General features: G+C 57.2%; 55 protein-coding genes and 1 tRNA gene (2 of these 56 cut by a window edge). 22 read left to right on the top strand and 34 right to left on the bottom strand.

All coding sequences use genetic code 11. From position 1 onward, the window contains the following. The 5 genes from CR155_RS12220 to blaOXA all read right to left on the bottom strand — a co-directional run. On the bottom strand, nt 1-563 hold the 5' portion of the coding sequence (locus CR155_RS12220) for a thiosulfate oxidation carrier protein SoxY (RefSeq protein ID WP_102070309.1). The gene continues 277 nt to the left of window position 1, outside the view; only the first 563 of its 840 coding nucleotides appear in the window; it begins with the start codon at nt 561-563; the stop codon falls past the left edge of the window. 40 nt (nt 564-603) lie between these two features. Next, on the bottom strand, nt 604-1662 hold the full coding sequence (locus CR155_RS12215) for a YeeE/YedE family protein (protein ID WP_233214220.1): 1059 nt from the start codon (nt 1660-1662) through the stop codon (nt 604-606). Between the two features lie 6 nt (nt 1663-1668). After that, a complete protein-coding gene (locus CR155_RS12210; RefSeq protein ID WP_102070308.1) occupies nt 1669-2964 on the bottom strand; it encodes an NAD(P)/FAD-dependent oxidoreductase in 1296 nt (431 codons plus the stop codon). A 1-nt stretch (nt 2965) separates the two neighbouring features. Next, nucleotides 2966-3322: a c-type cytochrome gene (locus CR155_RS12205; RefSeq protein WP_233214216.1), complete on the bottom strand. Its 357-nt coding sequence runs from the start codon at nt 3320-3322 to the stop codon at nt 2966-2968. Between the two features lie 296 nt (nt 3323-3618). Further along, nucleotides 3619-4452: a class D beta-lactamase gene (gene blaOXA, locus CR155_RS12200; protein ID WP_102070306.1), complete on the bottom strand. Its 834-nt coding sequence runs from the start codon at nt 4450-4452 to the stop codon at nt 3619-3621. Between the two features lie 108 nt (nt 4453-4560). Here blaOXA and CR155_RS12195 point away from each other — a divergent pair, with 108 nt between their 5' ends. Then, nucleotides 4561-6138, top strand: a complete 1578-nt coding sequence (locus CR155_RS12195; RefSeq protein ID WP_199171748.1) for a hypothetical protein — start codon at nt 4561-4563, stop codon at nt 6136-6138. Nucleotides 6139-6240: 102 nt separating this feature from the next. Here the strand turns inward: CR155_RS12195 and mepK are convergent, their stop codons facing one another. Continuing rightward, nucleotides 6241-6804: a peptidoglycan L,D-endopeptidase MepK gene (gene mepK / locus CR155_RS12190; RefSeq protein WP_102070305.1), complete on the bottom strand. Its 564-nt coding sequence runs from the start codon at nt 6802-6804 to the stop codon at nt 6241-6243. 65 nt (nt 6805-6869) lie between these two features. After that, nucleotides 6870-8534, bottom strand: a complete 1665-nt coding sequence (locus tag CR155_RS12185; protein WP_233214215.1) for a L,D-transpeptidase family protein — start codon at nt 8532-8534, stop codon at nt 6870-6872. 190 nt (nt 8535-8724) lie between these two features. On the opposite strand from CR155_RS12185, the gene CR155_RS12180 reads away from it, so the two are divergent. Together CR155_RS12180 and CR155_RS12175 are read left to right on the top strand one after the other, a co-directional pair. Then, entirely contained in the window at nt 8725-11304 is a 2580-nt protein-coding gene (locus CR155_RS12180) for a cation-translocating P-type ATPase (protein WP_102070303.1), read from the top strand. A gap of 109 nt (nt 11305-11413) precedes the next feature. Further along, entirely contained in the window at nt 11414-11950 is a 537-nt protein-coding gene (locus CR155_RS12175; RefSeq protein WP_102070302.1) for a DUF2058 domain-containing protein, read from the top strand. Between the two features lie 241 nt (nt 11951-12191). Here CR155_RS12175 and CR155_RS12170 read toward each other — a convergent pair whose 3' ends face one another. The 7 genes from CR155_RS12170 to CR155_RS12140 form a co-directional block, all read right to left on the bottom strand. After that, the gene (locus tag CR155_RS12170; RefSeq protein ID WP_233214210.1) at nt 12192-13295 is read right to left on the bottom strand and encodes an acyltransferase family protein; all 1104 of its coding nucleotides are present in this window, start codon (nt 13293-13295) and stop codon (nt 12192-12194) included. A 42-nt stretch (nt 13296-13337) separates the two neighbouring features. Continuing rightward, complete coding sequence (locus CR155_RS12165) at nt 13338-13637, bottom strand: hypothetical protein (RefSeq protein WP_102070301.1); 300 nt, start codon at nt 13635-13637, stop codon at nt 13338-13340. Between the two features lie 207 nt (nt 13638-13844). After that, the gene (locus tag CR155_RS12160) at nt 13845-14237 is read right to left on the bottom strand and encodes a hypothetical protein (protein ID WP_102070300.1); all 393 of its coding nucleotides are present in this window, start codon (nt 14235-14237) and stop codon (nt 13845-13847) included. A 481-nt stretch (nt 14238-14718) separates the two neighbouring features. Continuing rightward, on the bottom strand, nt 14719-16047 hold the full coding sequence (locus tag CR155_RS12155; RefSeq protein WP_102070299.1) for a 3'-5' exonuclease: 1329 nt from the start codon (nt 16045-16047) through the stop codon (nt 14719-14721). Between the two features lie 110 nt (nt 16048-16157). Next, nucleotides 16158-16829: a BRCT domain-containing protein gene (locus tag CR155_RS12150; RefSeq protein ID WP_102070298.1), complete on the bottom strand. Its 672-nt coding sequence runs from the start codon at nt 16827-16829 to the stop codon at nt 16158-16160. A 32-nt stretch (nt 16830-16861) separates the two neighbouring features. After that, complete coding sequence (locus tag CR155_RS12145; protein WP_199171747.1) at nt 16862-17185, bottom strand: hypothetical protein; 324 nt, start codon at nt 17183-17185, stop codon at nt 16862-16864. A 474-nt stretch (nt 17186-17659) separates the two neighbouring features. Then, a tRNA-Ala gene (locus CR155_RS12140) sits at nt 17660-17735 on the bottom strand. A 146-nt stretch (nt 17736-17881) separates the two neighbouring features. Here CR155_RS12140 and CR155_RS12135 point away from each other — a divergent pair. Beyond that, entirely contained in the window at nt 17882-18229 is a 348-nt protein-coding gene (locus CR155_RS12135) for a hypothetical protein (RefSeq protein WP_102070296.1), read from the top strand. Between the two features lie 81 nt (nt 18230-18310). Continuing rightward, nucleotides 18311-19648, top strand: a complete 1338-nt coding sequence (argG, locus tag CR155_RS12130; protein ID WP_102070295.1) for an argininosuccinate synthase — start codon at nt 18311-18313, stop codon at nt 19646-19648. Nucleotides 19649-19705: 57 nt separating this feature from the next. Here argG and argF read toward each other — a convergent pair whose 3' ends face one another. Further along, a complete protein-coding gene (gene argF, locus CR155_RS12125; protein ID WP_102070294.1) occupies nt 19706-20647 on the bottom strand; it encodes an ornithine carbamoyltransferase in 942 nt (313 codons plus the stop codon). 167 nt (nt 20648-20814) lie between these two features. Here argF and CR155_RS12120 point away from each other — a divergent pair, with 167 nt between their 5' ends. Further along, entirely contained in the window at nt 20815-21114 is a 300-nt protein-coding gene (locus CR155_RS12120; protein ID WP_102070433.1) for a DUF3579 domain-containing protein, read from the top strand. A gap of 12 nt (nt 21115-21126) precedes the next feature. On the opposite strand, the gene CR155_RS12115 is transcribed toward CR155_RS12120, so the two are convergent. The 12 genes from CR155_RS12115 to CR155_RS12060 all read right to left on the bottom strand — a co-directional run bounded on the left by CR155_RS12115 (nt 21127) and on the right by CR155_RS12060 (nt 30853). Continuing rightward, entirely contained in the window at nt 21127-22350 is a 1224-nt protein-coding gene (locus tag CR155_RS12115; RefSeq protein ID WP_158238264.1) for an OmpA family protein, read from the bottom strand. Nucleotides 22351-22360: 10 nt separating this feature from the next. Continuing rightward, the gene (locus CR155_RS12110; protein WP_102070292.1) at nt 22361-23167 is read right to left on the bottom strand and encodes a motility protein A; all 807 of its coding nucleotides are present in this window, start codon (nt 23165-23167) and stop codon (nt 22361-22363) included. Nucleotides 23168-23197: 30 nt separating this feature from the next. Next, complete coding sequence (locus tag CR155_RS12105) at nt 23198-24157, bottom strand: 2-hydroxyacid dehydrogenase (RefSeq protein WP_102070291.1); 960 nt, start codon at nt 24155-24157, stop codon at nt 23198-23200. 145 nt (nt 24158-24302) lie between these two features. Further along, nucleotides 24303-24566, bottom strand: a complete 264-nt coding sequence (gene rpsT, locus CR155_RS12100) for a 30S ribosomal protein S20 (protein ID WP_102070290.1) — start codon at nt 24564-24566, stop codon at nt 24303-24305. A 71-nt stretch (nt 24567-24637) separates the two neighbouring features. Continuing rightward, nucleotides 24638-26194 carry a murein biosynthesis integral membrane protein MurJ gene (murJ, locus tag CR155_RS12095; RefSeq protein ID WP_102070289.1) on the bottom strand — a complete coding sequence of 519 codons (1557 nt, stop codon included), beginning with the start codon at nt 26192-26194 and terminating at the stop codon, nt 24638-24640. A 12-nt stretch (nt 26195-26206) separates the two neighbouring features. Further along, nucleotides 26207-26965: a 3-hydroxyacyl-CoA dehydrogenase gene (locus CR155_RS12090; protein WP_102070288.1), complete on the bottom strand. Its 759-nt coding sequence runs from the start codon at nt 26963-26965 to the stop codon at nt 26207-26209. A 40-nt stretch (nt 26966-27005) separates the two neighbouring features. Continuing rightward, entirely contained in the window at nt 27006-27662 is a 657-nt protein-coding gene (adk, locus tag CR155_RS12085) for an adenylate kinase (protein WP_102070287.1), read from the bottom strand. A 97-nt stretch (nt 27663-27759) separates the two neighbouring features. Next, the gene (gene kdsB / locus CR155_RS12080; protein ID WP_102070286.1) at nt 27760-28524 is read right to left on the bottom strand and encodes a 3-deoxy-manno-octulosonate cytidylyltransferase; all 765 of its coding nucleotides are present in this window, start codon (nt 28522-28524) and stop codon (nt 27760-27762) included. Nucleotides 28525-28528: 4 nt separating this feature from the next. Next, nucleotides 28529-28723 carry a Trm112 family protein gene (locus CR155_RS12075; protein WP_102070285.1) on the bottom strand — a complete coding sequence of 65 codons (195 nt, stop codon included), beginning with the start codon at nt 28721-28723 and terminating at the stop codon, nt 28529-28531. A 35-nt stretch (nt 28724-28758) separates the two neighbouring features. After that, entirely contained in the window at nt 28759-29841 is a 1083-nt protein-coding gene (lpxK, locus tag CR155_RS12070; protein WP_233214209.1) for a tetraacyldisaccharide 4'-kinase, read from the bottom strand. After that, nucleotides 29838-30248, bottom strand: coding sequence for an ExbD/TolR family protein (locus tag CR155_RS12065; protein ID WP_102070284.1), 411 nt, complete (start codon nt 30246-30248; stop codon nt 29838-29840). The genes lpxK and CR155_RS12065 overlap by 4 nt, the downstream gene beginning before the upstream one ends. After that, a complete protein-coding gene (locus tag CR155_RS12060; protein WP_102070283.1) occupies nt 30245-30853 on the bottom strand; it encodes a MotA/TolQ/ExbB proton channel family protein in 609 nt (202 codons plus the stop codon). The genes CR155_RS12065 and CR155_RS12060 overlap by 4 nt, the downstream gene beginning before the upstream one ends. On the opposite strand from CR155_RS12060, the gene CR155_RS12055 reads away from it, so the two are divergent. The 4 genes from CR155_RS12055 to pcaF all read left to right on the top strand — a co-directional run bounded on the left by CR155_RS12055 (nt 30840) and on the right by pcaF (nt 34730). Next, nucleotides 30840-31238 (top strand): hypothetical protein, encoded by a 399-nt coding sequence (locus CR155_RS12055; protein ID WP_102070282.1) that lies wholly within the window; start codon nt 30840-30842, stop codon nt 31236-31238. The genes CR155_RS12060 and CR155_RS12055 overlap by 14 nt on opposite strands. 126 nt (nt 31239-31364) lie before the next feature. Then, nucleotides 31365-32714, top strand: a complete 1350-nt coding sequence (gene xseA, locus CR155_RS12050; protein ID WP_102070281.1) for an exodeoxyribonuclease VII large subunit — start codon at nt 31365-31367, stop codon at nt 32712-32714. 62 nt (nt 32715-32776) lie between these two features. Further along, on the top strand, nt 32777-33355 hold the full coding sequence (sodB, locus tag CR155_RS12045; protein WP_102070280.1) for a superoxide dismutase [Fe]: 579 nt from the start codon (nt 32777-32779) through the stop codon (nt 33353-33355). 169 nt (nt 33356-33524) lie between these two features. Beyond that, nucleotides 33525-34730, top strand: a complete 1206-nt coding sequence (pcaF, locus tag CR155_RS12040; RefSeq protein ID WP_102070279.1) for a 3-oxoadipyl-CoA thiolase — start codon at nt 33525-33527, stop codon at nt 34728-34730. 52 nt (nt 34731-34782) lie between these two features. On the opposite strand, the gene CR155_RS12035 is transcribed toward pcaF, so the two are convergent. Then, a complete protein-coding gene (locus tag CR155_RS12035) occupies nt 34783-35202 on the bottom strand; it encodes a DUF192 domain-containing protein (RefSeq protein ID WP_233214207.1) in 420 nt (139 codons plus the stop codon). A 91-nt stretch (nt 35203-35293) separates the two neighbouring features. After that, entirely contained in the window at nt 35294-35539 is a 246-nt protein-coding gene (locus tag CR155_RS12030; RefSeq protein ID WP_102070277.1) for a cold-shock protein, read from the bottom strand. 164 nt (nt 35540-35703) lie between these two features. Between CR155_RS12030 and clpS the strand changes: the two genes are divergently transcribed. The 11 genes from clpS to CR155_RS11975 all read left to right on the top strand — a co-directional run bounded on the left by clpS (nt 35704) and on the right by CR155_RS11975 (nt 51140). After that, a complete protein-coding gene (clpS, locus tag CR155_RS12025) occupies nt 35704-36027 on the top strand; it encodes an ATP-dependent Clp protease adapter ClpS (protein ID WP_102070276.1) in 324 nt (107 codons plus the stop codon). A 185-nt stretch (nt 36028-36212) separates the two neighbouring features. Beyond that, nucleotides 36213-38546, top strand: a complete 2334-nt coding sequence (clpA, locus tag CR155_RS12020; RefSeq protein WP_233214238.1) for an ATP-dependent Clp protease ATP-binding subunit ClpA — start codon at nt 36213-36215, stop codon at nt 38544-38546. Beyond that, nucleotides 38546-39853: a paraquat-inducible protein A gene (locus tag CR155_RS12015; RefSeq protein WP_102070274.1), complete on the top strand. Its 1308-nt coding sequence runs from the start codon at nt 38546-38548 to the stop codon at nt 39851-39853. The genes clpA and CR155_RS12015 overlap by 1 nt, the downstream gene beginning before the upstream one ends. Before the next feature lie 9 nt (nt 39854-39862). After that, nucleotides 39863-41572 (top strand): PqiB family protein, encoded by a 1710-nt coding sequence (locus tag CR155_RS12010; protein WP_102070273.1) that lies wholly within the window; start codon nt 39863-39865, stop codon nt 41570-41572. A gap of 7 nt (nt 41573-41579) precedes the next feature. After that, on the top strand, nt 41580-42221 hold the full coding sequence (locus CR155_RS12005; RefSeq protein ID WP_102070272.1) for a PqiC family protein: 642 nt from the start codon (nt 41580-41582) through the stop codon (nt 42219-42221). Between the two features lie 144 nt (nt 42222-42365). Further along, the gene (putA, locus tag CR155_RS12000) at nt 42366-46178 is read left to right on the top strand and encodes a trifunctional transcriptional regulator/proline dehydrogenase/L-glutamate gamma-semialdehyde dehydrogenase (RefSeq protein WP_102070271.1); all 3813 of its coding nucleotides are present in this window, start codon (nt 42366-42368) and stop codon (nt 46176-46178) included. Nucleotides 46179-46310: 132 nt separating this feature from the next. Beyond that, nucleotides 46311-47471 carry a branched-chain amino acid ABC transporter substrate-binding protein gene (locus tag CR155_RS11995; RefSeq protein WP_439650439.1) on the top strand — a complete coding sequence of 387 codons (1161 nt, stop codon included), beginning with the start codon at nt 46311-46313 and terminating at the stop codon, nt 47469-47471. Nucleotides 47472-47537: 66 nt separating this feature from the next. Beyond that, nucleotides 47538-48470, top strand: a complete 933-nt coding sequence (locus CR155_RS11990; RefSeq protein WP_102070270.1) for a branched-chain amino acid ABC transporter permease — start codon at nt 47538-47540, stop codon at nt 48468-48470. After that, entirely contained in the window at nt 48467-49558 is a 1092-nt protein-coding gene (locus CR155_RS11985; RefSeq protein ID WP_102070269.1) for an ABC transporter permease subunit, read from the top strand. Before CR155_RS11990 ends, CR155_RS11985 begins: the two co-directional genes overlap by 4 nt. Then, nucleotides 49555-50409, top strand: coding sequence for an ABC transporter ATP-binding protein (locus CR155_RS11980; protein WP_199171745.1), 855 nt, complete (start codon nt 49555-49557; stop codon nt 50407-50409). Before CR155_RS11985 ends, CR155_RS11980 begins: the two co-directional genes overlap by 4 nt. Next, nucleotides 50406-51140: an ABC transporter ATP-binding protein gene (locus CR155_RS11975; protein WP_102070268.1), complete on the top strand. Its 735-nt coding sequence runs from the start codon at nt 50406-50408 to the stop codon at nt 51138-51140. The genes CR155_RS11980 and CR155_RS11975 overlap by 4 nt, the downstream gene beginning before the upstream one ends. A gap of 24 nt (nt 51141-51164) precedes the next feature. Here the strand turns inward: CR155_RS11975 and dut are convergent, their stop codons facing one another. The 5 genes from dut to CR155_RS11950 are packed head-to-tail and all read right to left on the bottom strand — an operon-like array spanning nt 51165 to nt 57181. After that, nucleotides 51165-51614, bottom strand: coding sequence for a dUTP diphosphatase (gene dut / locus CR155_RS11970; RefSeq protein WP_102070267.1), 450 nt, complete (start codon nt 51612-51614; stop codon nt 51165-51167). Nucleotides 51615-51633: 19 nt separating this feature from the next. Next, the gene (gene coaBC / locus CR155_RS11965; RefSeq protein WP_102070266.1) at nt 51634-52830 is read right to left on the bottom strand and encodes a bifunctional phosphopantothenoylcysteine decarboxylase/phosphopantothenate--cysteine ligase CoaBC; all 1197 of its coding nucleotides are present in this window, start codon (nt 52828-52830) and stop codon (nt 51634-51636) included. A 26-nt stretch (nt 52831-52856) separates the two neighbouring features. Next, on the bottom strand, nt 52857-53393 hold the full coding sequence (lspA, locus tag CR155_RS11960; RefSeq protein ID WP_102070265.1) for a signal peptidase II: 537 nt from the start codon (nt 53391-53393) through the stop codon (nt 52857-52859). Beyond that, the gene (gene ileS, locus CR155_RS11955) at nt 53386-56226 is read right to left on the bottom strand and encodes an isoleucine--tRNA ligase (protein ID WP_102070264.1); all 2841 of its coding nucleotides are present in this window, start codon (nt 56224-56226) and stop codon (nt 53386-53388) included. The genes lspA and ileS overlap by 8 nt, the downstream gene beginning before the upstream one ends. Then, on the bottom strand, nt 56216-57181 hold the full coding sequence (locus CR155_RS11950; protein ID WP_102070263.1) for a bifunctional riboflavin kinase/FAD synthetase: 966 nt from the start codon (nt 57179-57181) through the stop codon (nt 56216-56218). Before CR155_RS11950 ends, ileS begins: the two co-directional genes overlap by 11 nt. 44 nt (nt 57182-57225) lie before the next feature. On the opposite strand from CR155_RS11950, the gene purN reads away from it, so the two are divergent. Then, a protein-coding gene (purN, locus tag CR155_RS11945) for a phosphoribosylglycinamide formyltransferase (RefSeq protein WP_255399269.1) crosses the window boundary here: on the top strand, nt 57226-57671 show its 5' portion. The gene runs 241 nt beyond the window's last position; only the first 446 of its 687 coding nucleotides appear in the window; its start codon is at nt 57226-57228; its stop codon lies off the right edge, out of view.

The following is a 57671-nucleotide window of genomic DNA, read 5'->3' as shown; positions in this document are numbered from 1 at the left end:
GTGCCTTGCTTCCATGTTTTCGGCACGCGCACGCGTGCCTTCATTTCGTTGGCGCTGTCGGGTTGCCCCGGCGCGATGCAGCCGCTGGTGGTGACCCGCACGTCGCGCCCGGCAATCATGACGCGGCCGTCGTCCATGTGGGCGATCGCAATCACTGTTTGCGATTCGCTCAACCGGATCCGGGTGCTCAGGTTCAATGTGTTGATTTCTTGCCCGAAATCGAATTCGGCCACACTGGCTGTGGGATTTCCAGGTGCAAAAACAGCCAGGCGCCGGATGGGCGACCTGCTTGGGTCCAGACCTGCATTAACGGTCAGTGGCACGGCGGAGCCATCTTCCGCCACCAGGGGCAAACCCATCAGCAAGGCCTCATCGGACAGCTTCGCGTCGCCGATCCAGTCGCGGATGGTAGCGATGCCTCGCCACGATTGTGCTGTCGTCAGCCGTGGGAGACATAGGGCAGTGACGCCGGCCAGCGTACATTGCAATACCCGCCGTCGCGTTATGGAACGGTCGGTTTCCGGATGAATTGCTGGAAAACCCATTAGACAAGACGCGGGCATACCTCGCGCTCCGTATAAGACTGCAATTTCAGGTGTGGGCTCATGTTGACTGAACGGTAGGGGAGGCTGTCATGATTGACCCTGATGAACCCGCCCATGCGAGGCGCGCGCCCACGACAATGGCAAACGCCGATACCATTGAGCTATAGGCCAGGGTGGACAGGCCCGTCAAGCCTTGGCCTATCGAGCAGCCCAGGGCCAGGGCGCCGCCCGCTCCCATGAGGGCACCACCCGCAATATAACGCGACATCTGTCCGGCCGATTCGAATCCTTCGATCCGGTATCGACCCCGCAGTACCGCGGCCAAGAAAGAGCCGACCAGCACACCTAGCACCACTGTGATACCGAAACGCAGGCTCATGCCCGTGGCAATCATTGCGTAGTGCAAGGTATCGCCGATGGGACCAACAAAAGTCAGCGATGCGACTGGCGTCGGTTCGAAATCGTCAGCGCCCAGCCATCCAGTCACCAGCCAGCCGGCTGCGACCAGCAGGCCAATGATGGCCCCGCCCGTCAAATCGGTCGCCCGCTGCCCGGATTCGCGCGGTCGCAAGGCGAAAAGCGTCAGCGCTGCAACCAGGATCCACACTGTCAGGGATCGGGGTAGGCCTTGTGGCACTGCTATCGATGTTGGCGAGAATGTTGTGAAGTCTGAAATAAGGACACGCAATGGTGCCGCAATGCCTGTAAGGGTTATATAAGCGGATATGCCCAGGCACACCAGCACTACGAACGATCTGAGGTTGCCCTGGCCCAACAATATGAGCGCGCGCGCGCCGCATCCATTGGACAGGCCCATGCCATAGCCGAACATGAGCCCGCCAACAGGGAGCAACAGCCAGGAAAACGAGGGCGTCATGTACATGGACTTGGTGATGTCCGCCAGCCCCAATGATGCGGCAACGTGGGTGCCCGCCAAAGCAACCGCCAATGCCAGGGCGTAGGCATGCAGCTTGTAGCCGGCACGGCCTGACCAGTATTCCCTAAGGCCCCGATGCAGGCAGAACCCGGTGATCTGGCCGCAGACACCAAAGACAACACCAATGGCCAGGCCGGCCCAGGGTACCAATTCAAGTTGTGGCATAGGCAATGTAAACATTGGGCATCAGGCGCGCGTACCCCATGTATCGAGCGCTATGGCGTTGTACCACGCTTCCCCATGCTGTGCTTCAAGCTTGCGGAAATTGGCGTCTGCATTCCTGGGACTGACTCCACCCGAGGCTTCGGCAAGCTTGCCTTCTCTAAGCGTGTACAGGTGCGCCACCGAAATGCCGTAGTCGGGCGCGATGAGGCTGTAGCAGGTATTGGAGAACGATGCCTGCACCGCGGGCTCGTCTGCCAGTGCGTTCACGATGGCGGCCGCAGCAACCTTGGCCTGCGCGTTAGCGGAGAATCCGGATTTGGGCATTGGCGCGGCCACAGTGGCGTCGCCCACTACATAGATGTCCGGCACGAGCTCAGATTCAAAGGTCTGAGGTTTGACGGGCACCCAGCCGCTTTGATTCGTCACGCCCGCCAGTTCCGCAATCGCACCTGCCTTTTGTGGCGGAATGATGTTCAGTACGTCTGCTTTATGGATCTGGCCGAACTCGGTTTCCACCGTTAGGTTTTTGGCATCGACGCGAACGACCTTGCCGTCTTTTGCCAGCGGAACCCATTCGATCAGGTCCCCGTACACCTGTTTCCAACCATCCTGGAAAAGGCCCTGTTTTGAGAATGCATCTTTCGAATCAAGAATGACAATCTTGGACTTGGGCTTGTGGTGCTTGAGGTAATGCGCCACCATGCTGGTCCGTTCGTAGGGTCCAGGCGGGCAGCGGAAAGGATTGGCAGGCGCTGCCATCAGGAAAGTGCCGCCGTCAGGCATGGCCTCGAGCTGCTTTTTCAACAGGATAGTTTGGGCACCCGCCTTCCAGGCATGCGGGGCCAACTGCGAAGCAGCTTCGTCGTAACCTTCGAGCGCATTCCAGCGGAAATCGATGCCGGGGGACAAAAGCAGCTTGTCATAAGCAAGCACCTGACCGCCCGCCAGGCGGACTTTCTTAGTCCCGGGATCCACCGCCGAGGCAACGTCGTGGACGACTTTCACGCCCAACGCGCGCAGGTCGTCGTAGTCATGGCCCTGCTGTCCGAATGTGCGCAAGCCGGCAAGGTATAAATTGGTGAAAGGGCAGGTGTAGAAAGTCTTGGATGGCTCGATCAGCGTGACGTCAATGGCCGAATTGCGGAGTTTGACGTAGCGGGCCGCAGTCGCGCCACCAAATCCTCCGCCGATGACTACGACTTTACCTGCCGCGGCTTTGGCGAAGACTGGTATAGATAAAAGTGCGATGCTGGCGGCGGTCGTCTTACCGATACGACTCAACCAGTGCCGACGGGAATGATTCACTGGACTCTTCATCTTACAGGCCTTTCTTACTGGATAGGGGTTGTGTCTTGGTCTGCGAGAAATGGCGCGCAAGCGCAGCAAGCTCGTCGTCGCTGAAGCCTTTGACCAGGCGGTTCATGATGGTCGTGTTGGTTGGCGGGTTGTCGGACTTGAAGGCCCTCAGCTGGCTGGCAAGGATGCTTTCGGGCCGCCCCGCGATAGAGGGTATGCCGCCAAGTGAACGGCCGTCGGTCCCATGACAGTTGACACAGGCGCCCGCCAGCACGGTGACATCGAAGGTCGATTGCGCCGACGCCGCAGGCAGGAGCGTGAATCCAGCCGCGATGGCTGCTGCGGCGGCGGCCCGCAGGACACGATAATCAGTACGCATGGACATTCCACTTTCAATTTGTAATACGTCGTATGGTACCGAGCACGGATCACAGTTCAAACGACCTTTCTCATCCATGCTTATTATGAAAAGTAATGAACCGTGCGATTTGCCAAATATTGATATCTAATCTTGATCCGTATTAAATAACTCAAAGTTAAAAAAATTGATTGCGGGTAATCCCCGACGCGATCGCTGCGCATGGACTCGCCAGTAGCGTGGGGGCGGAACAACACGGCGGTCTGGTTGGATCAGGCGAATGTGCGGAGCATCTGCGAACAAATGCTCGTATCGATTTACATCAATGCCATGCTTTTGAACACTTCTTTGGTGATCGCCATTCGTTGTATTGCGTCTTCGCCCTTTTTGATGTCGATGTTCATCGCATAAAAGTACACATCTTCGCCTCGCTCCAAATAGCCTACCAGCCAGCCGGTTTGCGGTCGGTCCACTCCGCCCAGTCCCGCCCAGCCCGATTTGCCGCTAAGGCGGTACTGTGGCGTCTCTTCAAGAATCAGCATGTTCTTGACGGCTGCGGTGGATTTTTTCGATGCACCTAGTTTTCCGAAGTAAAAGCGCTCGAGAAAATCAATTTGTTCCTTGGCCGAAATTCGAAGACCGCCAGTGAGCCAGAATTGGTCGATCCCGCCAGAGATGGTGCGATTTCCGTAGTCAAACTGATCCACATATGATTGCATGCGATCCAGGCCCACTCGCCGTGCTATTTCTTGGTAATACCAAACAACGGAGTGCTGCAAAGCCGTATGAAGGGTATTCTTCTTTGCCCACGTGGTCGGCCACCAGGATTGTCGCGGGTTCTTGTCGCTATTCCAGTCAAGCTCGAAGTCGCGGCCGCTGGCGACCCCGGTCTCGAGCGCGATTAGGCTGTTGGGTATCTTGAATGTCGATGCTGGCAGGTATTGCGTGTTGGCTCGAGCCTGATTGTGATACAGCCACGTGTTTCGCTGAGGATCGAAAAGCACGAAGGTACCTTGAACGTCCTGCACGGCAAACAGGCGATCCAGATGGGCTCTGTTCCGGTTTGCTTCGGGTGCCTCGGCGTGCCCAGCGCAGGCCATCACGATCCCAAAGGCAGCAAGTAGCCCACGTGCGAGGTGAAGAATTTTCATGTTTATTCCTAAGATGTATGGGTGAATGACAGTGCGGGAGCTCGTCGCAGGATCGAGAATAATTGCGCAGGCGTGGAAGTGAAAACACGATGTCGTAACATACATAACATGACTACCGATGCTCATTCTTCAATAACTATCGAGATCGCTCCGGCGCTGCGCGTCAATGGAACGGCCGTGCGTTATCAGTCGCTCTGGTTGCTGGTAGCCACATGTCATGCCCAAAGAAGTGGCAAGGCGGCCCTCCCAGTGTCGATGTTGCGTGCCCGCTTTCCCGGCAAGGCCAACTGGAGAATGTTGATTTCAAGGGCATTCTCCGATTTCGAGAAGTGGGGTATCGCTGTCGGATGGGGTCAAGACGTTTCGTGCAGTGTTGTCCTGCTGAACCGTCGACGTCGCAGCCAGGGTCCGTTTTGGATAGACGCTGGAACGTTGCCCCGGATACACATTCAAGTCGAAGGCGTCGAGACAGACCTCGCATCCATAGCTATATTTCTTGGGCTGCCCGCTGCAGAAATTGCTGCGAGGAAGGGCGTCGGCCAGATCATGGACGAAGTGGCCTACTGGGGCCATCTGACGCAAGCGTTGCGTCTTGCGCAAGACGGCTTCGGTGGGCAAGTCAGCAACCGGCTGAATGAACATTTTCGTTCGGCTAGAGATTCGGCGCAGAACGATTTCCAGAGACGCCTTGCCATCTTGAAGGAGAGCCTGGCCTGGCGCAAGACGGGTGATATGCGTCGCAGCCAGGCTACGCTCAACCGTCTGCAACGTCTGCTGGCGCAGCCCGAAGACGTCGGCGAAATGCCGACGCTTTATGCCATGGCTCATATCGCGCGCGGGTGGAATCTTTACAGCCGCGGCGATTTGAATGCGTCGTACGCGGAGCTCGAGAGGTTACTATTGGAGCCTAACCTTCAATTGGTGATTCGGTACAACCCCCGAGTGCGTTTCGAGTATCTGAACCTGTGGGCCCTAGTAAGTAAAGGACGTGCACTCGGTCAGAAAAACCTGACTTTGCGAGAACGTCTGATCGCGGCAGATGAGGCGATCACTGCGCTTTCCGGCGCCCTGGAGGCTGCCTATGAAGCGGATTCGATCGAGGCGGCGCAAGACGTGGCGGCAAATATCGGTTTTACGAACTGGCTCTTTTGGAAAAGCGAGCTGGTGGATACTGAGCGTGTTCAAACCGAAACGACAGTCCAGCTGCAGGCAGTACGCTGGATCAGCTTGTCAGAGTGGATTTGCGACCGCTTTGGAGTGGGCGGCGGCTCCGCATGGAACATTATTTTTTTGCTTCGTATCGTGCGAGGCAACTGCACTTGCCTTCAACCGAAGGATCTGGCGACTTTCCAGTCGCAGCGCCCCTTGACGATGGCCAGCGCCCTGGATGCCGTCCAGCCATTTCAGTCGTCTTTTTCGAAAGCCAAAGGGTTCACTGCCTGGTCGAACGTCGCTGCGTTCGCGATAGAAGAGATCGACGCGTCACGCATTCGTTATCCGCCGCTACAACTGGCTAACTTGTTGCTCGAGACGGCATGGTATTCCGTGTATGAACATGGCTTATGCAAGCAGGCCTATGATGCAATTGATCGTCTTGAACGGATGATGAGCGAGCTCCGACCTACGGAGAGACGCTTCTTTCGCGAAAGTATGAAGTGTTTGCCCGCTGAAATTCGCAACCTGTAACCGCCACGGCAGGATAGGCTACGAGTTTCTACGTACGGTTAGGGGTGAAAATAGCGGGCATAGGAATGCGTGGGCGACGTAGTGGATGCCGCCGTGGCAGTGTTACCCGTGCCAGGTGCGCACGCGACCGGTATCAACGTGGACAAAATTGCTGCCCGGGTAATAGCCCACGCCGCCCGCCTTGAGCGACAAGGCGGCGTCGCGCAGTTCGTCGAGTGGGACGCCGGGCAGGCGTAGATCGACTGCCTTCCCGTCCATGTGCAGACTGCGCCGGGCAACGCCGCCGCCCCGCGTGGTGCGCAGCCGCTCGTTGGTTTCTGGGGAACGATATCCTGAAATGATTTCGAACGAGGTCTGTACCTTGAGCGCTGCGCGTAGCGAGTGCATGATGTCATAGAGTCCGGCGTCCATCCTGCCAATGTGCCCCGAATAGTGATCGCGCAGGAAATGGCTGAGGTCAGTCAGCGCCTTAGGCACATAGTCGGTGCCAACGGCGTAGATCAGCTCGATTTTTTCGCGTGTGTGGGTGTGGTCCATCGCCAGATTCCTGGACGAGGATATGGTCTGGTAGGTGGCCCGGGCTATGGTGGGCATGGCGCCCAGAACAGCCAGGCCCGAGGCGGCCGACAAAAAACGTCGGCGCGCGGCGCAACGGGAAGTCGTCATTGGCAATACCGAAAAAATACGCGTACCCGTGTGTACGGCGCAGCGTACACATGCTGCAAGAACCGTTAATGGGCGCGGCCGACATCGCGCAGTGCCTGCTCAAGGCGTGCATCCTGCTTATAGATGTCGGGGTAAAAATGTACTTTACCACCATTCTTGACAACGGCTGTACTGTAGGCAATCAGCACGGGTATGGGTTGCTCCAGCTTTATAGTGCGAGATTTCCCGGCTTTCATCGCCTCGTCTATCCGGATTTCCGTCCATTCGGGGTTGCCGTGCAGCACGAACAGGGCGAGTTGCACTGGGGACTCGATGCGGATGCAGCCGTGGCTGAAGTCGCGACGCACGCGTGAAAACAGCTGTGGCGCCGGGGTGTGGTGAAGATAGATATTCTGGTCGTTGGGGAAAATAAACTTGATGTCCCCCAGGGCATTGCGCGGGCCCGGGCGCTGTCGTATTCGCCATTCCCCGCGCTGGACCGCGTCGATCGCTGCACTGCTCAGGGAATGCACTGTCTTGCCGTCCTGCGCGACAAACTCGAACCCCTGTTGCGTGAAGTACGACGGGTCGCGGCGCAACCTCGGCAGTGTTTCGCTGCGCGCAATCGATCGAGGTACGTTCCAATAGGGGCTGAACTCGATGAACCGCATGTCTTCCAGAAAAATGGGTGTGCGCGTGTCCAATGCCCGACCCACGATGACACGCATCTCGAGGTCAAGCCTCACACGATTGCCCTGTGTTTCGTAGGCGCGCAACACGAATTCGGGAACGTTCACCACAATCATGCGCGGACCGTAAAGCAGCGGGGTCCAGCGCAGGCGCTCTAGCGTAAGCGCCATCTGCCTTACGCGCTGTGGTGGTGTGACATTAAGCTCGGTCAGGGTTGTGGGGCCGATGACGCCATCCCCGTCCAGTCCGTGGCGGATCTGGAATCGCCGGACCGCATCGACCAGTTCACCCTCATAGCGTGTGGGAACGATCGTGGAAGGAGGCAGGTCGCTTAATGCAATCAGGCGCGCGGCCAGGGTGGCAAGCCCGGTGTATTCCTCGCCTGGCTTGAGCGAGCGTGCGGGCGGTGCAGGGAGGTCCCTTTGCCAGGCAGGGGGCAGGCCCATGGCCCGATAGGCATTCATGGTTGCGCGCAGCGATTCGTACATGGGCACTTCAGGCGCCGCGTCGTTCAGGGCCTGCGCGAGCCGGCCGGCCGTGCGGGCCTCGGCGATGATGCTTCTGGGGTCGAACGTCGAGAGCGGTGGGGCCTTGAAGCGATGTTGGAGGATTTCCGGATTGAGCCGGCCTTGGTGCAGGTCGCGCAGATAACGGCCAAGCGCTTCGGTGAGCTGATCGTCCAGCCTGGCCGCCATGGCCGGCTCTACGTGGTCGTTCGCGGCCTGCTCAAAAGCTCGCGAGAGTTCGGCGACGTGATAATCCTGCGGATTCAGGCCGTGGGTCTCTGCGTCGGCAAGTGTGTTGAGGGCAAGAACCGCATCCGCTCCAGGTCTGCCGCGCTGGAACCACGATGGCACTAATGCTTCCTGCAATTGCGCGTCCTGGAACAGATCGGGGTTGGTGACGTTGACGCCCGGGATGATGCCTGGGGCTTCCACCGCGGCTGCGTTCGTACCAGGAATTCCACTCGGGGTCTGCGCACCGGTTGAAAAGGTGAAAAGCGCCAGCATGGCGCTACACAACACTGTGCGTAGGGCTGGTTTCCAATTTGAGGGCGTCATAGGTTTTTCGTGGATGAACGATGAGTCATTGTCGCATAGGGCATAGTGGTGGCACAGTGCTGCATGATGGGAAAAGAGTAGGATGACAGCTCTATCATTTATGCGTAGATTCGCATCTAACGAGTGGCTGAGACAGCCGAAGACCGTTCCAGCACCGAGAACCGGGCTTCCCCACAAGGATTTCAGTCTTATGACGAGAACCATTGGCAATCAGCATAACGGCCTGTCAACCGGCCTGGCAAGCGAGCGGCTGCGTCTCGAAGGCCCCAACGAATTGCCACGCGCAGGCAGGCGGTCGGTCTTTCGCGTCGCCTTCGAAGTCTTGCGCGAGCCAATGCTGGCGCTTCTGCTGGCCGGTGGTATCGCCTATTTGCTCCTGGGCGACCGTACCGAGGCCATCATCTTGCTTGCCTTCGCAAGCTTTTCGCTCGCCATCACTGTTTTCCAGGAGGTTCGTACCGAACGCGTGCTCGAATCGTTGCGCGACTTGTCTTCGCCGCGCGCGCTCGTCGTCCGCGACGGCGCACGCATTCGTATCGCGGGCCGTGAAGTCGTGCGGGGCGATCTGCTCGTTCTGGAACAGGGCGACCGCATTGCGGCCGACGCGATACTGGTCGACGCCGTCGATCTGCAGGCCGACGAATCCCTGCTGACGGGAGAATCCTTGCCAGTCGGCAAGGCGGTGGCCCCTGCGGCCATCGACGACGAACGTCATGAAGGACAGCGACCCGGCGGCGAAGGCCAGCCCTATGTATATTCCGGCGCGCTCGTTGTACGCGGCAGCGGGGTTGCCCTGGTCCTGGCGACCGGTGGAAATACCGAGATCGGCAAGATCGGCCAGTCGCTTGCAAAGCTCGACATTGAAGTGCCCCGGCTGCGGCGCGAAACAACCTTAATCGTTACCTGGTGCGCCATCGGCGGAACGCTGGTTGCACTGCTGGTTGTGCTTCTATACGGACTATTGCGCGGTGGATGGCTCGAGGCGATGCTGGCTGGAATTGCCGTCGGGATGTCGATGCTCCCAGAAGAGTTTCCAGTGGTGCTGACGGTGTTCATGGCGATGGGCGCCTGGCGGATCGGCAAGGTCGGCGTACTTACTCGGCGCGCGGCAGCCATCGAGACCCTGGGATCGGCAACAGTGCTCTGTACCGACAAGACCGGAACACTCACCGAGAACCGGATGGTGCTTGCGCAAGCCTGGCTTCCATCGGGTGAGAAGGTGGTCCTGGATGGTGTAGCGCCGGTTATCGGCAACGCTCGTAGCCTGATCGAAACAGCGGCCCTGGCCAGCGCCGTCGATCCGGTCGACCCCATGGAAACCGCCTTGCACAGCGCGTACAGCGCCGCCGTGGGCGCGCGTGTCTTCAGTGGCAGGCCGATCCACACTTATGGCCTGCGCCCCGATCTGCTGGCAATGTCCAACATATGGGATGACGATGGGGTCTTGAAGATTTGCGCCAAAGGCGCACCAGAAGCGATAGCTGGTCTGTGCCACCTTACACCGGAGGCAACCACGCAGCTAATGGATGCAGTCGAGGAAATGGCTACGCGCGGCATTCGCGTGTTGGCGGTTGGGACTGCTACGGCGCCCGACCGCAATTGGCCTGAATCTCAACGGGACTATGCTTATACGCTGGCCGGCCTGGTCGGGCTGGCCGACCCGTTGCGTGCCAGCGTCCCGGGGGCCATCGCCGAATGCCGGCGCGCCGGCATCCGCGTCGTGATGATCACCGGCGACCATGCGGCAACGGCACGATCGATCGCCATGCAGGCAGGCATCTCGGATGGCGACGTATTGACCGGTACCGATCTCGAAGCGCTGGACGACGAACAGCTTGTGCAACGCCTCAAGACCGTGACGGTCTTCGCGAGGATCATGCCGGAACAGAAGTTGCGCATCGTTCAGGCATTCAAAGCCCGCGGCGAAGTCGTTGCAATGACCGGCGATGGCGTCAACGACGCGCCGTCACTCAAGGCGGCACATATCGGCGTCGCCATGGGCAGGCGCGGAACCGACGTCGCACGCGAAGCTTCCGCCATGGTCCTGCTCGACGATGATTTTGGGTCCATCGTCAAGTCCGTGCGCTTGGGCCGGCGAATCTACGACAACATGCGAAAGTCCATGGCGTTCATTTTCGCCGTGCATGTGCCGATTGCCGGACTGGCGCTTTTACCTCTGTTCTTCGGCTATCCCATCCTTCTGGGTCCGATCCATATTGCCTTGCTCGAAATGGTGATCGACCCCGTCTGTTCGCTGGTGTTCGAGGCGGAGCCCGCGGAAGACAATATCATGGAGCGGCAGCCGCGTGATCCGGCCGAACGGATGTTCTCGATTCCGATGGTCGTCTGGAGCATCGTACAAGGCGCGGTCGCCTTCTCCATGCTGGCTGCCGTCTTTTTCGTCAAAACCTGGTCAGGAATGCCGGAAGTGGAAGTGCGCGCGCTGATCTTCTTCGCACTGATCGCCCAGATCGTGGCACTGATCCTGGTCAATCGATCATTCACGGCATCTCTAGGCGACGCGCTCACCCGCAAGAATGCGGCGCTCGCTTATGTTGCCATGGCGGTGGCGGGCGTTACCGCGCTAATCCTGTTCCTGCCTGCGGCCCAAGAATTATTGAAATTCGGGTCGATCGACCGGCGCGAAATGCTGTTGGCTGTCGGCCTGGGCGTCGGCTTGTTGCTGGTGCTCGAAGGCTGCAAGCCGTTGGTCCAGAAAATATCGTTGAAGGCCGGATACCCGGCGCGCCGCCAGCCTGCTGGCCGATAAATGCCAGCTATGGCGGCCGCAACCTATACAATCTGACCGCGTAACCTTTTCGGACGCCATAGACCTGAATCAGCGGTCATCCTTGAATACTATCTACGGAGCAAGTTATATGGTTTCGCTGCAAGAGCAGCTTTTGAAAGCAGGCCTGGTCGATAAAAACAAAGCGAAACGGGCCCACCAGGATAAAAGCAAGCAGAAGAAGGTCGAACGCCGAACCGGAACGCAAAGCATCGATGAGGCGAGGTTGGCCGCGCTTGAAACACAACAAAAGAATATCGAGCGCACCCGAGAACTTAATGCCCAGCGCGTTGCCGCCGCGAACCAAAAGTCGATCATGGCCCAAATTGCACAGATGGTGCAGCAGAGCCGCCAGAGCAAGGGCGCCGGCGACATCGCCTACAATTTTACCCACGGCAAGACGATTGAACGGCTGTATGTGTCAGCTGCAGTCCAGTCGCATTTAATAGCCGGGCGCCTTGTGATTATCCGTCTGGGCAGCGCGACCGAGCTGGTGCCCAGAATAGTCGCGGATAAAATCGCCGAGCGTGATCCTTCGCTGGTCGTACGGGTGAACAAGGCCAGCACCGAGCTCGATGAGGACGATCCGTATGCCGCGTTCAAGATTCCGGATGACTTGATGTGGTGAGCAATAGGCAGCAGGCCTGCAGGCCTTCAGAGAGGCGTTGCGTCCTCGACCGCCAACCCTCGCCATTAGGGCCTTCTGCAAAAAAAATCCCAACGATTAAGGTTGGAATTTGAATGCTGGTGGTGGGGCAGGGCACTGATGCTGAAATGGTTCTCAGAGTGAATGCACCGAAGTCGACCGGTTTGGACTACCTTGTCCTAGGTTTTGGGCACGGCCTCATTGCAAGGTCAGGATGACTCGTTTACCTCGGTTGCTGGGTCAGCGCCTCGATCATCAGGGCTATCGTAATCATTGCGACGAGCGCCGTCGTGGCTTTGTTGTATCCCAAGACATTTCGTTTGCTTTCCACATGGCTGTATAACAGTGCTCCGGTCGCCACAGAGGCGAGCGCTGCCGCCAGCATGCCAAATGCGTTGATCCAGACTCCGGTCGTAAACAACGCATGCCAGACCGCATTAAATGCCACGCAGATACCGAAGTGAATCAGGAAGATGGAATAGGAACGCTGACCAAGCCAGATTAACACCCTTGAGCTCGGCCAACGTTCCAGCGAATCTTTCCGCCCGATCGCACTGAGCAGTAGCGCCGTTCCAAACGCCACGGCGACCGAGTTGCGATATTGCAGCCAGAGCGCGATTACGCCCATCGCCAACAGTGCCAGGCTGCCCAATGCGAGGTTGCGACCGGACCAGTAGGCTAGCATTCCCAGGCCATAGGCTCCAAAAAAATAGAAGGCATAATCTTCGTAGGCGGGTTCGCGATTAATACCCCATAAAGATACTGCCGCAAGCAGGATAATCAAGATCGGAAGCCCTGCGCGCCAGGACGGTGGCGCATAGCCGGCCAGCGCCGTCAACGCCACCGTTGCAGCAAACAGTTGAAGATCAATGGCTACATACCAGACGCCTGCAGACAAAGCCTCCATGTGCAGCAAATCTTGCAGCAAGAGTGCGTGCGCCAGCAGTTGCATCAGCCCCGGAGGTGCAGAAAGTGATGAGTGATGAAACCAGGGACGCACCAGCGCTGTGATCAACGTTGCCAACACCACGGCAAACAAGAACGGAACAACCAGACGTTTGTATCGTTTCCAGACGAGTGACGCCCAGGAGGAAATATCGGCAACTTTTCCATCGGGCGCAATTTGGGCCGCGACAAGGTACCCTGCCAACACAAAAAACATTTGCACGGCCAGGCGGGCATAATTGAACAACCAGTCAATCAGATGCGGCGCAGCCGCATGCACTACGTCTGACATCGGCCCATAAAACGCCAGATGATGGAACACGATAGCCATGCAGCCTAAGCCTTTCATGGCATCGATGACGGGTAGGCGAGTCTTCTGCAAAGTGTCTGTCTCCTCCTAGAATCCACAGACTACTTTGTAGAATCAGGGTAGTATCCCCGGTATGTTGGTGTAGTCGCCATGATCGTTTAGTGATCTGATATCAGGAAACTTTTCCCAAAGGCCGTTCTCGGATATATAGTTATTCACATGCTTGAGCTCAGTAAATGAACCCTCTTGGGAAATTCCAACGTATTGGACAAACTGCTCCAGTTCTTTAGCTGAAACTTTGTGCTTCTCCAGTAACCTTTCATGCTCCTCCTCTTTGATTAACCACTTATTCAAAAAGTCTGGATCGCTCGTCGAGCCGCCGTGCATCTCGCAAAAATCTTGATAGTCCCTCATGTTTTACCTTGATAGAGGTCATTGCCAAGCCTTTCGGGTCCGCGATACCTTCTGCAAACTCCATTTAACGCTGTACGAAAAACTATTTATGATAGGTAGATGCCTGCCTCCCGCGCCCAGATGGCCTATATAACTTTCTCGGGAGGAAGCGGCGGCGCTGACGTTGCGCAGCCGGCAAAAGAAAGGAAAATGATGCACACGGCTAGACTACGGAGCAAATTTGATCGCACGACCTTTCCCCTCGAGGCTGCCCCAACTCATGAAGCTGATTCCGCCTTCGCCATAGCGCACAAGGATAACTGCGTCAGCTCCCAGCCCGGCGGCCTTCTCTTTGAGTTTTTCGTTGACCAATTTCTTTGTCGGATTTGCATGAAAGACGGTGGTCTTATTTACCGTCACACTGATATCGCCAATCGATGTGTATTGGCGATCAGTGATGTCACCTTCCGTTAAGACGATGCTGGCAGGTGGAGTCTTCTCGTGTGACACGGCTCGCTGCCTATCGTTCTGCGCTACATTGCCGGTGGTCCAAGTAGCACAGCCGGAGACGCTGACTACGACAGCGAATATGGCCAAATTTTTATATAAAAGTGACTGCATTCCGCCTCCAGTATCAATTTGATTCAGTATACGACATAAAATAATTGAGGACTGGCAACGACGTCGGGCCAATTCAATGTATGCAAATCGCAGTTGTTTGTTATCTCTTATGGGGAAACGTCCGGGAGTAGTGATTGGACTGGTCCCAATATCACGCTCGAAATTGAATATGCGGTTTGAGATGGGGATGCACTTCAAACATGCTCACTGAGTGTTTTTTGGCCGAAGTCGACTGCCATAACGAAGCCGCGGCTGGCGTACCGATGCGCGTGTGCGAGGACGTTGTTGGTCTATAGTCCGCCAAGCTATTCGAAAGTGGCGAGGTGCCGGATTACACCGCAAACCAGCGTTTAATTCTACCGGGCCTTGAAGCTCACTATGCTTCCTCGTTCGGTCCGAGGCGGAAGTTCGTCCAAAGCGAACTCGCCTGACTCATCGTTCATCGCCCCATCGCAAAGCGGACTCACCGATTTGCGGTCTGTTACATGGGGTCGTCCACATAGTTTTTCAGAGTGTTGACATGCGCCGAGTAGCGTGAGCAATCCCATAGGTGCGTAAGACCAAAATGATTGACGACCCGGTCGAACGTAGTGACTTTATAGCCATCCTGTTGCAGGCTCCAGACCGCTTCGGCACTATGGAAATGGGGATTGAAGATTATTGCAAACTTCGCACCTTTGGCTTTCGTTTTGTAGTAGCGCCCCCCATGGTCCTTGCATATCCGGCCAATTTCGGCTTCCACTCTGTAAAAATCTTCCCATTCTCCGATGGCGCTGCACATGCCAGAGCGACTAGCAATGAAGCATTCGAAAATGTCCTCATCGATGGTCGAGAAGTTTAGTGGTGTACCGGGTAGCGCCGCGCTCTCACTCTTTTTTAGGTTCTGGCTAAAGACATCGAACATCAGTACATCGTTGCTACGTTCTCTAAGCCGTAACTCGATCTTGTCGCCCGCCGCCATCCGGTTGGCCAGCTTCGGGTTGTCCGCTTTGGATAGAGTTGCGATCTTGCCGCTGCCGCCCATGGTGCGCGCACGATAGACATTGATTTCCTCGCGGTCGTCTTTAGTCCATAAACTGCAGCGGTCATCAACGGTCACAAACCGAAGTTCCTCTTGAAACAGCGCATTGAACATCAGAGGCAGACGCATACCTGTATCCAAGGACAGTTCGGCAGTGATTCGCGGATCGTTCATTGGCGGATATGCCTTTTCCAGATTCGGAATGCCGAATAGCCAGATGTGGCGGCAGGCGAAAGCATCCTCGAGCGCACGGTGGTATGCGCCCGTTGAAACATATCCCGTTTGGGCAGCAGAATCTGAGAGCTTCACCCAGGAGTTACGATTAGGATTAAGGTCGCTATACCCGCGCATGGCACAGGCGACAGATGAGAAGAAGTCAGTTGGGAAGAAGCTCATATCGAATGGGGCGTTATAGAATACGACCGTTTTATCAGCGCAGATGGCGGCGATCTTAGGCAGCAGCTCGATCCAAGTTGGGGCGTTGGCCACATCTTGGGGGCTGATGCCATGAATTGCCTGGGCTTTAGGCCAAGCGGTATTCCGCACGGGGCGAACCAGCGTATTAAGCAACGCGGTACCGCCAGCATCGACGATGGCAATCTCCAAAACTTCATCTGTACCATCCCTATTCAATCCCGTCGTTTCGGTATCCAGAAAGATGGGGGCTACCGAATTAGTCGAGGGGGAAGCATCGGGAGTTAGGTTCGGGGTCGGAGTACCCAACGTTGTGGCTACGGCAGCCGGCGTTGTTGTCCAACGACGAAACAGGTTGCGCAGCACCTCAAACATTAAGTATCTCCTGAACATTGTTTTTGAAATTGTCTGGCTAGGAGAGTCCGCCCATAATCTTGTGGCCTGACCATTGAGTGTGCAGATAAATCACAACATGGTCTGTATTGTTAATCCTGTGCTTGTATGGACCCGTACCAGTGCTGCTCGCTGACGATATGCAACGGCTGGCCAGCGTCTCTATACTCGAGCGCTTTTTTAATCTTCAACCCATGGGTTGAGTGTAGCCAGTCGCGACTGCCAATCTCTCCAATCACGAGATAATTTAATTTCTTGGTGATACCGCTTGCAGCAAAACCGCCTCGGTCGTGGACTTGTCGTCCACACCAGTCGCGCGTGCCACTATTGAACTTACCGGTGAAGCAAAACGTCTGCGCAGCGTAACGTATTGTGGGAGTAGGGTGGCACAAGGGAAGAGCGGTGCTGTGGCTTGCCTCGCCATCTTTGGGAAGGGATCTGTTGCCGACTGTGGAGATGAGGAGGGACATAATTTCCCTTTCTTCCTCTTCATCCATGTGACCGTCGGCCAAGGCGGTTGCGATGCGTGGATACAGGACGTTAGCTGGCCATTGATCTGCAGCCGTTCGATTGGACTCGATCCATTTAAGAAGGTATTGGACTTCGCCTTGACAGATCGCGCCATCGGCAAGGACGCCCTTGACTAAACCGATTAGCTCGTCGACCTGTCTTTCTTGAACAGCATGAGCTCGGTACATTCTATTAAGGGGTTGACCATGCTCATCCATACCTTGTCGCTTGAATGTTTCGTTAAACCATCCCATAGCATTACTCCTCACGGCGTCTTATAGTATTTTCATGAATCGACATGCTTTGAGAAGTTGTCGGTGAAAACTACCTGCACTCCAAATTTCGTACAACGCAGAGTAAGCTCTACGTCGGTATCAATCATCAGGTCTGTGCCACACAGGCCTTGCCACATGGCAAGATAGCGGAATGTGCCGCATTTCAACTTAGACTTTATAGCGTTCTCTACCCCTCCTTTCCATGGCAGCGGTACCAGCTCGCCGTTACGCGTCAGTTCAGCTAACTCCGGAGCTTCAGTAGACAAATCCTTACCCCTTTCCCAGCAAGCAATTAATCCTTTGTCCGGACCGTGCCATAGTTCGATCTTCGACATACCGGTACGGCGCAGCTGCGTTATGGAAAGACTAATCCGCATTCCCGTCCTTTATAGTTTTAGTAGCAATCAACACGTTTTGTTACGTTATAACGATAAAAGCACGCCAAGTCCAGTAAATTGCGGCCGTGTATTTGTTTTTTCGGTGCGTACCATCTGTCGAGGCAGAGCCGTGTTCGACCTCGCACGTTCGAAGCAAGCGGTTCGCCATGTAAGTGTGCCCAGGTTCTTGTCGGTCGCTCCGTCCAAGGAGCTGCTAAATGCAACTCCGCGGGCCGGAACCCACATAAATACTAGATATCGCCCTTTGAACGCTCAAGACCAACAGAGAATAGAAAGCGAAGACTGGCAGGAATGGGGAGGAAAGCGAGAAATCCGGTGTGCAGCGTTCAGGAGGCAGAACCGCCCACCCCCTCTAAAACTGGCGCTCCGGCCAAAAAAATCCCAACCGATCAAGGTTGGGATTTCGAATACTGGTGGAGAAGAGGAGGATCGAACTCCCGACCTCTGCATTGCGAACGCAGCGCTCTCCCAGCTGAGCTACTCCCCCGTATTATTTGAATTCTATCATTCGGTAATGGAGTCGCGCACGCATTTTCTCAAAGTGCGCCGAACTCCAATCAGGCACAACGTCTGCTGGCATATCAGGCATCACGACATTCAAGCCGGTGCAGGAATGACTGACAAACGTACATCATGAGTATCTTCAATATACTGCCAGGCTACGTTCGCACACCTCCAGGACTGGAGCGTGTCATATTGCGTCGTATGCCGCGCGCCTTTGCAATAGGGACCGTTGCTCTTGGATTGCCATCGCTGACCGTGCGACTGGCACAATGGATTGCGGGCGGCGACGAATGGGCAGTGTTGGTTTCGGCCATAGATATTTGTGCACTGAGCGTCTTTTTCCTTTATTGGCAAATATGCCTGTTCCTCACTCTGAGCGCTTTCATTGTGATGGTAATGAAAGGGCCGGCCTATGTCGCAGACGCGTATCCCTTGCAAGATGCCGAGACGCCGGGTAGACCAGGACCTGATGACTAGCCGTTTCCACCGCGGCTGCCATAAACATCAAGGATATAATGCCTGCTTAGCTGAATTCATTTACTAGGCCTTAGATCAACAATGACAACCATTCTTGAAGACGTCCCTACCGGCCAGAAGGTCGGTATTGCATTTTCTGGCGGGCTCGACACCAGTGCCGCTTTGCTCTGGATGCGCAACAAAGGCGCGATTCCCTATGCGTATACGGCAAATCTTGGCCAGCCCGATGAGCCCGATTACGAAGAAATTCCGCGCAAGGCCATGCAATACGGGGCCAAGAAAGCGCGTCTGGTTGATTGCCGCGCTCAGTTGGTAACCGAAGGGATCGCGGCCCTGCAATGTGGCGCATTCCATATTTCCACGGCTGGCGTAACGTATTTCAATACGACGCCCATCGGCCGTGCGGTCACGGGCACGATGCTGGTTGCCGCCATGAAGGAAGATGACGTCAATATCTGGGGTGATGGCAGCACATTCAAGGGCAACGACATAGAACGGTTCTATCGCTACGGCCTGCTTACCAACCCGGATCTGAAAATCTACAAGCCCTGGCTCGACCAGGCCTTCATCGACGAGTTGGGCGGTCGTTCGGAAATGTCCGAATACATGCGTCAGGCCGGCTTCGATTACAAGATGTCGTCAGAGAAAGCCTATTCCACCGATTCCAACATGCTGGGTGCGACCCACGAAGCAAAAGACCTCGAGCACCTGACATCAGGCATCAAGATCGTTCAGCCCATCATGGGCGTGGCCTTCTGGCGCGATGACGTTGCGGTCAAATCCGAAGAGGTCAGCATTCGCTTTGAAGAAGGGCAGCCGGTTGCATTGAATGGCGTGGAATTCAGCGATAGCGTTGAGCTGCTGCTCGAGGCTAATCGCATAGGCGGACGCCACGGCCTGGGCATGAGCGACCAGATCGAGAACCGCATCATTGAAGCGAAAAGCCGCGGCATCTACGAGGCGCCAGGATTGGCCTTGCTTTATATTGCCTACGAACGCCTGGTGACTGGTATCCACAATGAAGACACCATCGAGCAGTATCGGATGAATGGTCTCAAGCTCGGTCGTCTACTGTATCAGGGACGCTGGTTCGATCCGCAGTCCATCATGCTGCGCGAGACCGCACAACGATGGGTCGCGCGCGCCATTACAGGCGAAGTCACAATCGAGTTGCGCCGCGGAAATGATTATTCCATCCTGAACACGCAGTCGGCCAACCTCACGTATCAGCCCGAGCGTTTGACAATGGAAAAGGGCGAATCGATGTTCTCGCCCCGTGACCGTATCGGACAGCTGACCATGCGCAACCTTGATATCGTCGATACTCGCGCCAAGCTTTTTACCTACGCGAAGGCCGGCTTGCTGACATCCACTGGCACGGGTCCCTTGCCTCAGTTGAAAGGCAAGAACGACCAATAATTCATCAGATCGCAACAAGGAAAAGGCACTGTTTTCGAGCAGTGCTTTTTTTTGGAATTATGCGATTCGGCCCAGCAACAGGAATTCCATCAACGCTTTCTGTACGTGCAACCGATTTTCAGCTTCGTCCCAAACAACACTTTGGGGGCCGTCGATGACATCGCCCGTGACTTCTTCGCCGCGGTGGGCCGGCAGGCAATGCATGAATATGGCGGATGGGTCGGCCACGGCCATCATCTCGGCATCGACGCACCAGTCGGCAAATGCGTGGCGACGTTCTTCATTTTCGGCCTCGTAGCCCATGCTGGTCCAGACATCGGTAGTGACCAGGTGGGCGCCACGGCAGGCTTCCATGGGATCAGCGAATTCCTGCAATACCGATGGGGCAGGGGTGCCGATGCGCTTGGCGTCCAGCTGATACCCCGCCGGGGCGGATACATGCAGGTTGAAGCCCAGGATTTCGGCGGCCTGGAGCCACGTATAGGCCATGTTGTTGCTATCACCTATCCATGCCACTGTTTTCCCTTCTATGGGGCCCTGGTGCTCGATAAATGTGAAAATGTCGGCCAGGATCTGGCAAGGATGGAATTCGTTTGTCAGCCCGTTGATTACCGGAACCCTTGAATGGGCAGCGAAACGTTCGATGCGGGTCTGTTCGAAGGTGCGGATCATGATCACATCAACCATGCGGGAAATGACGCGCGCGGTGTCCTCGATGGGTTCCGCCCGCCCGAGCTGCGAGTCGCCAGTGGTAAGATGTATGACTGAACCGCCGAGTTGATACATGCCTGCTTCGAACGATACGCGTGTACGCGTGCTGGCCTTTTCGAACACCATGGCCAGGTTGCGATCGTGAAGCGTGTGGTGCGGCTCGTAGCGCTTGAATTTGTTTTTAATCAAACGGGTGCGGTCCAGAACATATTGGATTTCGGTTCTAGATAGGTCGCGAAATTGCAGAAAATGCCGAAGTGGACCTGTTTGCGGTGTGGCGCCAGACATAGTAAGCCTTCTTTAAAAGAGCCATCTTACCTTGCAAGATGGCCGACAGCAAAAACGGTTTGGCCACGCAGTGGCCGGATGATCTTCCAGGCGGCTATCATATACAATTCGCGGCGCAGGGAAAATTTGGTACACCTGAAATGGGTACGATTTGTCCGCGGAAGTTTATGACACATCTTGTGCAGCAAATGTTTATTCACGGCCTCACGCTCGACGGCCATCGATTTCGCCCCAGCGACTGGGCAGAGCGTCTCGCCGGCGTCATGTCGCAGTTCCGTCCGGCCGGCTCTTATGGCGGACACAACACGTATTCGCCTTATGTCGTTCCTGTTGTTGTCGATGGCATTCGCTGTGTCGTGGTCGACAAGCGTTTGCGCGAACTCGAACCGCTGGCATGGAAATTCGTTTGCGATTTCGCCAGGGACAACAACCTGAAGATATCCGAGCGGGACGTGCAGACGCCCTGATCCTGGCTCGGCCTACTCTTCTTTCCGTTCCATGATCAGTTCGACTCGACGGTTGCTCGCGCGCCCCTCGGGGGTGGTGTTATCTGACAGCGGCCGCGTGTCCGCGTTGCCGACAGCGCGCAGGCGGGTGCTGGCTACGCCATTCGCCTCGAGGTAGCGGACCACGCTGCCGGCGCGCGCCCCGGAGAGTTCCCAATTCGATGGATATCGGCGATTGCGCAGCATGGGTACCGAATCGGTGTGTCCTTCCACGGTGAGTTTATGGTCGACGCTATTGAATACGGGTATCAGGCGCTTTAGCACGGCGAGGCCCGGGACGCTCAGGTCGGCCTCGCCCGAACCGAACAGTATTTCGCTGTTTATCCGAAAGCTGACGGACCGCTCATTGACGATGACGTCGATATCATCGCCCAACTCTCCCACCGGCAATCCGGCCAACATGTCCTGCTTGGAAGAGGCGGGTGCCGGCGATGGGGGTGCGGGGACAGCCGGGGCAGGGTTGGGTCGGATAGGCGCATCCGCCACCGGCTCGATAGGCGCGGTGGCAATGACATGTGGATCGACGGGAGCAGGGCCAACGCGTGCCGGGTCGAGCGGCGGGGGCGTGGCGTTCGCCTCGCGCGGGTCGGCAGTTGGTGCGACAGCGACGCCGGCAAGTGTTTCGGGCGGGGCGCCCGTCGGCAATACGCTTTCCGGCGGAGCTGTTGGCGGCAGGGGTGGCTCGGACATCGGCGCGATATCGGTGCCCGGCAGTGGCACGTAGGCACTGGGTTCGCGGTTATGGTGCAGGCCTATTTCAGGCAGTAGGCCGTTGTTGGCCGGCAGGAGTCCTATACCCGCCCGCAGCGGGCCAAGGTCGATTTGCGGGACACCTTCCAGCGATGGTGTCGCGGATGCCCGCAGCCCAGGTATCGTACTGCCGCCTGTGGCTTGCCGGAACCCTTCCAGCGCACCCTTGCCGGCGAACGACAGCATTACCACCAGGAGCACCAGAAGCAAGGTCATCACATCCAGATAAGTGGTGTACCACCCCTCATCCTCGTGGATATGGGGTGGCTTGATGTGCCATTGTTTGTTACCGGCCTTGGCGCGCGCATGCGAGGTGGCCTTGCGCGCCGCCACCAGCTCCGATTCAAGCTCCCGTTGGCGCGCTGCGAGCTGTGCCAACGGGTTTCCGGACCGGGTTGACGGACCACCGTCGCGCATGGACTGCATGGTGTTCCTGGTGTTTGCCATGGACTGTCCGTCAGGCCTCGGCGCCGGCTTGGGCACGGCGGCTGCTGCCATCATCGATTTCATCTTGATAATCGATCATGAACGAGTTGAGCGTTTCACGCATCAGGTTGGGGCTGCGCTTCTGGCACATCATTGATATGCCTTGCAGCACCATATTCATGACTTCCACACGCTGTTCGGTGCGTCGCTCCAGCTTTACGGCTACCGGCTTGAACAATAGATTGGCAAGCAGTACGCCGTAGAACGTCGTCATCAGGGCCAGTGCCATATGCTTGCCTATGGAAGTAATGTCACCGTCCCCCAGCAGGAACAGAAGATTGACAAGTCCGATAAGCGTGCCGATCATGCCGAACGCGGGGGAGTAGTTTGCCATGACCCGAAATAGCTGGGCTTCGGCGTGTTCCTTCGCACGCAACCGTGAAATCCGCCATTGGAGGAGATCGAGAATGTCTTCTTCCGGCGTCATGTCGATGACAAGCTGAACGCCCGTTTTCAGGAATGGATTCGATACCGATTCCAAGGCCTCTTCCACCGCCCTGATGTTGCCCGTCATCCAGATCCGCGAGATGGCCACCAGATCTTCGATATCGTGTGCCGTGTAAAGGCGTTCGTTACGCAGCACCGTTCGTATCAGGCCAAAGATACGCACTACTTCGCGCAGGGGATAGCTGATGAAGGTGGCGGCCATTGTCCCGACCAGCACGATGGCGAGGCTGGGAATATCCAGGAACAGGGCCGGATCTTCCGCGGAAAAGAACAGCACTACACCAAGCAGTAGAACGCTGGCGACGATGCCTATTAGGGTGGAAGGGTTCATGAGGCTGGGATTCTAAACGTGAGGACAGGGTTACAGCGGCGGAATGGGCGTAATGACGTTGCCTGTCTTTGCAAAGGCTTCCGCGTTGGCCGCCACAAGGTCGGCCATCGCTTTACGCGTTTCGCTGGTGGCGCTGGCAATATGGGGCACAATGACCACGTTGTCCAGAGTCTTCAACGCGTCGGGTACGGTCGGTTCTGACTCGTAAACATCCAGGCCTGCACCACCCAGTTCGCCGCTGACCAGGGCGTTTACCATGGCGGTTTCATCGACCACGGTACCGCGTGAAATGTTGATGAGAATACCGTCGCGGCCCAGCGCCTTGATGACGTCGTCGTTGACCAGGTGACGCGTATCCGGACCGCCTACCGTCGCGATCACGAGGAAATCTGCCCATGCAGCCAATTCCACCAATGATGGTTCGTAGGTCAGGCCCACGTCGGTGCGTTGGCGACGGTTATGGTAGCGGATTTCCATATCGAAGCCTTTTGCGCGCTGCGCGATGGCCATGCCGATGCGTCCCAGTCCGACGATACCGATTTTTTTGTGGCTGACTTTGACGCCCAGCGGGAACTTGGCGTCGGTGCTCCACAGATTGCTACGCACGTAGCGTTCCGCCTGGCCGAGCCGGCGCGCGGTGGCAAGCAGCAGGCCCAGAGCAAGGTCCGCCACGCAATCATTCAGGACATCGGGTGTATTGCTGACCTGTATGCCTTTTTTTTGCGCATGCTTGACGTCGATGGCGTCATAGCCGACACCGTGGCTGCAGATGGCGCGCAAATTGGGAAGCTTGTCGATAAGCTTTGCCGACGTGGGTGTCATGGCGCTGGTGACGACAGCCACGATTTCATTCTGGCGTGCCGCGATCACGGCGTCAGGATCCTGTTCTTTCCATAACTCGATAAGGTCGAAGCGTTGCGCCAGCCGTTGCTGGGCTTCGGGAAATGGCAAAGGGAGCAATTGCAGCAGAACAGGTGTAGCGGTCGTCATGAGTGCCTCGTGCATCGGTTTATTGAATTTTTACTATGCCGAACTATACCGCAGACGACGCCAACGAAAAACGGGACGCTGATGCGTCCCGTCATATTCGAGCCCTGGCTCGAGTCCTGCTTTGCCAGTTAAACCATTACAGCAATCAGGCTAATGCCTTGACCGCAGCAGCAAGGCGGCTCTTGTGGCGAGCGGCCTTGTTTTTATGAATGATGTTCTTGTCGGCAACGCGGTCGATAATGCTTGTCGTTTTCTGGAAAACCTCGGCGGCGGCTGCTTTGTCGCCAGCGTCGATAGCCTGACGCACGCGCTTGATGGACGTGCGAAGCATTGAACGCAGGCTGGCGTTGTGTTTGTTGCGCTCAATCGATTGACGAGCACGTTTACGAGCTTGGGCGGTATTGGCCATGTGTTGCGTATCCGTTTTATTAGATCTGACTGATCTGCTAAGGTTTATTTGGCAAAGACGGCTATTCTATATCACTTGGCACGTCGTGTAAAGTCAATGGGCCTGAACCCGCAAGCGAACAGCGCCACGAAATACACAATAGCGGCGGCCAGGATCACGCCCAGCAGCCAAAGCACGCGTAACGCGGGACTGGATCCCAACGCCACCCAATCCAGCCTTTGACCGGCCAGCCACAGTACCGTCGACATGGCAACCAGGGCGGGCAAAATGCGGAACCCGAAATGAATCCACCCTGCGCGCGGTTGGTACAGTTTATAACGACGCAACAAGACGACCAGCAAAAGGGCATTCACGCTCGCCCCCAAGCCAATGGACAAAGCAAGCCCCGCATGGGCGAATCGCGGCACCAGGATCACATTCAATGCCTGGGTGAGAATCAGTACGAACACGGCGATCTTCACAGGAGTGCGTATGTCTTGTTTGGCATAGAAACCCGGCGCCAGGATCTTGATCGCCAGAAGGCCAATAAGGCCTGCTGAATAGGCCATGACGGCCAGCCGCGTCTGCATGACGTCGTGCCCACTGAAGGCGCCATAATTGAACAGGGTTGCGACGAGCCCGTCCGACAACAAGGCAAGTCCCAGTGCTGCGGGCAGGCCCAGCAGGAATACCAGACGCAGTCCCCAGTCCAGCAAGGCGCTGTAGGCGTCGTGATCCTTACGTGCATGGGCGGCGGACAGGCTGGGAAGCAATACCGTGCCTAGCGCCACGCCTAGCAGTGCGGTCGGGAATTCCATTAGGCGGTCGGCGAAGGACAGCCACGTGACGCTCCCCGGCGTAAGCCAGGTGGCAATATTGGTATTGATCAGGAGTGATATCTGGGCTACGGATACGCCCAGGATGGCGGGCAGCATTTGGCGCATGATGCGCCGTACGATCGGATCGTTCCAGGCTTGACGCAGGCGCGGCGAAAACCGCGGCAGCAGGCCCAGCTTCGCCAAGGCAAGCCACTGGACCAGCAATTGTGCGGCACCGCCCAGCATGACGCCGACGGCGAGTGCGTAGATCGGGGTTTCGAAGTAGGGCGTCAGGAACAGGCAGGCGCCTATCATGGCGATATTAAGCAGCACCGGCGTGAAGGCCGGTACGGCATAGCGGCTCCAGGTATTGAGTACGCCCGATGCAAAGGCAACCAGCGACATGCAGATGATGTAGGGAAACATCATGCGCGTCATCCATACGGCGGCATTGAATTCAGTTTGCCGCGCTGCCGTACGCATGCCGCTTGCCATGGCGCTGACCACCCAGGGCGTCGCCACAATACCAGCCACTGTCACTATCATCAGGGCAAATGTCAGCAGCAAGGCGACACGGTCAAGCAAGACCCTGACTTCTTCGGGCGATTTCGTAGTGCGAACCTGCCCCAGTATGGGGACGAAAGCCTGGGAAAAGGCGCCCTCGGCAAACAGGCGCCGCAACAGGTTCGGAATCCGGAATGCAACCCAGAAGGCGTCGGTCAGTGGTCCTGCGCCGAAGGCGCTGGCGATCAGGATGTCGCGTATCAGGCCGGTGATGCGTGAAAACAGGGTGAAACTGCTGACCGTGGCGGCCGACCGAAGCAAACTCATGTACGCAACGGCTTATTTCGGCGCCATGCGGATCGCGCCGTCCAGGCGTATGGTTTCACCATTGATCATCTCATTGGTGATGATGCTGTTGACGAGCTTGGCGTAGTCTTCGGGCCGCCCCAGCCGGGTGGGGAACGGGATGCTGGCCGCCAGTGAGTCCTGGACTTCCTGGGGCATGCCGAAGATCATGGGCGTGCCGAAAATGCCGGGGGCAATGGTTACGCAACGGATACCGACCTTGGATAAGTCACGCGCCACGGGCAAGGTCATGCCGACTACGCCAGCCTTGGATGCCGCATAGGCGGCCTGGCCGATCTGCCCGTCGTACGCCGCGACCGACGCCGTATTGATCAGTACACCGCGCTCACCGGTGGGCTCTGGCGTATTTTCACTCATGGCCGCGGCGGCGAGCCGCGACATGTTGAAGGTACCCACCAGGTTGATCATGACCACTTTCTGGAACAGTTCCAGTGCGTGGGGTCCGTTCTTGCCGACGATGCGGGATGCCGGCGCGACGCCAGCACAGTTCACCAAGCCGAAAAGCTTGCCCGCCTTGAGCGCGGCAGCGACCGCCGCCTGGCCGTCGGCTTCCTGGGTGACATCGCAGTGCACATACGTCTGGCCCAATTCAGCGGCCAGCTTTTCGCCGGCTTCGTCCTGCACGTCCGCCAGCACTACTGAAGCGCCTTCGGCAACCAGCATGCGTGCGGTCCCGGCGCCTAGCCCCGATGCGCCGCCAGTGATCAGGAATACCTTGTTTTTGATGTCCATTCTATGTCTCTGTGTCGATAACTCGTTGCGGGCCGAAGGCTTAAGGCTTGAGTGCCTGAAGGACTCGCTCCCGGATTTCCTCTACCGTGCCCAGACCCGAAATTTGCCGGTAGGCCGGCGCTTCGGTCTCGCCCGACTGTGCCCACGAGGAGTAATAATCGACCAGAGGGCGGGTTTGCTCGCGATATACCGACAAGCGATGACGCACGGTTTCTTCGAGGTCGTCGTCGCGCTGCACCAGGGGCTCGCCGGTAATGTCGTCGATTCCCGGTGTTTTGGGAGGATTGAATTTGACATGGTAGCTGCGGCCGCTTGCAGGATGAACCCGGCGTCCGCTCATCCGCTCAATGATATTTTCTTCGGCGACCACGATTTCGACCACATAGTCGAGCGCAACGCGGGCATTCTTGAGTGCGTCCGCCTGGGGAATCGTGCGTGGGAAACCGTCGAACAGATAGCCGTTCTGGCAGTCCGGCTGCTGCAAGCGGTCGCGCACCAATCCAATGATGATGTCATCGGACACCAATCCGCCGCTATCCATGATTTTTTTTGCTTCAAGGCCGAGGGTGGTCTGGGCCTTGACGGCAGCACGCAGCATGTCGCCCGTGGAAATTTGGGGAATACCAAATTTTTCGGTGATGAATGCCGCCTGGGTGCCTTTACCGGCACCGGGTGGACCGAGCAGAATCAGTCGCATGAATTCCTCCTGAGTTTAGTTTTTCTGGATTTTTCGATTATGCCGCAATGCAGCAATTTTTGCAGAGCGGCATTGGGATCAGCGAGTTGAAGTCGATTTATAACCGATTTATGAATTTTTGACGCACTCTTGCCAGATCTTCAGCCGTATCCACGCCCTGAGCGGGATGGGCGCCCGTAACATGAACCACTATCGAATATCCGTTCTCCAGTGCCCTTAACTGTTCCAGCGATTCGTAGGTTTCCAGGGGTCCGGGCGGAATGGATGAAAACCGTACGAGGAAAGCCACGCGGTACGCATACAGGCCGATGTGGTGCAAGGCGGGAATGCCGGGGGCCAGGAGTCGAGCGCCGTCTGCCAATGCGTCGCGTGCCCAAGGCACGGGAGCACGCGAGAAATACAGAGCGCGCCGGGCGCTCGTGCACACGACTTTCACCACGTTGGGATTGAAGAATGCACCGGCATCCAGTATGGGAGTAGCACAAGTGGCGATGGCTGCGTCCGGTTGCGCAGCAAGCAGTTGCGCAACCTGATCGATAAGTGCTGGATCGATCAGTGGTTCATCACCCTGGACATTGACTACGATGGCGTCTGGCTCCAGCCCCAGCAGCCCGGCGACTTCAGCCAACCGGTCTGTGCCGGTGGCATGATCGGCGCGGGTCAACAGCGCCTCGAAACCGTTCTGCTGCACGGCAAGCTGAATACGCAGATCGTCGGTGGCGACCACCACGCGGCTTGCGCCGGATAAGGAGGCCTGCTCGGCGGTGCGTACTACCATGGGTTTTCCGCCGATATCGAGCAATGGCTTATCAGGCAGTCGGGTCGACGCGGCTCGCGCGGGAATGACAACGATAAAACTCATGTGCTCAAGTCGCGTCGTTGGTATTCGACGCTATCGGCAGCAGTTCCCTGGCTTCACTTTCTAGCATGACGGGTATTCCATCTTTAATGGGGAAGGCAAGTTTATCGGCGCGGCAAATGAGCTCCTGCTGTTCACGGTCGTGATGCAAGGGCCCCTTGCAGAGTGGGCAGACCAGTACTTCGAGCAGGCGGGATTCCATGGAGGCTCCATAATCAATGGATTAAAAGACAGAGTTTAATGCTTGCCGCGCTGTGCAGCCATCGTCTGCTTTTTGGCGGCAATGAACCGCAGCATTTGATCCATCGAGTCCAGCCAGTCGGGGTCTGAAAACGTTGGCACCGGGTGCACCACCCACAAACGCGGGTCGTTGAAACGTTCGCACTTGACGGCGTCCTTGGGCGTGATAAGGATATGGGGCGACGTCAAATCGGTGAATGGCGACGTTTCATAGGGATCGTGGTCGGGAAGCTCGCACGCGCGATCCAGAGTGATGCCGGCAGCCCGCAACATCGAGAAAAAGCGCTCCGGCTGCCCAATGGCGGCGACGGCGCTGATTGGCCCTGCGCCGTGCCGCGCGTGCCATGAAGCCCAGTCCAGTGACGCCCCGGTAACGAGGTGGGTAACCGTGTCGGGGGTCAGCCGCATGCTGAGTTGCCGAGCCATGCTCGCGATGCCAGCCGGTGGGGTCAGATCGTCATGAAGATTGCTGATCAGATAATCCACGGACTGAAGGCGCGAAGCCGGTTCACGTAGAGGTCCGGCGGGCATGACGCGGCCGTTGCCGATACCGCGGGCATCCTGGACGACTATTTCGATATCGCGGCCGAGTACGAGGTGCTGCAGGCCATCGTCGGCAATCACGATGTTGACCTCCGGGTAGCTTTTCTGGAGTCGCTTGATGGCCAGCACCCGGCTGGGATGCACGGAAACCGGGACCATGGTGGTGCGTGCGATTAATGCCGGCTCGTCTCCGAATTCCGTGGCGGCCAAGTTGCCGGTGCCAGCCCTGGCCTGGTCTCCAACCTTGACGCCGTAGCCGCGGCTGATTACGCCGGGGCGCCAGCCCCGTTCTTGAAGCGCCTTTATAAGCGCTATGACAACCGGCGTTTTTCCCGTGCCGCCCAGGTAAATATTGCCGACCACGACCACAGGCAAGCGGCTGTGATACACCAGATCCGGACGACGCTGATAACGCCGGCGCTTGTAGGCGGTCGCCGCCAGCACCGGAAGGGATAAAGGCAAAAGGGCGGTACTCAATAGCCCTTTACGCTGCCAGGCCTTGTGGAGTGTGCGACTGATGAAGGCTGGTGTTATCAAGGGGGGCTCTGAGTGGCGAAATTGACGCGCGAAATTCCGGCGATGCGCGCCGCTTCCATGACACGCACGACCGATTCATGGCTGGTTTGGGCGTCGGCATTGATGACCAGGACAACCTCCTTCAAGTCCTCGGCGCTCGAACGCAGGGCTTGGGCCAGGTCCTGCGTCGTGTTATCGGATAATAGTTGTCCATTCAATGCATACAGGCCTTCCTGGCTGATTGCTATATTGAGGGCATCCGGCTCGACCGCATCGGCATGGGCTTCGGGTAACGCGACCTTGATTTGGTTGAAGCGCGTGAACGACGTGGTTGCCGCGAGGAAGATCAGGATGACCAGCAACACGTCGATCAGCGGGATCAGGTTGATCTCGGGCTCGTCATCAGCGTGTCGACTCCTGAAGTTCATTGGATTGCTCCGCGGCTGACCAACCGATCCAGCACATTGGCCTCGCGCTCCATCTGATGCAGGAAGTGGTCGACGCGCGACCGGAAATAACGATGGAAAATCAGTGCCGGTATTGCAATGATGATGCCGAACCCCGTGTTGTACAAGGCAATGGAAATGCCGCGCGCCAATTGGGCCGGGTCGCCCCCCGCGGGTGTGTACGAACCGAAAATCTCTATCATGCCAACTACCGTTCCAAATAACCCCATCAGGGGCGCGACGACGGCGATGGTCGCCAAAGCAGGCAGATACCGATTCAGTCTATGGGCCACATCCTTGCCGACGTCTTCGATAGCGGCCTGCCGCACGGTGATTGTCTCATCTTGATTGACAAGCACCTCAGCCAATATTCGCCCCAAGGGCGACGTTCCCGCCATCCGCAGCACCGCTTCGGGGTTATGATTCTTCTGAAGCAGCAGATCCAGCGCTTGTCCAGGCAGGCGCCGCGGCAGGACGAGTCCGCTGCGTAGTGAAAGGAATCGTTCGATTATCAAGGCCAGCCCAAGAACAGAGGTCGCCACCAACAGCCATATGGGCCAGCCGGCCGCGTGAATGATTTCCAGCAAGATATTCTCCGTGCGCGAGTTTCTAGCAGGGCATTTTACAGTTGATAGCGTAGCTGCGGCGCTATTCAGACTGGCCCGGCCAAATGGTCTGATTGTGCGGCCTCGCGCTTCGACACAGCGTAAAAAGCTTATGGCAAGCGGTTGCTGGTACCGGCCCACCTGGAAGCTGGCTAGTAACGTGGATATCCGTTATATGCCTCCCCCAAACGGCCAGGAACTCTGGAAAGATATAGGACAAACGGCGCGTGCTGGGCGTTTGCCGAAGGTATCCACAGAAACTGTGGATAATTCTGTGTATAACCTCGCCGACAGCCGCTTGTTTGTGGGTCTCAAGGTTCAATGGGCAATTACCGCTCATTTTCTAGGGTTTTTAAATTTTCTTTAAAATCAACGTCCTATCTATTTTGTTTAACCTGCTTTCGCATCTTTGTGCCCAATCGGCTTGATATTTCATTCATTTGACAAACGCCCGAAGATTGTGGACAGAAGCGGATTCAAATCGGATTTTTCTATGTTTTCAACCGGTTCAACCTTCGCAGAAGATGGCATTTGGTCGGTCAGTCAGCTGAACCGCCGCGTGGCACAATTACTGGAAGGGAATTTCTCCCGAATCTGGGTCAGAGGCGAGATTTCCAACTTTACTCAGGCCAGCTCGGGGCATTGGTACTTTTCCATAAAGGATGAGGGCGCCGCCGTGAAGGCTGTCATGTTTCGCGGCCGTGCAATGGCCGTGGGATTTGTGCCCAAGCCCGGCGAACGATTTGAATTTCGGGTCAATGTGACGCTTTACGAACCGCGCGGCGACTATCAGCTGCAAGTGGAAAGCATGCGACGCGCGGGTCGAGGGGATTTACACGAAGCGTTCATGCTACTGAAAGAAAAGCTGGCAGCGGAAGGTCTTTTCGATAATGATCGGAAGCGGCCGATCAAGGCGATGCCCGTGGCCGTGGGTGTGATCACTTCAATGGCCGCTGCGGCACTGCGCGATGTTTTGACCGCACTGGCTCGCAGGGCGCCGCATATTTCCGTCGTCATTTATCCGGCACCTGTGCAGGGTGCCGCCGCGGCGGGCAAGCTGGTGCAAGCGCTCCAGCAGGCGATCGCGCGGAATGAAGTCGACACCTTGTTGCTGGTGCGTGGTGGGGGCAGCCTGGAAGATCTGTGGAGCTTCAACGATGAGACGCTGGCGCGGACAGTCGCCGCCAGCCCCATACCAATCATCTGCGGGGTGGGGCATGAAACCGACTTCACCATTGCAGACTTTGTTGCAGACTTGCGGGCACCTACTCCAACGGCGGCCGCCGAGTTGAGCTGTCGAACCCGGGATGCCTGTCTTGCGCAAGTGGATGCCACCTTCAATGCATTGACGCTCAGGCACCACCGTTTGCTGGAACGTGCTGCCTTGCGACTGGATAGGGCCGTGGCCGGCCTGGTCTCACCTCAACAGCGCCTGCAACATCAGAACGAGCGCCTGCAAGCGTTGAAGAATAGGTTGGCGCGAGCCGCTGTCGCGCCTCAACAGCGCCACGCGGCCTGCCTGACGCTTGCGAAAGCCAGGCTTGTGCATGCCCAGCCCCGGCTGAACGAGTTACGTGTGCATGTGGACAGGCAGGCGCAACGGCTTGCGGATTCGGCCCAGCGCCGCCTGGAGCTGCAGCGTCAAAGGCTGGCCGCTGCCACACAGACGCTGCAGGCTCTCAGTCCCCATCAGATACTCGGACGGGGCTATGCCATAGTCCGTAACGAAGAGGGGAAAATCATTAAAAATGCGGTAGACTTGAGCGTTGGCGAACAGCTCGGCGTTGAGCTTGGTCAAGGCCGCTTGAACGTCGGCGTGATACAGATCCACGCTTTGCTTTAACGCCGAATGTCTGCCAAGCACGGCACTGTGCTTCGATTGGTTATTTTTAAGGAATTTTAGACATGGCTTTTACGCTACCCCCACTCCCTTACGCACTCGACGCTCTGGCTCCCCATATTTCCAAGGAAACGCTCGAGTTCCACTATGGAAAGCATCACCAGACATATGTCACCAATCTGAATAATCTCGTTGCCGGCACCGAATTCGAGTCGTCTTCGCTGGAAGAAATCGTCAAAAAGTCATCCGGCGGTGTATTCAATAATGCAGCCCAGGTCTGGAACCATACCTTCTATTGGAACAGCCTCTCCCCCAATGGCGGCGGCGAGCCAACCGGCGACCTCCTGTCGGCCATCAATGGCAAGTGGGGCAGTGTGGATGCCTTCAAAGAAGCCTTCAACAAATCAGCGGCCGGCAACTTCGGTTCAGGCTGGACCTGGCTCGTAAAAAAGCCCGATGGCTCGGTAGATATCGTCAATACCAGCAATGCCGCAACGCCTATCACCACGTCCGACATCCCGCTGCTTACCTGTGACGTCTGGGAGCATGCCTATTACATCGATTACCGCAACGCGCGCCCGAAATACCTGGAAAACTTTTGGAATCTCGTGAACTGGGACTTTGCCGCTTCCAACCTTGCCTGATTGCGCATTAAGCCGGCCCGTCATGCGACCATAGCGTGGACGGCCGGTCCGGAATCTCGAAGCAGGCTCGACGAATGCGCTAACATTAGCCAGACCAGCGGCACGACTCCGTCGCCGCTTTCGGGCCTGTTCATTTCTAGTACTTCTTTCCTTGATTCCGGGTTTAGCCATGACAACTCAAGCTTTCATTTGCGATGCTGTTCGCACACCTTTTGGTCGCTACGGCGGCTCTCTTGCTTCGGTTCGTGCCGATGACCTTGCCGCCGTCCCCCTTAAAGCCTTGATGCAACGCAATCCAGATGTGGATTGGTCCCGCGTCGACGACACGTTGTTCGGTTGCGCCAACCAGGCAGGCGAAGACAATCGCAACGTGGCTCACATGGCAACCTTGCTGGCCGGTTTGCCCATCGAGCTGGCCGGTGCCACCATCAATCGCCTGTGTGGTTCGGGACTCGATGCAATCGGCTCCGCAGCACGCGCCATCCGTTCGGGCGATGCGCAATTCGTCATTGCAGGTGGTGTGGAAAGCATGAGCCGCGCACCATTCGTCATGGGCAAGGCAGATGCCGCATTCTCCCGCAGTGCATCCATCTATGACACCACCATCGGATGGCGTTTCGTCAATAAGTTGATGAAAGCGCAATATGGCGTCGACTCCATGCCGGAAACGGCAGAAAATGTGGCTGACCAGTTCAAGGTATCGCGTGCCGACCAAGACCTTTTTGCCTTGGCCAGCCAAACCAAGACCGCGGCCGCACAGTCCGCCGGTATATTCAAGTCGGAAATCGTCCCGGTACTGATTCCGCAAAAAAAAGGCGACCCTGTCATCGTCGACACCGACGAGCATCCACGTCAGACCACACTTGAAAGCCTCGCACGCCTGAAGCCGGTGGTTCGTCCTGACGGTACTGTGACTGCGGGCAATGCATCAGGCGTGAATGATGGCGCTTGCGGGCTTTTGGTGGCTTCCGAGCCTATGGCGCGCGAGCAGGGCCTTGTGCCTCGTGCGCGAATCGTGGCCATGGCGACAGCCGGAGTCGAGCCACGCATCATGGGCATAGGCCCCGCACCAGCGTCACGGAAAGTGCTGGCGTTGGCTGGCCTGACTATTGATCAAATGGATGTCATTGAACTGAACGAAGCGTTTGCCGCACAGGGGCTGGCCGTCACACGCCTGCTTGGTCTCGACGACAATGATCCACGCGTCAACCCCAACGGTGGCGCCATCGCCCTGGGCCATCCCTTGGGCGCCAGCGGTGCGCGCCTGGCCATTACAGCCGTCAACCAGTTGCATCGCACTGGCGGACGCTATGCCTTGTGCACCATGTGCATAGGAGTAGGCCAGGGTATTGCCGTTATTCTGGAACGCGTATAACCCACTGGTTGGACGGCGCTTATGCGGACGCCGCCACATCCGACGACGGCGGCTAAGGCCGGGGCAGGTTCTTGACTGCAGCCCCGGCTTTCACCTGATGCTGCCGGAACCAACCCTGTTCCATCTCGAGCGCATACACTACCGGTGCCGTCGGGCAATGCGAATCAAGACTGTGGGGCTGCATGTCGGCGATATTCACAATGACGCCCTGGGCATCGATGAATGCAATCGATAAGGCCAGGGGAGTATTCTTCATCCAGAAGCAAGGTGTGCCTACTTCCTGGAATACGAACAGCATGCCCTGATCGCGCGGAAGGGTTTGCCGTTGCATCAAACCGCGGGAGCGGCTTTCGTCTGTGGCGGCAATTTCCGCGCTGACGGAATGCGTGCCTACAATCAATTGCGCGGTGGGCAGCAACATGGCTTGCCCCATTGCGGGTGCCGACATCAGGCCGAGTGATGCCAATGCCACGAAGGTGCGAAAAAAAACAGGGCCCAAAAGCCCTGTTAACAGATAAAATTTATGCATTGTTATTAGAAGCAAACCCGGTTGTTGAGCGAGATCAGGCAGCCGTAATATTAAGTGCTTGTTTGCCTTTCGGCCCTTGGGCAATTTCAAAGGCGACTTTTTGACCTTCTTTCAGGGTTTTAAAGCCGTTCATCTGGATGGATGAAAAATGTGCGAAAAGGTCTTCGCCCCCGTTGTCAGGGGTAATAAAGCCGAAACCCTTCGCATCATTGAACCATTTGACGGTTCCTGTCAGCTTTTGGGTGTCTCCCTGTGCAGAGGTTGCGGTTGTATCAGACATACGGACTGCCTCTCGACTATAGTATAGGGTTAAAACTTGACTACAAGGGTTAGCTTAAGCCTGCTAGATTCTGGCATACAAGTACCATCTTTCAGTTGTCAGAATATCAAGATAATGCGCAATTTCTGCTTAGCTCGTCAACTATGGAAACCACTAGTATTGTCATGGCTACTCAAACCGAAAACCAGCACGACACCGTCCTGGATCGTCAAGCGGCGAAGCTTGCACCGCCGCCCATGTACCAGGTGGTGTTGCTGAACGACGATTACACGCCCATGGACTTTGTCGTGGTCGTGTTGCAGCGCATTTTTGGAAAAACAGAAGACGAAGCGGCACGCATAATGCTGAAGGTGCATCATGAAGGGCGCGGGGTTTGCGGTGTGTACCCTCGCGATATCGCTGCCACTCGCGTTGAAATGGTTCGTCAATTTGCGCATGCGCGTCAACACCCCTTGCAATGCGTGATGGAGCCCGCACCTGAAGCTTGACGCCATACCTGTTGCGTCGGCCCACAGGGGGCTGCACAAGAGGCAATAAGTACATGTATAGTAAGGTTATCGGCGGTTTTTTTGATGCCGGCCGGTCACAGTAAGATAACTCTTTTATTAATGTTGATACGCAAGGTCGATTTAGTCATAGAATAAGATTTATCGAATTGTTTGTCCGCTCCGATATGTATGGAGGAAGCGTGATTTCCGAAGAACTTGAAGTCAGCCTGCACATGGCCTTTGTCGAGGCCCGCACTGCGCGACACGAATTTATTACCGTAGAGCATTTACTGCTCTCCTTGCTCGACAACGCCGCCGCTGCCGAGGTACTGCGCGCCTGCTCGGCCAATATTGACGTCTTGCGTCAAGAACTTCGCAAGTTCATCAATGAAAACACGCCGGTCTTCCCTGGCGAGGACGAGGTCGACACGCAACCCACTCTGGGTTTCCAGCGTGTGATTCAACGCGCCATCATGCACGTCTCGTCCGGAAATTCCAACAAAAACACCGTCACGGGCGCCAATGTGCTGGTCGCCATGTACGGAGAGAAAGACTCCCACGCCGTGTATTTCCTGCAGCAGCAGGGCGTCACGCGCCTCGACGTCGTCAATTTTCTTTCGCATGGCATCACCAAGGTCAGCGAAGAACCCGCAGCCGAGCCCGCCAAGGCGCAAGCGATCGAAGCCGAGCCGAAGTCCGACCAACAGAAATCACCACTCGAACTCTACGCAACCGACCTCAACGCCGAGGCGCGCCATGGCCGCATCGATCCGCTGATAGGGCGCGAACACGAAGTTGAACGCGTTATCCAGGTATTATGCCGTCGCCGCAAGAACAATCCCTTGCTGGTCGGTGAAGCCGGTGTTGGGAAAACAGCCATCGCCGAAGGTCTGGCGTGGCGCATCACCCAAGGTGATGTGCCTGAAATCCTGGCCAGCGCCGAGGTCTATGCGCTGGACATGGGCGCATTGCTCGCCGGTACCAAGTATCGGGGCGATTTCGAGCAACGCCTGAAGGGGGTCTTGAAGTCGCTGAAGGACAACACGCACGCCATACTCTTCATCGATGAAATCCATACGTTGATCGGCGCCGGGTCAGCGTCGGGGGGCACGCTCGACGCGTCCAACCTGCTCAAGCCGGCTCTCTCGTCGGGCCAACTCAAATGCATGGGTGCCACGACGTACAACGAGTACCGCGGTATTTTTGAAAAAGACCACGCTCTGTCGCGCCGCTTTCAGAAAATTGACGTGGCTGAACCCACCGTTGAGCAGACCATCCAGATTCTCCGCGGCCTGAAAGGGCACTTCGAAGCGCACCACGGTGTCCGCTACTCGGCAGCCGCCATCACTGCTGCAGCTGAACTCGCCGCACGCCACATCAATGATCGCTTTCTACCCGACAAGGCCATCGACGTCATTGACGAGGCGGGCGCAGCCCAAAGGCTGTTGCCGCGCTCGCGTCAAAAGAAGGTCATTGGCAAGGCCGAGGTACAGGCCACGGTCGCCAAAATCGCTCGCATACCGCCGCAAAGCGTATCCAACGATGATCGCAACAAGCTGGCTACGCTTGAGCGCGATCTGAAAACCGTGGTTTTTGGTCAGGATGCCGCCATCGAGGCGCTGGCCGCCGCAATAAAAATGGCGCGTTCCGGGCTGGGGCGGCCAGACAAACCGATCGGGTCTTTCCTGTTCTCAGGTCCAACTGGTGTGGGGAAAACAGAAGTTGCGCGGCAATTGGCCTTTGTGCTGGGTATCGAGTTGCTGCGGTTCGACATGTCCGAGTACATGGAACGTCACACCGTGTCGCGCCTCATCGGCGCTCCTCCCGGGTACGTCGGGTTCGACCAGGGTGGCCTGCTTACCGAAGCCATCAGCAAGCAGCCGCATTGCGTGCTGCTGCTGGATGAAATCGAAAAGGCACATCCAGACGTCTACAACATCCTCTTGCAAGTAATGGACCACGGCACGCTTACCGACAACAATGGTCGCAAGTCCGACTTCCGCAACGTCATTCTGGTCATGACCACGAACGCAGGGGCCGAGGCGCTCAATCGGAGCACCATCGGTTTCGCCGCACCTGCCCGTACGGGTGATGAAATGGCCGATATCAAGCGCTTGTTCACGCCCGAGTTCCGGAACCGGCTGGATGCGATCATTGGTTTCACGCCGTTGTCGCGCGAGATCATCATGCGTGTGGTCGATAAGTTCCTCATGCAGCTTGAAGATCAGTTGCACGAAAAACGTGTCGATGTCGTGTTCTCGCAACCACTGCGCGAACACCTCGCAAAAGAGGGTTTCGATCCGGCCATGGGTGCCCGACCTATGCAAAGGCTCATCCAAGACACCATTCGCCGTGCGTTGGCTGACGAGCTTCTATTCGGTCGCCTGGCCGATGGCGGTCATGTCGTGGTGGGCCTTGATCAAGACGGCAAGGTTGAACTGACCTTCTCCAAGCCTGAAAAACTAAATAAGTCTAACCATGCATCGCCATCACACCCGGAACCTGAGCTTGTCGATTGATGGGTGAAGGTCCGGTCGTTGCCTGCCATCACTGCGCAACACTGCACGAACGCACGCCCCTGGAACCGGGCGCGTTGGCCAAGTGCACGCGTTGCGGCTATGTCTTGTACCGATTCAGCGCAGTTCCGGTTTCGGGCTGGTTGGCGATGGTCACGGGGGCCTTGGTCATATTCGCCATCGCCAACTATTTCCCAGTCGCGATCCTGAACATGCAGGGACAGACGGTAAAGGCATCGTTTCCCGGCGCCTTATGGTTGACATGGATACAAGGCCACGAAGTTCTGGCCATCATGACGGGCCTGTTCGGTTTCTGGCTCCCATTTTCCCAACTGACAGTGTTATTGTGGGCCTTGATGTCCATCCGCTCCGGGCGGCTTCCGGGTGATTTCCGGTATGGCATGCGCTTCCTGCACATGCTTGCACCATGGAGCAACATGATCCCCGTGTTGATGCTGGGCATGTTGGTCGCGATGGTCAAGTTCGCGGGTCTCGCGACCCTGGCTCCGGGTCCGGGCCTATGGGCTTTCGCGCTTCTGGCTTTCCTTCTTACGGGCCTGAGCCGTGTCACCGCCGAGCGCTTGTGGCGCTATGCCGAAGATGCCGGGGTGGTGCTTGTTTCCCGGCCGGATCTTTCCGACAGCAGGCTGGTGGCATCATGCGGTGCCTGTGGATTTGTCCAGAATCTGCTGCCTGACCAAGACGCCTGCGCGTGCTCCCGGTGCCGTGCCCCCATCCATACGCGCAAACCCAACGAGACATCGCGGGTCTGGGCCTTGCTTATTGCGGCCAGCATTATTTACATACCCGCCAACATCCTGCCGGTCATGCATGTACGCACTGCAGCCGGCGATGGTGCGCACACGATATTGGGCGGGGTGTTGGAGCTTTGGTATCTCGGCTCCTGGGACCTTGCCCTTATAGTTTTCGTCGCCAGCGTCGTAGTCCCCATGACCAAATTGTTGGCCTTGATGGTGCTCATGCTGAACCGCCGATGGCGGGGCCCTAGAATCCAGCGCCAGCGTACCCGTCTCTACGAGCTCGTCGAATTCATCGGGCAATGGTCCATGCTGGACGTATTCGTGGTGGTGGTTATGTCGGCCATGGCGAATTTTCCGGGTATATCGCAAGTCATCGCTGGGCCGGGTGCGGCAAGCTTTGGGCTGGTGGTCATACTCACGATGTTGGCGGCAATGAGCTATGATCCGCGTCACGGTTGGGACCGGCAGACCGAAAAACAACGGTCCCGCGCGAAATATTGGCGACGTGACTCCTCCGGGCAGGCGGCGTCCGGCACAACGCAGTCTTAAGAGAATCGTATGACCGACCATCCACCGGTGCCTGACTCACCCACGACACCGCCCGGCGAGCCGGCCCGCGACAGCGGGCCCGTACGCACTGTGTCGGACTTACCCAAGCCTGATATCAAGCCGCCGCGAGAAGCACGTTTTTCCTGGATATGGCTGGTCCCGCTCGTTGCTGCCTTGGTCGGCCTGTCCCTGCTGGTACGCGACTGGATGCATACTGGTCCGACCGTTACCATCAGCTTCGAGTCCGCAGACGGCCTCGAGGTGGGTCAAACCAAAGTTCGCTACAAAGACGTGGTCGTCGGCGAAGTTACCGATATCAAGGTGGCCCCTGACCGCACGAAAGTCCTTGTTGACGCTCAACTGAACCGTGAAGGTTCCTCGTATATCACGCAGGAGGGCACCCGTTTTTGGGTGGTACGCCCGCGCCTGGGCATCAGCGGCGTCTCGGGCCTCGGGACATTGCTTTCAGGCGCTTATATCGGTGTTGACGCCGTACCGGATGACAAGGTCGATGAAGACGCGGAACGGGTCTACGACTTCACCGGACTGGAAAAGCCACCCGAGATAGCCAGTGGACGTCCAGGCACCCGTTTCACACTGCTGGCTTCCGATCTCGGCTCCCTTGAAATTGGCTCGCCGGTTTATTATCGGCGTATCGAGGTGGGCCAGGTGGTGGGCTACGATCTCGACGAAAGCGGAAGAGGCGTCGCTATCCAGGTTTTTGTCGATAGACCGAACGACAAGTTTGTAACCCAGAACACACGGTTCTGGAATGCCAGCGGCATCAACGTTTCCCTGAGTGCTGACGGCTTTAATGTGCAAACCGGCTCCATTGTTTCGGTCATGGCAGGAGGGGTCGCATTTGCGGCGCCCGGCGACGGTGCACACGGGGAACCTGCAGGTTCTGACCATGTTTTCACGCTCGCCGATACACAGGTCCGTGCGATGGCAGATCCCGATGGATTGCCCATGAGCATCGAATTGAAGTTCAGGCAATCCGTTCGCGGCTTGAAGGTCGGGGCGCCCATCGAGTTTCGCGGATTGGAGCTGGGAAAGGTGGTCGACATCGACCTTGAGTTCGATGTAAAGGACAAAGCCTTTTACGCTCTCGTAAAGGGCGAACTCTACCCCTTGCGCTTCGGTTCTGCCTACCAGAATGTAATCCAGCTTGATCCCGCCGCGAAAGAGCCCGGCCTGGTGTTGTTGCGATTCATGATCGAACGTGGGTTGCGTGCGCAAATGCGAGCGGCCAATCTACTCACAGGCCAGCAGTATGTCGCCCTTGAGTTCTACCCGGATGCCGAACCCGTTGTCCTTGATCGCAAGTCGTCACCCATGGAGCTGCCGACCATTGCGGGCGATTTCGATCGGCTGCAACAACAGATCAGCAGCATTGTCGCCAAGATCGACACCATTCCGTTCGAAGGTATCGGTACCGATCTACGAGCGAGCCTCAAATCGGTCACCAAACTGGTCGACGGCCTCGACGACAAGGTCACACCGCAAGCCAACGCTGTGCTCAAGGCGGCCCGGAGCTCCCTGGCGCGCGTGGATAAATTGCTGGCGCCTAATTCAACCATGAACGAGAACATCGAAGGTAGCTTGCGCGAGCTGACCGCCGCAGCGAAGTCCTTGCGTGCGTTGGCCGATTATCTGCAAACCAACCCTACGGCGATCTTGCGTGGCCCCGCCCGCGATCCCGTACCCGTCAGTCCTTAGGAAGAGAATGAACCCAGGCCGAATCTTTTACGTCGCAGCGTTGGTGGCGGGTCTGGCCGCTTGCGCCAGTCCGACAAGACAGTATTACACCTTGCTGCCGGCCTCCACGGTAACGGAGCTTGTGGGCAACGATGGGAAGACCGCGCCTAAGTTTGCAATCAGCGTCCAGCCGGTGGTCCTGCCAGAACAGGTCGACCGACCCCAAATAGTCATCAACGACGCCGATGCGGCACAGGTTACTCCCTTGAACAGTGCACTGTGGGCGTCGCCGCTTTCTGACGAAATTCGAAATGCCTTGTCCAACGAGCTGTCCCGCCAGCTTGGTGTACTGGATATTCCGTCCGGCGGGACGCCTGAGTCCTTGCCGGTCTGGAGGGTCAACCTCCGAGTGCAACGCTTCGATTCCATCTATAACCAGCGCGCGGTTCTGGATGCAACGTGGCGCCTTACTCCCATACACCAGTCAGGCAAAAAGACCATGATATGCCGTGCCGAAATACAGGTGCCCGTCGAAGCAGGCATGTCGGCATTGGTGGCGGGGCATCAGGAAGCGCTCAAGAAACTCGCTACCCTTATTGCGGCTCAATTGATTACCCCTCTTGAGAATAATCAAATGACCGGTGTTGAAGCCAAGGGTTGCACCTCTTAAGGCAAAATCACACAAGGGTTAACCATAGTTCAAAAATAGGTACAACCTGTTTAGTATTCCTACTCGTGAAAAGCGAGACGGCAAGGCAGACGGGGCGGCGCGTTGCTTCCCCATGCCAGGGCAAATAGGAATACAGGAACGGTTATGGCAACAACCACGCTCGGTGTAAAAGTGGATGAGACGCTGCGCGAACGGCTGAAAATAGCAGCGACAAGGTTGGGGTGTACGCCCCATTGGCTGCATAAGCAGGCCGTACTCGCCTATATCGATGCGATCGAACGCGGACAGCTTCCCGCGGAAATTGCTTTTCTGACCAACGACGACGATGCTGCCGGCGAGATCGCGATATCGTCCGAACCTATCCTGCCTTTCTACGAATTTGCACAGGACGTACAACCGCAATCAGTATTGCGCGCCGCCATCACTTCCGCCTACCGTCGCCCCGAAACAGAGTGCCTGCCCGTCCTGCTCGATCAGGCGCGATCGGCGCATTCCCAGGCAGTACATGTGTTGGCGCACCGTCTTGTAGAGGCGTTGCGGGGCAAGCGCAAAGGTGGCGGCGTTGAAGGCTTGATACAGGAATTTTCCTTGTCGAGTCAGGAGGGTGTCGCGTTGATGTGCCTGGCTGAAGCCTTGCTTCGAATACCGGACCGTGCCACCCGCGATGCGCTCATACGCGACAAGATCAGCCATGGCGACTGGCGCTCGCACATGGGCGAATCGCCGTCCGTATTCGTCAATGCGGCAACGTGGGGGCTCATGCTTACCGGCAAGCTGGTCAGTGTCAACAGCGAGCAGTCCCTGTCGAAGGCGCTGACGCGGCTCATCGGTAAAGGCGGGGAACCGTTGATTCGCAAGGGCGTGAATATCGCGATGCGCATGATGGGTGAACAGTTTGTCACCGGGCAGACCATTTCGGCCGCGATCGCCAACAGCCGCAAGTTCGAGGACAAGGGTTTTCGATATTCTTATGACATGTTGGGCGAGGCGGCCACGACTGCCGATGATGCCCAGCGCTACTATGTATCGTACGAGCAGGCAATACATGCGATTGGCAAAGCGTCGCAAGGCCGCGGCATCTACGAAGGCCCGGGTATTTCCATAAAGCTTTCCGCATTGCATCCCCGCTATTCCCGCGCCCAGCGCGAACGCGTCATGACAGAGCTGCTTCCGCGCATGACAGCATTGGCCAGGTTGGCGCGCAGCTACGATATTGGACTCAATATCGACGCCGAAGAAGCAGATCGGCTGGAAATCTCGCTCGATCTTCTGGAAGCATTGTGCTTCGATCCGGATCTGTCGGGGTGGAACGGTATTGGCTTTGTTGTCCAGGCTTATCAGAAGCGCGCCCCTTTTGTCATTGACTATGTCATCGATCTTGCTCAACGCAGCGGTCATCGCGTGATGGTGCGCCTGGTCAAGGGTGCATATTGGGACACGGAGATCAAGCGCGCCCAGGTCGATGGCCTGGAAGGTTATCCCGTCTACACGCGCAAGCTCTATACCGATGTGTCCTACCTTGCTTGCGCCCGCAAGCTGTTGGCTGCACCGCAGTCCGTGTTTCCCCAGTTTGCCACCCATAACGCTCACACCGTGTCGGCTATCTACCACATGGCGGGGCAAAACTATTATCCCGGCCAGTATGAATTCCAGTGTTTGCACGGCATGGGAGAGCCACTCTATGACGAGGTCACCGGGCCTCTTGCCCACGGCAAGCTGAACCGGCCGTGCCGCATCTATGCGCCGGTGGGTACGCATGAAACGCTGCTGGCGTATCTCGTGCGCCGACTTCTGGAGAACGGTGCAAATACGTCATTCGTCAATCAGGTCGGCGACGAAACGATTGCCATCGATTCGCTTATTGCTGATCCCGTTCAATCTGCGATGCGCATCCAGCCTCTTGGCGCTCCTCACGAGAAAATCCCATTGCCGCGGCATATGTTCAAGCACGTGGACGGACGGTTGAACTCCGCAGGTATCGACCTTTCCAACGAACAACGATTGAGCTCTTTGTCGGCAGCGCTGCTGAGCGGTACTGGTCATGAGTGGCGTGCAGCACCGATGCTGGGCGATGACACCGCAGTTTGGGACGATACACGTGCGCAGGCTGTACGCAATCCCGCGGATCGCCGTGACGTAGTCGGGCACGTCATCGAAGCGAACGAGGCCGATGTGGAAAAGGCCTTGGCGACGGCGGTTCATATTGCGCCCATCTGGCAGGCGACGCCCGTGGCCGAACGCGCACAATGTCTTGTGCGTGCGGCGCAGATCCTTGAAGACGAAATGCAGCCATTGTTGGGACTGATCATCCGCGAAGCGGGTAAATCGCTTTCCAATGCCATTGCAGAGGTGCGCGAGGCGGTGGACTTCCTGCGTTACTACGCTGCTCAGATCGAAGCGTCGTTTTCCAACGATACCCATCGTCCCTTGGGACCGGTTCTATGCATCAGTCCCTGGAACTTTCCATTGGCGATTTTTACGGGACAGGTGGCGGCCGCGCTGGCGGCCGGAAACCCCGTCCTGGCAAAGCCCGCGGAACAGACAAGCTTGATCGCGGCAGCCGCGATGGCCATATTGCGGCGGGCCGGCGTACCCGACGGCGCGGTACAGCTCTTGCCTGGTCAAGGGGAAACTGTTGGCGCGATGCTGGTCGCCAGCCACCACGTGCGGGGGGTGATGTTCACCGGATCCACGGACGTCGCACGACGCATTTCCGGGACGCTTGCACAACGACTTGATGATACCGGGCATCCTATCCCGTTGATCGCCGAAACCGGCGGACAGAATGCCATGGTCGTGGACTCGTCCGCACTGGCTGAGCAAGTTGTGTTCGATGTTTTGACGTCTGCCTTCGATTCGGCGGGACAGCGCTGTTCCGCGCTGCGGGTACTGTGTGTCCAGCAAGACTGCGCCGACCATGTGTTGACCATGCTGCGAGGCGCCATGCGCGAACTCAAGGTAGGACGCACCGACGTCTTGGCCGCCGACGTGGGACCAGTCATCGATGTTCAGGCGCAGGCCGAGATTCAGGCTTATATACAGGCCATGCGGGACGCGGGGCATCGCGTAGACCAGCTCGAGCTGGATGATCAATGCCTGCATGGCTCCTTCGTGGCACCCACCCTCATCGAGATACGCGATGTGGCCGCATTGAAGAAAGAGGTGTTCGGCCCTGTTCTGCACGTTGTCCGCTACGAGCGAAACGAGCTCGATGCCTTGATCGATGCCATCAACGCAACGGGGTATGGGCTCACATTCGGGGTGCACACGCGGCTGGACGAGACCGTGGCACATGTATCCGCACGCATACGTGCCGGAAACGTATATGTCAATCGCAATATCGTGGGCGCGGTGGTTGGTGTACAGCCATTTGGCGGGGAAGGGCTCTCCGGCACCGGCCCGAAGGCCGGCGGCCCCCTATACCTGCTGCGTTTGCTTGCGCGGGTGCCGCAAGGCTTGCCGGCATGGTGCACGCCCGAACATATTGCTGAAAAACCGCTCGAACTCATTGGTCCGACTGGCGAGAGCAATTTGTACCATGTCAAGCCGCGCGGCACGGTGCTGTGCGTTGCAACGACCGCGATCGGTGCGGCCAAGCAGCGAGAGGCATGTAGCAGCACGGGTAATCGCATGGCCCTCCTGAACACACCGGCAGGCGGCGCTTTCTATGCCGGATGCAGTGCGCAGCAGCAAGTCTCAATACGGCTCGTGGATGACGATGAGATCGAACGTGGCGATTACCAGGCGGTCCTGTTTGAAGGTGACGGCGATACATTGCGCGACCTGAACCAGCACGTCGCAACGCGCCAGGGTCCCATCGTTTCTGTACAGGGAATGAGCAGCGACGAACTGGCAGCGGGCGCCAGCTACCGCCTGGAACGTTTACTGCGTGAAGTTTCGGTTAGCGTGAACACTGCTGCAGCGGGTGGAAACGCCACCCTGATGATGGTGGGCTGATGACTGTCCTGAAGCCATGCAACAGGCTTTTTAAGGGTTACGACCGATTATAAATGGGTTGTACTTTTGGTTTAATTCGGGTGTTACTCGCACCCGAGTCAATATGCGTTCTTACAAATAACGGAGATAAACATGCAGTCCACTAAGGGATTCAAACTTTTAGCCGCAACAGCTGCCGTCATGGCCGGCTTTGCCTTCGGGCCGGCTCAGGCAGCCGAGAACACGGTCGTGAAACTGGGCTTTGCTGCACCATTGACAGGTCCACAGTCGCATTATGGCGAGGACATGAAAAATGGCCTCACGCTTGCGTTGGAAGAGGCCAACAAGCAGAACATCCAGCTCGACGGCAAGCTGGCAAAATTCGAACTGGTTGCTCGTGACGATCAAGCCGACCCGCGGATGGCGGTGCAGGTTGCCCAGCAGATCGTGGACGAAGATGTGAACGGCATGTTGGGGCACTTCAATTCAGGTACAACAATACCGGCCTCCAGTGTCTATAACGATGCAGGGTTGCCGCAAATCGCCATGGCGACTTCTCCGGAATATACCGACCAAGGCTATGACACCACCTTCCGCATGATGACCAGCGACACGCAGCAAGGTGCGGCAGCCGGCCAGTTCATCGTCAACGATCTCGGAGCCAAGACGGTGGCCCTGATTGATGATCGAACCGCTTATGGGCAAGGTCTCGCCGATCAGGTCGCCAAGGCTGTCGAGGCCGCCGGCGGCAAGGTGATAGCACGGGAGTACACCACCGATAAGGCCAATGACTTTACCTCCATCCTGACCAATATCAAGTCCAAAGAGCCAGCCGCGATTTTCTTCGGTGGCCTGGATGCACAGTCGGGTCCGATGCGGCGGCAAATGGTTACCTTAGGCATCAAGGCGCCTTTGGTTTCCGGCGAAATGACACGCAGCGCCACGTTCCTGAAGCTAGCCGGTGAGGCCGCCAATGGCACGTATGCGTCGCTTGCTGGCGTGCCACTTAAGCAGATGGCGGCGGGGGAAAAATTCCAGGCCAACTACCAAGAGCGCTTCAAGGTTGAACCTGGTGTATATGCGCCTTATGCCTATGACGGCGCCTGGAACATGATCACGGCCATGAAAGAGGCCGGCTCAGCCAAGCCAGAGGCTTATCTGCCAAAATTGGCGTCGCTCAAACGCGCGGGCGCGACCAGCGAGAACATTGCCTATGATGAAAAAGGCGATCTGAAAGAAATTTCAGTCACTATTTATCAAGTGAAGAATGAGCAGTGGGAAATGGTCAAGACCATTGTCAGCAAGGCTAACTAAGCGACGTCGTTTTACTGCAGTCATTCCGGGCCGGCGGTGCCGGCCCTATTTCTAGAGTCATAAAACATGGACATTCTCATACAACAGTTGATCAATGGCATCACTGTGGGCAGCGTATATGCCCTGGTTGCCCTTGGCTACACCATGGTTTATGGAATCATAGGCCTGATCAATTTCGCCCATGGCGACGTGGTCATGGTCGGCGCGATGGTAGCGACCACTCTGGTGGTGACGCTTATCGGTGCAGACCCTGGCAGCATGTCGGCATGGCTGGCAATCGTCATTGCACTGCTTGTGTCGATTCCCGTTTGCATGGCGCTGGGCTGGCTCGCCGAGCGCTATGCCTATCGTCCATTGCGACGGGCTCCGCGCCTTGCTGCACTTATTACAGCCATCGGCGTTTCCATTATTATCCAGAATATCGCAATGATGGTGTGGGGACGCAACTATCTCAGTTTTCCCCACGTCATCGAACCAGTGGTCTTCCCCATAGGCGGAGCACGCATCAGCCTGCTGCAGATCAGCATAATCGTTATCGCCACCGCCATCATGGCGTGTCTCCTGCTTGTGGTGCATCGGACACGACTCGGTACCGCCATGCGCGCTACCGCACAGAATCGCGAGGTTGCTGGCCTGATGGGCGTCAACATCAATACAGTCATATCCGCGGCTTTCCTGATAGGGTCCGCTTTGGCGGCCGTGGCTGGCGTCATGGTCACGACCTACTATGGCGTGGCACAGTACACCATGGGGTTCATGCTCGGTCTCAAGGCCTTCACTGCCGCCGTGCTGGGCGGCATTGGCAACCTTGGCGGCGCGATGCTGGGCGGCTTGCTGCTCGGCATTATCGAATCCCTGGGCGCTGGCTATATCGGCAACCTGACCAATGGCGTCTTCGGCAGCAACTACCAGGATGTCTTTTCCTTTATCGTGCTTATCCTGGTGTTGGTTTTTCGTCCATCCGGCCTGCTTGGCGAGCGCGTGGGAGATCGCGCATGAACGACCCAACTGCTACCAATCATTCGGGTGTATCGCTGAAGGTATGGGTGGGAATCGCCCTGTTCGGCGTGGTTCTGGCGATTCTTCCGTTCGTCCTCGGCATGGCGGGCCAAAGCTGGGTGCGCACGCTGAACTTCGCCTTGTTGTACGTAATGCTTGCGCTGGGCCTGAATATCGTCGTCGGTTTCGCCGGCCTGCTCGATCTCGGCTATATCGCATTCTATGCAGTGGGTGCTTACGTATGGGCCATGCTGGCTTCGCCGCATTTCGGTTTGCACTTGCCATTCTGGATGGTACTGCCGGCTGGCGTGGTGCTGGCGGCTTTCTTCGGCGCGATGCTGGGTGCGCCCACACTGAAGCTGCGTGGCGATTACCTCGCCATCGTGACGCTGGGATTCGGCGAGATCGTACGCATCTTCATGAACAATCTGGACGCGCCCATCAACATTACCAATGGTCCGCAGGGAATCAATCGCATCGATGACATTTCCATAGCCGGCTTCGATTTCGGCCGTTCCCAAGAAATCCTGGGAATCCGTATCACCGGACCCGAAAAGTACTATTACCTGTTATTGCTGCTCACCATCGTCATTGTCGTCATCTGTGCGCGGCTGCAAAATTCCCGCATCGGACGTGCCTGGGAAGCTGTGCGTGAAGACGAGATTGCCGCCAAGGCCATGGGCATCAACACGCGCAATATCAAGCTGCTGGCTTTCACCATGGGGGCCAGTTTTGGAGGTGTTGCCGGGGCCATGTTCGCGTCCATGCAAGGTTTCGTCAGTCCTGAAAGTTTCAGTCTCACCGAGTCCATCATGGTCTTGTGCATGGTGGTATTGGGGGGCATGGGCAATATTCCAGGCGTAATCCTTGGGGCCATCCTGCTGTCGGTATTTCCGGAATTTCTGCGGGCGATCGTGGTTCCTATACAGCAAGCTATTTTTGGTGAAGTGATTATCGATCCAGAGGGTATCCGCATGCTCCTGTTTGGGTTTGCCTTGGTGCTGGTCATGATATTTCGACCAGCGGGGCTCTGGCCGTCCGCGGTACGCCGACGGGAGCTCACCGGAGCAAAAGGAGGGCAGGCATGAGTTCCGCTGCTATAAATAACGACGCACGTTCGATGCCCGACCTGCTGTTGGTGGCCAATAAGCTGAACAAGCGTTTTGGCGGCTTGCAGGCCTTGTCGGATGTGAGTTTCTCCATTTGCAAGGGTGACATCTATGGCCTTATCGGACCGAACGGGGCGGGAAAGACGACTCTGTTCAATGTTCTCACCAGCCTGTATGTGCCGGAATCGGGCAGCTGCAATTTCATGGGTCATCAATTGACCCGATTGAAGCCGCACCAGATCGCGGTGGTGGGCCTGGCCCGCACATTCCAGAACATACGGCTATTCGGCAACCTCAGCGCCATCGAAAATGTCATGATAGGACGGCATATCCGAACGCGGGCGGGTTTGTGGGGGGCGATCAGCCGGAACAAGCGTACCCGCGCTGAAGAAGGCGCCATCGAACAGCGTGCACAGCAATTGCTAGATTATGTCGGTATCGGTCATCGCTCAAACGACGTCGCACAATCCTTGCCATATGGTGACCAGCGTCGGCTGGAAATCGCGAGGGCACTAGCCACTGAACCCACTTTGCTGGCGCTGGATGAACCCGCCGCCGGGATGAATGCTTCCGAAACAGTGGTATTGCGCCGCCTCATCGAGAAGATAAGGGATGATGGGGTCACCGTCTTGCTTATCGAACATGACATGAAGCTGGTCATGGGCTTGTGCAATCGCGTGCTGGTGCTCGAGTATGGAAAGGTGCTTGCTGAAGGAAAACCTGCGGACGTACAGCGCAACCCCAAGGTCATCGAGGCCTATCTCGGCGCTGGCGCCGCTGTCGAGGCCGTGAAAGTGCCCGCGGGTACAACTAAAAAGGATATGCCATGAGTCTTGCCGATAACCTGCTTGAAATTCGGCAATTGCAAGTTGCCTATGGCGGCATCAAAGCCGTGCGTACGATGGATCTGACGGTGGGACGAGGCGAGCTCGTCAGTCTGATCGGCGCAAATGGAGCGGGGAAGAGCACGACGTTGCGGGCAATTTGTGGGCTGGTGCCCGTGGCCGCGGGAGAGATCCTCTACGATGGAAAATCCATAGTGGGTATGCCCTCATATACGCTGGTGCGTCAGGGACTTGTCATGGTTCCCGAAGGCCGGGGCATCTTCGGCCAGTTGACAATAGAAGAAAATCTCGCCATGGGCGGATACAGCCGGAATGACTCTGCCGCGGTCCAGCAGGATACGGAGAGGGTATTGGAACTGTTCCCGCGTCTGGCCGAGCGCCGTCGACAGTCGGCCGGTACGTTGTCGGGCGGGGAGCAGCAAATGCTTGCCATGGGTCGCGCCATGATTGCGCGGCCACGCCTGCTGCTTTTGGACGAACCTTCCATGGGACTGGCGCCGTTGATGGTCGAGAAAATTTTCGAGGTCATTCGAACCATCTCGGCGGAAGGGGTCACAATTCTGCTTATCGAGCAAAACGCCAGGCTGGCACTGGAGACCAGCAGTCGCGGCTATGTCATGGAATCCGGACAAATCATCCTCCAGGGACCATCCAGCCAGTTGCTCGACGATCCCAAGGTGCGCGCCGCCTATCTGGGCGAGGAAGAGGCGGCATAAAGCACATTGCCGTGGGGCGGCAGGCTAGGACTTTCCGGTGCTGCCGAAGCCGCCTGCGCCGCGCAGGCTGTCTTCGAAATCATCGACAATGTCGAACTCGATTTGCTGGACTGGTACAACAACCAGTTGGGCGAGTCGCTCCATTGGCTGCAGGACATAATCTGTGCGGCTGCGGTTCCAGGCGGAAACCATGAGAGGACCCTGATAATCGGAATCGATCAGTCCAACCAGATTACCCAATACGATGCCGTGCTTGTGGCCAAGCCCCGAGCGGGGAAGGATCATGGCCGCGTATGCCGGGTCGGCAATATGTATGGATAATCCCGTGGGTACCATTTCTGTGGCGCCCGCTGACAAGGTAAGCGGCTGCTCTATGCAGGCACGCAGGTCCAGGCCGGCCGAACCACCTGTCGCGTAGGCGGGAAGGTAGTCGTTCATGCGGGGGTCCAGGATTTTAAGTGCTATTTTTCTCATTATCTTACGGGTAAGTGCATCAATCGGGGAGTCGTGGCGCAATTGCCCGGATAAGCTGGCGTGCGGCATCGATCTTGGACAATTCGGGTAGCTGCCGGTGGCCGGCATCATCGAGCATCACCAGCTCGGTCAGGTCGGCGTTCATGGCCTGCTGCGCAAGGTTGCCCACCAGCATAGGCACTCCCTTGCGTCGGCGCTTGGCTTCGGCGTATTCCAGGAGGTTTTCAGTTTCGGCGGCAAATCCGACGCACCACGGTCCCGCTGTCATCCTGGCGACGTCGGCAAGTATGTCGGGATTTGGCGCAAACGTCAGTTGCGGCGCACTGCCTGCGGCATTTTTCTTCAGCTTGTTATCGCTGGCGTTGACTACGTGCCAGTCTGCCACGGCCGCGACGGAAATGAACACATCGGCACCACGCGCTTCAGCCATGACAGCTGCGTGCATCTGGCGCGCGCTGTCAACGTTGATGCGTGCCACCCCATATGGGGTGGGAAGGGCAGTGGGGCCCGATACCAGCACAACGTGCGCACCGGCTTCGCGCGCCGCTTGTGCGACGGCATAGCCCATCTTCCCGGACGACCGATTCGTGATGACGCGAACGGGATCGATGGGTTCCGAAGTCGGGCCGGCCGTGACGAGGACACGCTTTCCGCTAAGCACCTTGGGCTGGAAAAAAGCAACCAGCTCGCTCAACAGTTCGTGGGGTTCCAGCATGCGCCCGTCGCCTACTTCGCCACAGGCCTGGTCACCTTCGCCGGGCCCGAGAATGCCTACACCGTCAGCGCGGAGCTGCCTGACATTGCGTTGGGTGGCGGGGTGCACCCACATTTCACGGTTCATGGCGGGAGCCACAAGGAGAGGGCAATTTCCTTTGGCTACGCATAATGTCGACAATAGATCGTCGGCAAGCCCGTGCGCGAGCTTGGCCATGAAATCTGTACTGGCAGGCGCTACCATGATGGCGTCCGCCCCTCTCGTCAGACTGATGTGCGCCATGTTATTGGGGACGCGGTTGTCCCAGGTGTTCAGGTATACGGGACGCCCGGACAAAGCCTGCATCGTAAGCGGTGTAATGAACTGGGTGGCGGCCTCTGTCATCACCACGTCGATCGTTGCACCCAACTCCTGTGCGCGACGCACGAATTCGGCCATCTTGTAGCAGGCGATACCGCCGGTCAGGCCTAATACAATGCGTTTTTGTGCGAGTTCTGCCATGTGATCTTTGCCTTCAATAAGGTGGGTCAGGCTGATGTCGTTGCTTTACGCTTTTCGCGGCGCAGCCTGAGCAGTTCGTCCAGCACGAGTAGGATCGCACCGCAGGTGATGGATATGTCAGCCACATTGAAAGCTGGAAAATACCAGTTTTTCCAGTAAAACAGCAAAAAATCAATGACATGTCCATGTTGGACGCGATCGATCGCATTGCCGATGGCCCCGCCCAGGATGCACATGAGAGAGAGGCAAAACAGCGTTTGCGACGGACTGCGCCGCAACAGATGGATGATCAGACCTGTTGCAGCCACTGCGATCGCGGTGAACAGCCAGCGCTGCCAACCGTTGCCGTCCGCCAGGAAGCTGAAGGCAGCGCCCGGGTTGTACAGCAGGGTGAAGTCAAAAAACGGAAGCAAGTTCCACCGCTCGGCATACTGCATGGCGCTATCGAAATAGAGCTTGGTCACCTGGTCCAGCGCAATGATCAGCAACGCGCCTGCGATCCAGAGCCAGAAGGGTGGCGCCTTCCGGGTCTGGACGACCGCCTCTGTGTCGGGCCTAGGCATGCCGCCGTAGCTCGCCAAGTTTGAACAGATTGCTTACACAACGCCCGCAAATTACAGGATGTTCCGGATCCACGCCGACGTCTTCGCGATGATGCCAGCAACGTTCACATTTCGGATGCTTGGTGGGATTGACGACGATGCGCAGTGTGCCTTGCGGGTCAGCATGCAGATTGGCACGCGACACGATTAACACGAAGCGCAGATCATCTTCAAGGCTGGCGAGTAGCCGATGGTCGTCTGCACCAGCGTAGATGTCCAGCTCCGCCGCCAGAGAGGAGCCGATTTCCCCTGAAGTGCGAACTTCTTCGATCTTGCGCATGACGTCGGCGCGGATGTCGCGCAGACGATCCCATCTCTCGCGCAGCAGCTTGGCGTCGACCTGTTCGGGCAGCGCATGGAACAGCTCGGTAAAGATGCTTGCGACATCCTGGTTGCCGTGCAGGTCTTTCCAGGCTTCTTCAGCCGTGAAGGACACAATGGGCGCCAGGAGCTTGATCAAGGTATGGGAGATGTGATGCACGGCTGTTTGCGCAGAACGGCGCGCAACGCTGTCCTTACCTGCCGTGTAAAGACGGTCCTTGAGCACATCCAGATAGAATGCGCCAAGGTCTTCGGAACAGAAAATCTGCAGGCGGGACACGATGGGATGAAACTCGTAGCGTTTGTAATTGGCCAGGGTTTCGGCCTGCATGGCGGCAGTCATGGCCAAGGCATAGCGGTCTATCTCGAACATATGCTCGAGTTCGACGCCATCAGTGGCGATAGTGAAGTCTTGCAGATTGCCCAGGAGAAATTTCAACGTATTGCGAATGCGGCGATAACCTTCCACGACGCGCTTCAGAATTTCGTCCGAGATCGAGAGTTCGCCGGAATAGTCGGTGGCGGCTGTCCAAAGGCGTAGTATCTCGGCGCCGAGCGAATCGGACACCTTTTGAGGCGCTATCACGTTGCCGACGGACTTGCTCATCTTGCGGCCCTGGCCATCGACCACGAATCCGTGTGTCAACAAGGCTTTGTAGGGTGGGCGACCATATAGCATGCAGCCTGTGAGCAACGACGAATGGAACCAGCCGCGATGCTGGTCGGATCCTTCAAGGTACAGGTCGGCAGGCCACGCCAGGTCGTCGGCGTGTGAGCCCTTGACGCTGTGGTCCTGGCCGCCCAGCACGGTCGCGTGCGTCGTGCCCGAGTCGAACCATACATCAAGGGTGTCGCGGTTTTTTTCGTAGTGCGCGGCCTCGTCGCCAAGCAGATCTGCCGGTTCCAGTGACTGCCACGCTTCGATACCGTGTTGCTCGATGCGCAAGGCAACTTCTTCCATTAGTTCGACGGTGCGCGGGTGCAATTCGCCGGTTTCTTTATGCACGAAGAAAGCCATGGGCACGCCCCATTGCCGTTGCCGGGACAGAGTCCAGTCGGGACGATTGGCGATCATTGCATGCAGGCGGGCACGACCCCACGCTGGGTAGAACTCGGTGTTCTCGATACCTTCCAGCGCCGTTTCCCGTAATGATTTCCCGGAATCGGGCTGGCGGTCCATGCCTGCGAACCATTGGCTGGTGGCACGATAAATGATGGGCGTCTTGTGGCGCCAGCAATGCATATAGCTGTGCTTTTGCGTTTCGGTGTGCAGCAGGCTGCCGGCGTTCTGCAATGCATCGACGATAAGGGGATTGGCTTTCCAGATCATCAGGCCACCGAAGAGCGGTAGGCTCTCAACATAATGGCCGTCGCCCATGACCGGTCCGATGATCTGGTCATCGGTCAGGCCGTGCGCTTTGCATGATACAAAGTCCTCAATACCATAGGCTGGGGCGGAATGCACTACCCCCGTACCGGAATCAAGTGTCACATAATCGCCCAGATAGATCGGGGCCATGCGCTGGTAACCATCGTGTGCGTCGTACAGCGGGTGTTTGAATTCCAGATTGGTAAGCGCATCGCCTTTGGCGGTTGCGATAATTTTGCCGCTGAGCTTCCATTGTTCGAGGCAGGAGGCAACCAGATCCTTGGCCAGCAGCAACAGGGAACCCGTGCTGCGAGGCTGGTCCAGCTTGACCAAGGAATAGTCGATCTCGGGATGGACATTCAGGGCCTGATTGGCAGGCAATGTCCAGGGCGTCGTCGTCCAAATGACAATGGCTCCGTCATCAATTTGCGGCAACCCGAAGGCGTGCGCCAATTTTTCCTTGTCGCCGAATTTGAATGCCACATGAACCGAAGTATCCTTGCGGTCCGCGTATTCGACTTCAGCCTCGGCCAGGGCCGAGCCGCAGTCAAAGCACCAATTCACGGGCTTCAAGCCCCGGAACACATAGCCTTTTTCGAGTATGCGGGCCAGGGAACGCAGCTCATCGGCTTCGTTGCTGAAATTCATCGTCAGGTAAGGGCGATCCCAGTCGGCGAGCACCCCCAGGCGCTTGAAATCGGCACGCTGCCTATCGATCTGTTCGTAAGCATAAGCGCGCGCCTTGGACTGCACCTCGGCAACCGGTAGATGCTTGCCGTACTTTTTCTCTATCTGGATTTCGATGGGCATGCCGTGGCAGTCCCAGCCGGGCACGTAGACGGCGTCGTAACCCGCCATCGCGCGGCTCTTGACGATGATGTCTTTAAGTATCTTGTTGACGGCGTGTCCGATATGGATATCGCCGTTGGCGTATGGAGGGCCATCATGCAGTATGAATTTCGGTCGGCCTCTGCTCGCTTCGCGTATGGCAGCGTAAACCTTTTTTTCTTCCCACTCGGTAATCCAGCCGGGTTCGCGTTTGGCAAGATCTCCTCGCATCGGGAAGGGTGTTTCGGGCAAGTTTAAGGTTTTTCTATAGTCCATGGAGGGCGAAATAGTCGCGAGCGCTTTGCGCATCGTTGTCGATGGCAGCGATCATTGTGGGAAGGTCGGGAAATTTTTCTTCGTCCCGCAGAAATTCGAGGAACTCAATACATGTGAGTTTACCGTATGCATTCAATTTGCAATCCAGCAGGTGCACCTCAAGCATCAGGCGGCCGCCTTGCGAGACCGTGGGACGCACACCGAGGCTGGCGACACCTTTGATCGGCTGATCGCTTAAGCCGTGGGCGAGTACGACATAGACGCCCGAGCGGGCTGCACATTGATCCGGCACTCTGATGTTGAGCGTGGGGTAGCCGATGCTGCGGCCCAGCTTTTGCCCGTGGATCACATGGCCACTGAGGCGATAGCGATGACCCAACAGGTGGCTTGCACGCAGCAGATTGCCCACCGCCAGCGAAGTACGCACTTCGGAGCTTGATATCCGGTGGCCGTGCTCGTCGGCTATGTCGGCAATAGTTTCCACGTCGAAACCATAGCGTTGTCCGGCACGTCGCAACAGATCGACATCACCACTCCGTTTGTGGCCGTACCGGAAGTCTTCGCCAACGAGCAGCCAGCGGGTGTTCAGACCGCGCACCAGCAGTCTTTCGATAAAGTCGTCGGCGGACATGTCGGCCAGCGCCTGGTTGAAGCGCTCCAGGATCAGCTGATCTGCCCGATGTTGATGCAGGGCTTGCAATTTGTCGCGAAGGCTGCTGATCTGGGTGGGAATCAGTTCTGGGCGTTGGCCGCGTCGGGCGAAGTAGGCGCGCGGATGCGGGTCGAACGTCATGACGGTGGCAGCGAGATGCCGTTGTTCGGCGCATTCGCTCAGACGCGCCAGGATAGCCTGGTGGCCGCGGTGGACGCCGTCGAAATTGCCTATCGTTACTGCGCTGGGGCGCTGCGTATCGAAGCGAGGAAGGGTGCGGTAGATGCGGGGAGATGCTTTCACACCCGAGAGTTTACAATTTCGGCTGGACTTCATCAGGAATTATTGTGCCGGCCGTTCTTTCTACCTCTGTTTGCCGTCTTGTGGTGCTGATTTCAGGGCGCGGCTCGAATATGCAGGCTATCGTCAATACAGTGCGCGATCATGCGCTGCCTGCGCAAATCTGTGCCGTCATCGCCAATAAAGCGGAGGCCGGCGGGCTTGCATGGGCGAGGGACCGCGGCTTGCCCGTACACGCCGTGGCACATCGCGATTACGCGAATCGGGTGGAATTCGATACCGCGTTGGCGAATGTCATCGATATTCATCAGCCCGACTATGTATTGCTGGCCGGCTTCATGCGGGTACTTACGCCTAGCTTCGTCGAACGCTTCAACGGCAGGCTCATCAATATTCACCCGTCCCTGCTGCCGGCGTTCCCAGGCTTGCATACGCACCAGCAGGCCCTGGCAATGGGTGTGCAATGGCATGGTTGCACCGTTCATTTCGTCAC

Source organism: Pollutimonas nitritireducens (assembly GCF_002849615.1).
GTDB classification, from domain to species: Bacteria; Pseudomonadota; Gammaproteobacteria; order Burkholderiales; family Burkholderiaceae_B; genus Pollutimonas; species Pollutimonas nitritireducens.
The sequence above is the reverse complement of the archived record's forward strand: the minus strand, read 5'-3'. Positions and strand labels throughout refer to the sequence as shown.

Excerpts from the sequence above, each read along its gene's own strand:
- CR155_RS12215 (WP_233214220.1), bottom strand. The coding sequence starts at position 1,662 with ATGTTTACATTGCCTATGCCACAACTTGAATTGGTACCCTGGGCCGGC.
- CR155_RS12210 (WP_102070308.1), bottom strand. The coding sequence starts at position 2,964 with ATGAAGAGTCCAGTGAATCATTCCCGTCGGCACTGGTTGAGTCGTATC.
- CR155_RS12205 (WP_233214216.1), bottom strand. The coding sequence starts at position 3,322 with ATGCGTACTGATTATCGTGTCCTGCGGGCCGCCGCCGCAGCAGCCATC.
- blaOXA (WP_102070306.1), bottom strand. The coding sequence starts at position 4,452 with ATGAAAATTCTTCACCTCGCACGTGGGCTACTTGCTGCCTTTGGGATC.
- CR155_RS12195 (WP_199171748.1), top strand. The coding sequence starts at position 4,561 with ATGACTACCGATGCTCATTCTTCAATAACTATCGAGATCGCTCCGGCG.
- mepK (WP_102070305.1), bottom strand. The coding sequence starts at position 6,804 with ATGACGACTTCCCGTTGCGCCGCGCGCCGACGTTTTTTGTCGGCCGCC.
- CR155_RS12185 (WP_233214215.1), bottom strand. The coding sequence starts at position 8,534 with ATGACGCCCTCAAATTGGAAACCAGCCCTACGCACAGTGTTGTGTAGC.
- CR155_RS12180 (WP_102070303.1), top strand. The coding sequence starts at position 8,725 with ATGACGAGAACCATTGGCAATCAGCATAACGGCCTGTCAACCGGCCTG.
- CR155_RS12175 (WP_102070302.1), top strand. The coding sequence starts at position 11,414 with ATGGTTTCGCTGCAAGAGCAGCTTTTGAAAGCAGGCCTGGTCGATAAA.
- CR155_RS12165 (WP_102070301.1), bottom strand. The coding sequence starts at position 13,637 with ATGAGGGACTATCAAGATTTTTGCGAGATGCACGGCGGCTCGACGAGC.
- CR155_RS12160 (WP_102070300.1), bottom strand. The coding sequence starts at position 14,237 with ATGCAGTCACTTTTATATAAAAATTTGGCCATATTCGCTGTCGTAGTC.
- CR155_RS12155 (WP_102070299.1), bottom strand. The coding sequence starts at position 16,047 with ATGTTTGAGGTGCTGCGCAACCTGTTTCGTCGTTGGACAACAACGCCG.
- CR155_RS12150 (WP_102070298.1), bottom strand. The coding sequence starts at position 16,829 with ATGGGATGGTTTAACGAAACATTCAAGCGACAAGGTATGGATGAGCAT.
- CR155_RS12145 (WP_199171747.1), bottom strand. The coding sequence starts at position 17,185 with ATGTCGAAGATCGAACTATGGCACGGTCCGGACAAAGGATTAATTGCT.
- CR155_RS12135 (WP_102070296.1), top strand. The coding sequence starts at position 17,882 with ATGAGTATCTTCAATATACTGCCAGGCTACGTTCGCACACCTCCAGGA.
- argG (WP_102070295.1), top strand. The coding sequence starts at position 18,311 with ATGACAACCATTCTTGAAGACGTCCCTACCGGCCAGAAGGTCGGTATT.
- argF (WP_102070294.1), bottom strand. The coding sequence starts at position 20,647 with ATGTCTGGCGCCACACCGCAAACAGGTCCACTTCGGCATTTTCTGCAA.
- CR155_RS12120 (WP_102070433.1), top strand. The coding sequence starts at position 20,815 with ATGACACATCTTGTGCAGCAAATGTTTATTCACGGCCTCACGCTCGAC.
- CR155_RS12115 (WP_158238264.1), bottom strand. The coding sequence starts at position 22,350 with ATGGCAAACACCAGGAACACCATGCAGTCCATGCGCGACGGTGGTCCG.
- CR155_RS12110 (WP_102070292.1), bottom strand. The coding sequence starts at position 23,167 with ATGAACCCTTCCACCCTAATAGGCATCGTCGCCAGCGTTCTACTGCTT.
- CR155_RS12105 (WP_102070291.1), bottom strand. The coding sequence starts at position 24,157 with ATGACGACCGCTACACCTGTTCTGCTGCAATTGCTCCCTTTGCCATTT.
- rpsT (WP_102070290.1), bottom strand. The coding sequence starts at position 24,566 with ATGGCCAATACCGCCCAAGCTCGTAAACGTGCTCGTCAATCGATTGAG.
- murJ (WP_102070289.1), bottom strand. The coding sequence starts at position 26,194 with ATGAGTTTGCTTCGGTCGGCCGCCACGGTCAGCAGTTTCACCCTGTTT.
- CR155_RS12090 (WP_102070288.1), bottom strand. The coding sequence starts at position 26,965 with ATGGACATCAAAAACAAGGTATTCCTGATCACTGGCGGCGCATCGGGG.
- adk (WP_102070287.1), bottom strand. The coding sequence starts at position 27,662 with ATGCGACTGATTCTGCTCGGTCCACCCGGTGCCGGTAAAGGCACCCAG.
- kdsB (WP_102070286.1), bottom strand. The coding sequence starts at position 28,524 with ATGAGTTTTATCGTTGTCATTCCCGCGCGAGCCGCGTCGACCCGACTG.
- CR155_RS12075 (WP_102070285.1), bottom strand. The coding sequence starts at position 28,723 with ATGGAATCCCGCCTGCTCGAAGTACTGGTCTGCCCACTCTGCAAGGGG.
- CR155_RS12065 (WP_102070284.1), bottom strand. The coding sequence starts at position 30,248 with ATGAACTTCAGGAGTCGACACGCTGATGACGAGCCCGAGATCAACCTG.
- CR155_RS12055 (WP_102070282.1), top strand. The coding sequence starts at position 30,840 with ATGATTTCCAGCAAGATATTCTCCGTGCGCGAGTTTCTAGCAGGGCAT.
- xseA (WP_102070281.1), top strand. The coding sequence starts at position 31,365 with ATGTTTTCAACCGGTTCAACCTTCGCAGAAGATGGCATTTGGTCGGTC.
- sodB (WP_102070280.1), top strand. The coding sequence starts at position 32,777 with ATGGCTTTTACGCTACCCCCACTCCCTTACGCACTCGACGCTCTGGCT.
- pcaF (WP_102070279.1), top strand. The coding sequence starts at position 33,525 with ATGACAACTCAAGCTTTCATTTGCGATGCTGTTCGCACACCTTTTGGT.
- CR155_RS12030 (WP_102070277.1), bottom strand. The coding sequence starts at position 35,539 with ATGTCTGATACAACCGCAACCTCTGCACAGGGAGACACCCAAAAGCTG.
- clpS (WP_102070276.1), top strand. The coding sequence starts at position 35,704 with ATGGCTACTCAAACCGAAAACCAGCACGACACCGTCCTGGATCGTCAA.
- clpA (WP_233214238.1), top strand. The coding sequence starts at position 36,213 with ATGTATGGAGGAAGCGTGATTTCCGAAGAACTTGAAGTCAGCCTGCAC.
- CR155_RS12015 (WP_102070274.1), top strand. The coding sequence starts at position 38,546 with ATGGGTGAAGGTCCGGTCGTTGCCTGCCATCACTGCGCAACACTGCAC.
- CR155_RS12010 (WP_102070273.1), top strand. The coding sequence starts at position 39,863 with ATGACCGACCATCCACCGGTGCCTGACTCACCCACGACACCGCCCGGC.
- CR155_RS12005 (WP_102070272.1), top strand. The coding sequence starts at position 41,580 with ATGAACCCAGGCCGAATCTTTTACGTCGCAGCGTTGGTGGCGGGTCTG.
- putA (WP_102070271.1), top strand. The coding sequence starts at position 42,366 with ATGGCAACAACCACGCTCGGTGTAAAAGTGGATGAGACGCTGCGCGAA.
- CR155_RS11995 (WP_439650439.1), top strand. The coding sequence starts at position 46,311 with ATGCAGTCCACTAAGGGATTCAAACTTTTAGCCGCAACAGCTGCCGTC.
- CR155_RS11990 (WP_102070270.1), top strand. The coding sequence starts at position 47,538 with ATGGACATTCTCATACAACAGTTGATCAATGGCATCACTGTGGGCAGC.
- CR155_RS11985 (WP_102070269.1), top strand. The coding sequence starts at position 48,467 with ATGAACGACCCAACTGCTACCAATCATTCGGGTGTATCGCTGAAGGTA.
- CR155_RS11980 (WP_199171745.1), top strand. The coding sequence starts at position 49,555 with ATGAGTTCCGCTGCTATAAATAACGACGCACGTTCGATGCCCGACCTG.
- CR155_RS11975 (WP_102070268.1), top strand. The coding sequence starts at position 50,406 with ATGAGTCTTGCCGATAACCTGCTTGAAATTCGGCAATTGCAAGTTGCC.
- dut (WP_102070267.1), bottom strand. The coding sequence starts at position 51,614 with ATGAGAAAAATAGCACTTAAAATCCTGGACCCCCGCATGAACGACTAC.
- coaBC (WP_102070266.1), bottom strand. The coding sequence starts at position 52,830 with ATGGCAGAACTCGCACAAAAACGCATTGTATTAGGCCTGACCGGCGGT.
- lspA (WP_102070265.1), bottom strand. The coding sequence starts at position 53,393 with ATGCCTAGGCCCGACACAGAGGCGGTCGTCCAGACCCGGAAGGCGCCA.
- ileS (WP_102070264.1), bottom strand. The coding sequence starts at position 56,226 with ATGGACTATAGAAAAACCTTAAACTTGCCCGAAACACCCTTCCCGATG.